This is a genomic window from Micromonospora sp. NPDC023737 (assembly GCF_040639715.1).
Classification (GTDB): Bacteria; Actinomycetota; Actinomycetes; order Mycobacteriales; family Micromonosporaceae; genus Micromonospora.
The window spans coordinates 1-42,069 of record NZ_JBFAAL010000029.1; the positions used below are offsets into that span (position 1 = coordinate 1).

Consider the following 42,069-nt stretch of genomic DNA (forward strand, 5'->3'; position numbering starts at 1 on the left):
CAGGTGTCGGCCTACCCGGACGCCTACGCCCAGTGGGAGCAGCAGGCCGCCGACCTCGTCGGCCAGTACTGGAACAGCTGACAACCACACAGCACGAGCTTGACCGCCGGCCGGCACCCCGAGAGGGTGCCGGCCGGCGGCGTATCCAGACCCGGCCAACCCCCGGCCCGAGCCGAGCAGCGGCCACGCATCCACCCACGGCCCGAGCGGAGCCAGAGAGCGGTGCAGCCAAATCTCGAGCGGACGCAGCGGCGCAGCCACAGCCCGAGCCCGTCGGCCGCGCATCCACCCACGGCGCGAGCGGAGCCAGAGAGCGGTGCAGCCAAACCCGGGCGGACGCGGCGGCCCACCACAGCCCGAGCCCGCCACGCGCGCATCCACCCGCGTGCCGAGCCGAGCCAAGCAGCGGCACAGCCACAGCCCGAACTGCCCAGCGGCGCGCCCGCACCTGGCGGGAGCCGCGCCCCGGCAGCGGGCGGATCCACCGCAAACGGGAACGGTCCGAACGCGCGGAACGGGCGCTCCGCGCGCCGGGCGTAGCGGAGGAACTGCCGCAGACAACGAATCTTGGACGGTTACCGCTCGTGGCGACCGTGAAGGCGCGAAGGTTCGCACGTACCGCCGGCCATGAAATGGTTCCGGGAGGTGGGAAGAAGCGCGGGCGCGGGTACGTTGTGTGGGGTGTCGGTGTGACCAGTGTCCCCGGGCCTCACCTAATAAATGCCTTCGCGGAATACCGTTCGGCTGGAGCCGCGTTGCGCCACTCGCCGCGAGGCGACCTGCACACCGGCACCTTAAGCGCCGCCTTCGACCGTCTGGTCGGAGGCGGCGCTGTCGTTACCGGTGATGCTCTGATGCGGTACGGCAGAATGCCGGGATGAGCGTCGAGTCCTCCTGGGCGGAGCAGCCCGGCGTCGTCGTACTGCCCAGCGGTGCGGTCGTACGCGGGCGGCGAATCGCCGATGCGGCGTCCCCAGCGGACTTCGCGCTGCTGCTGGCTCCTGGTCCGACCCCGGCGTGGCCGCACCGGCGGATCCGCTGGCCGGACTTCTGGATCCCCGTCGACCGCGCCGACGCGTTGGACGCCCTGGGTGAGGCTCTGCGCCGCGCGCATGGCGGAGAGCGTGTGGAGGTTGCCTGCCGTGGCGGCCAAGGCCGTACCGGCACTGCCCTGGCCGCGCTCGCAGTGCTCGACGGTATGCCCGCCGGGCAGGTGGTCGACTGGGTACGCGCCAACTACCGGCCCCGGGCGGTGGAGACGCCCTGGCAGCGACGGTGGCTGCGCCACCTCGGGTGACAGCGCCGCACGGTGCCGCCGGACAGCTCATGCGCCTGTCACCGCCGGACAGCGTGTTGAGTGGCTGCCCCAGGCGCAGGGTTTAGGTGAGCACCTCCGGAGTGGCGCCTTCGCGGCTTTGTACGAACCTGCAGCAGCGAGGCTCGCTCGGCGTGCAGTGAGCAGGGCTACGCGGTCCATCTTCGGTTCCGCCCAGCGGGAAGACGCTGTCCGTCCAGCCCCGGTTTGCCTGTTTTCGGGATTAGGGTGCTGACATGAGAGATCGGCTGCTGGCCACCACGGCGACCGCCGCCCTGCTCACCGTCGGCGTCGCTGTCCCTGCCCCGGCGGCACCGCCCGCCGCCGCCCGCGCCGGGCGTGCCGCCCAGGCGGGTGCGGCACCGGCCGCGCCGTGCCCGCGGGCGCCGGCGGCCTCCCGGCCCGCGCGTCCCTCTCCGCCGCCGGGTGTCGCGCGGGACCGCGCTGTCGGGGGTGCGGCGCTGGCCACCACGGGGCTCGTCGTACCGCCCGAGGCCCCTGCGCCGCCCAAGATGACCGCCACCTCGTGGCTCGTCGCCGACCTGGACACCGGTCAGGTGCTGGGCGGCTGCGGCCCGCACGAGTACGGCACCCCGGCGAGTGTGCAGAAGCTGCTTCTCGCTGCGACGATGCTGCCCCGGCTGGATCCGAAGCAGGTGGTCACGGTCACCGACGAGGACATGGACATCGAGCCCGGGTCCTCTGCCGTCGGCCTCGTCGAGGGTGGCCGGTACACCGTCGAGACGGTCTGGCTCGGGCTACTGCTCAACTCCGGCAACGAGGCGGCCAACGTGCTGGCGCGGCTCGGCGGGGGCGTCGACGGCGCGGCCGGTGGGGTACGCCAGATGAACGCGTACGCGCATCGCCTCGGCGCGCTTCAGACCCACGCGGTCACCCCCTCCGGACTGGACGGGCGAGGGCAGTTCACCAGCGCCTACGACCTGGCGCTGATCGCCCGGGCCTGCTTCGCCGACCCGACCTTCCGGCGGTACGCGCTGACCGAGGTGGCCCGGATTCCCGCCCAGCCGGCGCAGCGGACGAAGGGCTTCCAGATCCAGAACGAGAATCAGCTCATCTACAACTATCCGGGGGCGTTGGGCGGCAAGACCGGCTTCACCGATCTGGCCCGGCACACGTATGTGGGCGCGGCCGAACGCGACGGCCGTCGCCTGGTCGCCACGCTGCTCGGCGCCGAGTCCCAACCGAAGCGCGGTTGGGAGCAGGGCGCGGCACTGCTGGACTGGGGCTTCTCGCTGCCCCGGACGGCAACGGTGGGCCGGCTGGTCGAGCCGGGGGAGCTGTCGGCGACGCCCGCGCCGGATCCGACCCCGCCCGCGGCCGCCGCGGAGGCGCGGCCGGCCGCCGCGAGCGGCCCGGTCGGCGGCGGGATGTCGAAGTCGTGGTCGGTGGGTGCGCTCGTCGCCGCGGCGACCGTCATTCTGCTGACCGGCCTGTCATGGCGCCGCCGCACGGCGCGCCGGAACGCCTCCTGAGCGAGGTTGAGCGGCGGGCTCGCCCGGTGTGGTGCGCGGCTTCCGAGCGGACCGGGCGACTCACCGGGGTGGCGGCACGGATCGACAACCGACGACGGATGTCCATAGGCTCCGGTCGCTCCGGCACCACGAGTCCAGGAGGATGCCCGTGTCGCGTGAACCTCGACCGTTGCCCGTCCCCGCCCCGCGTCGGGCGTGGCGTACGCTGCCCCGTCTCGCCGGTACGGCCCTGCTCGGCGGCGCGATGGTCGCCGCCGGCGCCACCGCCGCGGTCGCCGCGCCCGCCACCGCCACCGGCGCCACCGCCGCGCCCGGAGTTCTGCGTACGACAGCGACCGGCGCCGCTGTCGTGCCGGCCGCCGTGCCCGGCGGTCCGCGTACGACGCCGGGGCCGTGCGGCTACACGGCGACGCCGGACGACCCGGCCGTGCGGCCGGTCCCGCTGCCTCCCGACCGCCGCCGTACGCCGGGTGAGGGTCAGGTGCGGGTCACGCTCGACACCAACCACGGGCCGATCGGACTGACCCTGGACCGGGCGGCGGCACCCTGCACGGTGCAGAGCTTCCTGCACCTCACCCGGCACCGCTTCTACGACCGGACGCCGTGCCACCGGCTGACCGCGTACCCGACGCTGAGCGTCCTGCAGTGCGGCGACCCGTCCGGCACCGGTTCGGGCGGGCCGGGTTACCGCTACCGCGACGAACTGCCGGCCGATCTGCCTCCCGCGCCGACCGACCCGACGGGCGAGCGGCGGGTCTACGCCCGGGGCACGCTCGCGATGGCCAACGCCGGCCCGGACACCAACGGCAGCCAGTTCTTCCTGGTGTACGCCGACTCGGCGCTGCGGCCCAGCTACACGGTCTTCGGCTCGGTGGACGCGGCCGGGCTCGCCACGCTCGATCGGATCGCGGCCGGGGGAGTGGCTTCGACCGAGGAGGACCCGGCCCCGGTCGACGGCGCGCCGGCACTGCCCGTGGAGATCCGCAAGGCCGTACGGCAGCACCACTGAGCACCCGTGCAGGTGGGGGAGCTCGGCGCGACAGGGCAGGGGTCCCCCACCGGTGCGTCGCCCGGCATGACCCGCGTCTGAGCGGGGATCACCCTTGCCGTTGGCGAGGGGGTGGGGATGGCGGCGCACGTCGAGCATCGGCGGGTCCTCGTGGACGGCGTCGAGGTGTTCTACCGGGAGGCCGGGCCGCCGCACGCTCCGGTCGTCCTGCTGCCGCACGGCTACCCCTGCTCGTCGTTCCAGTTCCGCAACCTGATGGCCGATCTCGGCGATCGGTGGCGGCTGGTCGCGCCGGACCTGCCGGGCTTCGGCTACAGCACGACGCCCGACCCGGCGGACTTCGACTACACCTTCGCCGGATACGGGCGCTTCCTGCGCTGCTTCGCGGACACCCTGAACCTGCACCGGTACGCGATCTACCTGCACGACTACGGCTCGCAGCACGGCTTCCGGCTCGCCATGTCGGCACCGGAGCGGGTTGCCGCGCTGATCGTGCAGAACGGGGACGTCTACCTCGACGAGTTCGGTCCGAAGTACGCGCCGCTGCGGCGGTACTGGGCGAACCCGACGCCGCAGGGACGAGCGGAGCTGGCCGGCAACGTCAGCGAGGAGGGGTTCCGCGACGAGTTCGTCGGGGAGCTACCCGAGCGGTTGGTCGAGCGGGTCAGCCCCGACCTGTGGACGCTCGCCTGGGCGCAGCTGCGTACGCCCCCACGTCCGGAGATCATCGTCGGACTCTTCACCGACCAGGCCGGCACGCTCACCGACTTTCCGCGTATCCAGACGTACCTGCGGGAGCATCGGCCGCCCACGCTGATCGTCTGGGGACCGCACGACGGTTACATGCCGGCGGGCGCGGCGCGGGCGTACCTGCGGGACCTGCCCGACGCCGAGCTGCACCTGCTCGACGGCGGGCACTGGGCGCTGGAGACGAATCTCGACGAGATCGTGGCCCTGGCTCGGGACTTCCTGAACCGCGTCCATCCGCCGGGCTGAGCCGGGGACCTGCGCCCCAAAACCACGCCCTAGGACGAGAACGGCCGGCCCGGCCGTGGACACGAGGGCGCTGGAGCGCAGGACGCGCGGACGACCAGCTCGGTGGGCAGCCGGACGTGCGGGTCGCGTTCGACGCCACCGATCAGGTCGATGAGCAGCCGCAGCGCCTCGGCGCCCATCCGCTGCAGGGGCTGCGCGATGGTGGTCAGCGGCGGGTTGACGAGCGCCGACTCCGGGATGTTGTCGAAGCCCATGACGGACAGGTCGTCGGGCACGTTGAGGCCGGCGCTCCGTGCCACATCCACAGTGGAGATGGCGGAGAGGTCGTTTCCCGCGAAGACGGCGGTCGGCCGGTCCGGGAGGGCGAGCAGTTCCGCGGCCGTGGCGGCGGCGCTCTCGATCCGGAAACCACCGACGCGGACGAGTTCCTCGTCCACCGGCACGCCGGCGTCGGCCATCGCCCTGCGGAAGCCCGCCTCGCGCAGACGGGCCGACTCGAGGTCGGGGCGTCCGCTGATGTGCGCGATGCGGCGGTGACCGAGCGACAGCAGGTAGTTGGTCGCGAGTACGGCGCCGGCGAAGTTGTCGGAGTCGACGGTGGGCAGGCCGGAGGGGCCGGTGTGCGGGTCGACGGCCACCACGTGGAAGCCCTGTTTGGTTTCGACGACGGTCGGTGTGACGATCACGGCCCCGTCGATGAGCGTCCCGGACAGGCGGGCCAGGGAGCGCCGTTCCCAGCCGATGGCCGTGCCGTCACCGTCGCCGCCGGAGTAGGCCAGCAGCTGGTAGCCGGTGCCGCTGACCTCCTTGGAGGCTCCCTTGAGCAGCTCGGTCGAGAACGGTTCGAACTCGGCGACCAGGATGCCCAGGACGTTCGTGCGGTGACTGCGCAGGCTCTGCGCCCCCAGGCTGGCCTCGTAGCCGAGCTGGTGGATGACCTGTCGTACGCGCTCCACGGTCGCCTGTGCCACGCCGTACCGATTGTTGACGACCTTCGACACGGTAGCCACCGAGACGCCGGCCGTACGGGCCACGTCCGACATTTTGACACGCTCCGGGAAGGTCACGCCGACGATGATAGAGGGCCGCCCAGAGTTCCTCGTCAGGGTTTCGAAACCGTTATCGACAACGGTTGACACTCGGTTACGGGGCTGTAAAACTCGCCGCACTGATTCCCGCCACTGCTAGTCGAGGAGACGTGTCGATGGCGATGAAGCACCGCGCGGCCGCCGGCCTGGCGCTGTTCCTTACCACCGCACTGCTCGTCGCCGGGTGTAACGGCGGCGACAGCGAAGCCCCTGCCGAGAGCGAGCTCTACAAGAACCCGGTGACTCTGACCTGGTGGCACAACGCCTCGCAGGACGGGCCTCTGAAGACCTACTGGGAGAAGGTCGCCAAGGACTTCTCCGCGCTCCACCCGACCGTCAAGGTCCAGATCGAGTCGATCGAGACCAACCAGCTCCAGCGCACCCGACTGCCTGCCGCGCTGCTCAGCAACGACCCGCCGGACATCTTCCAGGCGTGGGGTGGCGGTGAGATGCGGGAGCAGGTGGAGGCCGATTACCTGAAGGACATCACCGAGCAGGTCAAGACGGAGGCCGCCGACATCGGTAGCGCCACCGAGATCTGGCAGGTGGACGGCAAGCAGTACGGGCTGCCGTACCGGATGGGCGTCGAGGGTGTCTGGTACAACAAGGAGATGTTCGCGAAGGCGGGCATCGCCGCGCCGCCGGCCACCTTCGACGAGCTCAACGACGCGGTCACCAAGCTCAAGGCCATCAACGTCATCCCGATCGCGCTGGGCGCCGGTGACAAGTGGCCCGCCGCGCACTGGTGGTACAACTTCGCGTTGCGCGCCTGCTCGGTCGACACGCTCAAGAAGGCGTCCACCGAACTCGTCTTCGACGACCCCTGCTTCGTCAAGGCGGGCCAGGATCTCAAGACCTTCATCGGCACCAACCCGTTCCAGCCGAACTTCATCGCCACCCCGGGGCAGAACGACCCGACCAGCGCCAACGGCCTGCTGGCCAACGGCAAGGCCGCGATGGAACTCATGGGCGACTGGAACCGGGGGACCCTGGACACCGTCGCCGAGGACCGGGAGGCGCTCGGCAAGTTCATCGGCTGGTTCCCCGTACCGGCGATCTCCGGTTCCGCCGGCGACCCGAAGTCGGCCCTCGGCGGCGGCGACGGATTCGCCTGCGCCAAGAACGCCCCGGCCGAGTGCGTCGAGTTCCTCAAGTACCTCGTGAGCCCCGAGGTGCAGAAGGGGTACGCCGACACCGGTACCGGTCTGCCCGTCAGGAAGGCCGCCGCAGACGCGGTCAAGGACCCCGCGTTGAAGTCCATCCTGGAGGCCACCTCCGGCGCGTCCTACGTGCAGCTATGGCTGGACACGGCCTTCGGCAGCACCGTCGGCACCGCGATGAACAACGCGGTGGTCGCGATCTTCGCCGGCAACGGCACCCCTGAGCAGGTCGTCTCCGCGATGAAGGCGGCTGCGAAGAGGTGACCTCCACCAACCCGACCCTGAGCCCCGTCGGCGGTGCGGACGCGCCGCCGGCGGGACTCCGGCCCTCCAGGCGCTCGTCCGTCCGCGCCGCGCAGACCCGGCGCAAGTGGTACGAGATCGTCGGGCTCACCCTGCCCGCGGTCATCGTCTACGTGATGTTCGTGTTGGTCCCGATGGGATTCGCGGTCTACTACAGCCTGTTCCGCTGGCGTGGGATCGGACCGCCGACCGACTACGTCGGATTCGACAACTACGTGCTCGCCTTCCAGGACCCGATCTTCCTCGACGCGCTGCGCAACAACGCCATCATCGTGGTCGGTTCGCTGGTCGTCCAGGGGCCCATCGCGCTGGCCGTGGCCCTGCTGCTGAACCGACGTTTCCGGGGCCGCGCCGTGTTCCGCCTGATCGTCTTCGTGCCCTACGTGCTCGCCGAGGTCACCGCCGGCATCATGTGGAAGCTGCTGCTGACCGACAACGGGACGGTCGACGCGCTGATGCGGTCGCTGGGGCTGGGCAGCCTGGTGCGGGCGTGGCTCGCCGACCTCGACATCGTCATCTGGACGATGCTGTTCGTGCTCACCTGGAAGTACGTCGGTTTCGCCATCATCCTGCTGCTCGCCGGCCTGTCGAACGTGCCGCCGGAGCTGACGGAGGCCGCCGCGATCGACGGGGCGAGCTGGTGGCAGACCCAGCGTCACGTCATGCTCCCACTGCTGGGGCCGACGTTCCGGATCTGGATGTTCCTCTCGATGATCGGTTCCCTGCAGGCGTTCGAGGTCATCTGGGTGACCTCGGTACCCGCGGTGCGGTCGCTCGGCGCCTCGGCCACCATGGCCACGTACATGGTGGACAACGGCTTCTTCGCCCGGTTGTGGGGCTACGGCAACGCGGTCGCCGTGATCCTGTTCGTCATCTCGTTCGTCGTGGCGCTGCTGTTCCAACGGTTCCTGCTCCGCCGTGACATCGAGGGTGCCGTCACCGGAAGGGTGAACTGACAGTGGCCGTTGATTCCGCTCAGTCCCCGTCCGTGACCCGACGCCCCGTGGCGTGGAGCACCCCGCTCACGTACGCGCTGGCCCTCGCGGTCGCGGCGGTGTCGATCGCCCCGGTGGTCTACGTGATCATCGGCGGTTTCCGCACCACCCCGCAGATCATCGCCGACCCGGCCGGCCTGCCAGACCCGTGGGTCTGGGACAACTACGCCCGGGTGCTGACGCAGAGCGACTTCTGGAAGCAGGCGTTCAACAGCGCGGTGATCGCCGTGGGTACCACGGTCGGTGTCGTGGTGCTCGGCGTCTGCGCGGCGTTCGTGCTCGCCCGTTACACCTTCCGCGGGCGTGAGGGCCTCTACACCTTCTTCACCCTCGGCCTGCTCTTCCCCTCCGGCGCGGCGATCCTGCCGCTGTACCTGATGCTGCGCGACCTGACCCTCATCAACTCCTACTACGCGGTGATCCTTCCGCAGATCGCCTTCGCGCTGCCGCTCACGATCGTCATCCTGCGCCCCTTCCTGTCCGCCGTCCCCCGCGAACTGGAGGACGCCGCCGCCATCGACGGCGCCGGCCGGCTGGGCTTCCTCTGGCGCATCATGCTGCCGCTGTCGCGGCCGGCGCTCGTCACCGTCGGGGTCCTCGCGTTCGTGGCCAGCTGGAACGCGTTCCTCCTGCCACTGCTCGTCCTCGGCGATGCCGACCTGCACACCCTGCCGCTGGGTGTGCAGAACTTCTCGAGCCAGTACACCTCCGACACCGCCGGAATCCTCGCCTTCACGTCGCTGGCGATGTTGCCGGCACTTCTCTTCTTCACCTTCGCCGAGAAGCAGATCGTCGGCGGCCTGCAAGGGGCGGTCAAGGGCTGAGCGGCAGCCCTGGGAGCCGCAGCGGAGAAGACACAGCACAACCGTCTACCTGTACGCCCACCGGGCGCTGCCCGGGCCGATGGGCGTCGGAGGAAAGTGACCGACAAGTGACCGTGGACATCGAAGCAAGCACCGCCATCTGGAACGACCCGTCGTACGACCTGGCCACCCGCGTCGACGCCCTGGTCGCCGCGATGAGCCTCCCGGAGAAGATCGCTCAGCTGTACGGCGTCTGGGTCGGCGCCTCCGCCGACGGCGGCGAGGTCGCGCCGTACCAGCACGAGATGGAGGAAGCGGTCGACCTCGACGCGCTGCTGCCCACCGGTCTCGGTCAGCTGACCCGACCGTTCGGTACCGCGCCGGTGGACCCGGCGCTCGGCGCGCTCTCGCTGCTGCGGACCCAGCAGCGCATCGTCGAGGCGAACCGGTTCGGCATCCCGGCCCTGGCGCACGAGGAGTGTCTGGCCGGCTTCGCCACCTGGGGTGCCACCGCCTACCCGGTGCCGCTGTCCTGGGGAGCCACCTTCGACCCGGAGCTGATCCGGCGGATGGCCGCCGCCATCGGCGCCGACCTGCGCCGCGTCGGCGTGCACCAGGGGCTCGCGCCGGTGCTCGACGTGGTCCGCGACGCCCGGTGGGGACGGGTCGAGGAGACCGTCGGCGAAGATCCCTACCTGGTCGGGACGGTCGCCACCGCGTACGTCCAGGGGTTGGAGTCCGCGGGGGTGGTCGCCACCCTCAAGCACTTCGCGGGCTACTCCGCCTCCCGGGCCGCACGTAACCACGCGCCGGTCGCCATGGGTCCCCGGGAGCGCGCCGACGTGATGCTGCTGCCGTTCGAGATGGCGGTCCGGGAGAGCGACGTCCGCTCGGTGATGCACGCCTACACCGACACCGACGGGATACCGTCGGCCGCCGACGAGCAGCTGCTCACCGGCCTGCTCCGGGACACCTGGGGCTTCACCGGCACGGTGGTCGCCGACTACTTCGGCATCGCGTTCCTGCACGCCCTGCACGGGGTGGCCGGCAGCTGGGGCGAGGCCGCCGGTGCGGCACTCGCCGCCGGAGTGGACGTCGAGCTGCCCACGGTCAAGACGTTCGGTGAGCCGTTGCGCGCGGCGCTCGCCGCCGCCGACGTGCCGGAGGCGCTGATCGACCGGGCGGTGCGCCGGGTGCTGTTGCAGAAGGGCCAGCTCGGGCTCCTGGACGCCGGGTGGTCTCCGGTGCCGCCGGCACTCGACGGCGTCGACCTCAGCGACCCGGAGACGCTACGCGGTCGCGTCGACCTGGACTCACCGGGCAACCGGGCGCTGGCCAGGCAGGTGGCCGAGGAAGCGGTGGTGCTGCTGCGCAACGAGGGCATCCTGCCGCTGGCCGCGCCCGCGCGGATCGCGGTGATCGGGCCACAGGCGGAGAACCCCACCGCAGTGCTCGGCTGCTACTCCTTCCCGCTGCACGTCGGTCCCCGCCACCCGGAGGTGCCGGTCGGGATCGAGCTGCCGACCCTGGCGCAGGCGGTACGCGCCGAGTTCCCGTCCAGCACCGTCGTGGTCGAGACCGGGGTGAGCATCGACGGCCCCGAGACCGACGGGATCGCGGCGGCCGTCCGGGCCGCCCGTGGCGCGGACCTGGTGATCGCCGCCCTCGGCGACCGGGCCGGGCTGTTCGGCCGCGGCACCAGCGGCGAGGGCTGCGACGCCGAGTCGCTGGCCCTGCCCGGCGTACAGGGGCAACTGCTCGACGCGCTGCTCGACACCGGCACGCCGGTGGTCGTCACTATGATCGCCGGCCGGCCGTACGCGCTGGGGCGCGCGGTCGACGAGGCCGCCGCCGTCGTGCAGTCCTTCTTCCCCGGTGAGGAGGGGACGCCGGCGATCGCCGGGGTGCTCAGCGGCCGGGTCGAGCCGCGGGGGCGGCTGCCGATCAGTGTGCCCCGCCGGCCGTACGCGCAGCCCGGCCCGTACCTCACCGCCCGGCTCGGGCAGGCCAGCGACGTCTCCAACCTCGACCCGAGCCCGGCGTACGGGTTCGGGCACGGACTCAGCTACACCCGGTTCGACTGGTCGCAGCTGGTGGTCGACCGCAGGGTGGCCCAGACCGACGGCGAGTTGGCGCTGAGCTTCACGCTGCGCAACGCCGGCGACCGGTGGGGCAGCGAGGTGGTGCAGCTGTACGCGCACGACCCGGTCGCGTCGGTGGTGCAGCCGGTGCAGCGGCTGATCGGCTACCAGCGGGTGTCCCTCGAACCGGGTGCCTCGTGCCGGATCGCGGTGACCGTGCCGGCCGACCTGTTCTCGTTCACCGGACGGGACGGGCGGCGGGTGGTCGAGCCGGGCGGGCTGGAGCTGCGGCTGGCGGCGTCGAGCACCGACGCGCGGCTGGTGGCGCCGGTCGAACTGCGCGGGCCGGCCCGGTACGTCGACCACACCAGGCGGATGCATCCGGGCTTCACGGTCACGCCGGTCGAGGGCTGACCGGGTGTACACCGACCTGCCCGAGGAGCAGTTGCGCGCCTACCGCAGCGGTGTGCGGAACCCGGAGGACTTCGACCGGTTCTGGGCGGACACGTTGGCCGAGGCCCGGTCGGCGGGCTCCGACGTGCGGGTCGAGCCGGCGCCGACCGACCTGGCCGGCATCGACGTGTACGACGTGACGCTTCCCGGCTTCGCCGGCCAGCCCGTCCGGGCCTGGCTGCGGGTGCCCAGCGGCGCCGGGGCGGCCCTGCCGGCCGTCGTGCAGTACGCCGGCTACGGCGGCGGGCGCGGTCACCCGCTGGAGAACCTGCTCTGGGCCGCGGCCGGGTACGCGCACCTGCAGATGGACACCCGCGGGCAGGGCTCGGGGTGGAGCCGGGGGGACACTCCCGACCCCGCCGCGGCGGGCCCGGAGGCGCCCGGCGTGATGACCCGGGGCGTCACCGATCCGCGCACGTACTACTACCGGCGTCTGATCACCGACGCGGTCCGGGCGGTCGACGCCGCCCGGACCCTGCCGACGGTCGACCCGGAGCGGGTCGCGGTGCTCGGGCACAGCCAGGGCGGTGGCCTGGCTCTCGCGGTCGGCGCGCTCGTGCCCGACCTGCGGGCGGTCGTCGCCGCGGTGCCGTTCCTCTGCGACATCCCGCGCGCCGTCGTGGTCACCGACGCCCGCCCGTACCGGGAGGTGCGTGACTACCTGGCCGTCCACCGGGACGCCGAGGATCGGGTACTGAGCACGCTGGCGTACGTCGACGGGGTCAACTTCGCCCGGCGCTGCCGCCTCCCGGCGCGGTACTCGGTGGCGTTGATGGACGACATCGTGCCGCCGTCGACGGTGTTCGCGGCCGTCAACGCGCATGCCGGGCCGACCGAGTTGTCGCTGTGGCGCTACAACGGCCACGAGGCGGGTGGCATCGAGGACGACGAAGCGGCGTTGCGGTTCCTCGGAAAGCACCTGGCAGACGACCCCGACCTCGCACCGGGAGCCGGCGGAGGCTGATAGACAGGACGGGTGCGCAGGTCAGGTGCGGTGTGGTGCGGCCGTTCGACGAGCCGGCATCGTTCGCGCCGACGCTCGGCCCGGGTCACCACCGCACTGATCACGGTCGGCGTGCTGCTCGCCGGTTGTACCCGGTCGGAGCCGCGGCCCGCGCCGACTCCCCCGGCTCCGCAGCCCTCGCCGACCAGCCCGCACCCGAGCAACGTCTCGCCGTCCGCGTCCGCCACCGGCCGGCCGCGGCTGCCCGGCTTCGTGGTGCTCGGCGACGTCGATCCGCGCATCCGCACCGACATCCGGTACGCCACCCCGCACAACTTCGTCGGTCGGCCCATCACCGGCTACCTGGAGCCGCTGTGCCTGCTGACCCGGCGGGCGGCGGAGGCGCTGCGCCGGGTGCAGGACGCCGCCCTGGCCGGTGGGCACAGCCTCAAGGTGTACGACTGCTACCGCCCGGTGCCGGCCGTTAACGACTTCGTCGCATGGTCCAAGCGCCCCGGCGAGCAGCAGAGCAAGGCCGAGTTCTACCCGCACGTGGACAAGTCCCGGCTGTTCGCGGAGGGGTACATCGGCGCGCCCACCGCGCACAGCCGGGGCAGCACGATGGACCTGACGCTGGTTACCGAGCCGCCCGCCGACCAGCCGCCGTTCAGGCCCGGCCAGCCGCTGGTGTCCTGCACCGCACCGCCCGCCCAGCGTTTCCCGGACAACAGCATCGACATGGGGACCGGCTTCGACTGTTTCGACCCGCTGGCGCGGACGGCCGCACCGGGCATCAGCGGCACGGCTCGCGCGAACCGGATGCTGCTCGAACGGCTGATGACCGACGCCGGGTTCGTCAACTACCCCGGCGAGTGGTGGCACTACAGCTTCGCGGACGAGCCGTATCCAGACACCTTCTTCGACGCCCCGGTGGCCCGCTCGTCGGTCGGGTGAGCGGCCCGCCGGCGGGTCGGGCATGATCCTCTCCGGCGCGTACCGGCGCAGCCTGCGGCTCGTGCCGGCGCGGGCGCCACGGAGAGGGGAGCGGGCAGTGACGACGGAGCGGATCGGGCCGCCGTTGACCGGCGGGGAGCGGGAGACGCTGCGGGCGTTCCTCGACTACCACCGGGCGACGCTGGCCATGAAGTGCGACGGGCTCAGCGACGAGGAGTTGCGGCGGCAGTCGTCGCCACCCTCGACGCTCTCCCTGCTCGGGCTGGTCCGGCACATGGCCGAGGTCGAGCGGACCTGGTTCCGGAAGGTCATCAACGCCGAGGACATCCCGCTGGTCTGGTCGGACAGCGGCGACTACCAGGTGGCGTACGACGCCGGCTCGTCGACCCGGGCGGAGGCGTTCGCCGCCTGGCAGCGGGAGGTCGAGCACTCCCGGCGGATCGAGCGGGCGGCGGAGTCGCTGGACGTCACCGCCCACAACGCCCGTTGGGGCGAGGACGTGTCGCTGCGGCTGGTGATGCTGCACCTCATCCACGAGTACGCGCGCCACAACGGGCACGCCGACCTGCTGCGCGAGGCGATCGACGGCACCGTCGGGGCCTGACCGGTGGGCCTCCGCGCCGCCCCGCCGGGCAGGGACGCGACGGCGCGTGCGGGACGCGCGTCCGGGCATCTCGAGCCGTGCTGGTTCCCGGCAACGGCAGCCAGGTGAGCACGTCCTGAATCTTCGTGTCCCAGTAACCGTTTCCCCTCAGTGCGCTTAGATGAGCGTCTGTGGGATAGTCCCGCCTTGCGGTGGGACGGTCCCGGTCTGATCCGCGGGTGCGGTGCCGGGTTGACGTTTCACAGCCAGCGGCCCGCCGAGGCGGGTCTTACGGTTGGCTCCACGTCCTGCCACCGGGCCACTCCCGGCGGTATCGTGCTCGGCCGCGAGGGCGGCCAGGTTGTATGCGGCGTTGAGGTCCCGGTCGAGGCTCAGGCCGCAGGCGATGCAGTGGTAGGTCCGCTCGGACAGGGCGAGTTTGGTTTTCACCGCGCCACAGCCTGAGCAGGTCTTGCTGGACGGACACCAACGGTCGGCGATGATCAACCGTCCACGGTTCCATTCCGTCTTGTAGGCGAGCTGGCGGCGGAGTTCGGCGAACCCGGCATCAGCGATCCGCCGGGCAAGCCGCCGGTTACGCAGCATCCCGGCGACGTGCAGGTCTTCGGCCACAATCGTGCCGTGTTCCCGGGCCAGTCGGGTGGTGAGTTTGTGCAGCCCGTCGGAGCGTAGGTTCGCCACCCGTGCATGCGCCCGACCCAGCTGGGCGCGGGCGCGCTGCCACCGGTTCGACGGGCGCTGACCGGTGCGCCGGTCCGGTCCTTGCCGGCGTGACAGTCGCCGCCCCAGGATCCGTAATCGGCATTGTGCCTCGTCGAGGTGGCGCGGGTTGGGTATCAGTTCGCCGGTCGACAATACGGCCAGATGCGTGATGCCGACATCCACCCCGACCGTCGAGCCCGGCCGGGCCGGTACGCGGTCGGCGCGATCAACTTCAACGGTGAACGACACGTGCCAGCGGCCACCGTCGCGGCGCACGGTGGCGGACATGATCCGCGCGCTGCCATTCTCGAGGCGGCGGGCCAGTTTCCGCGCCGACTCGTGCAACTTCAACCGACCCAACCTGGGCAACACCACATGCTTGCGATCCGACTCAACCCGAATCACACCGGTGGTAAACCGGACGCTGGGCGTGGAGCGGCGGCGGGACTTGAACCGCGGAAACCCCACCCGCCGACCCGCCCGTTTCCCGGATCGGGAGTCAGCCCAGGCCCTCAACCCCCGCGCCAACGCGTCCAGGCCGGTGTTGAACGCTTCCTTCGAACACTCCCGCCACCACGGCGCCACACCATTTTTCGCCACATTCCATTCCCGACGCAACGCCGGCAGCGACCACCCCACAGCCGGAGTGAGCTCGCTATCCGGGACGCCGTAGGAGCGTTCCGCCGCCCGCTGATCCATCACCGCTTTCACCCAGGCAAGCGCCCAATTGTGCGCGACCCGCACCGCCCCGACATGCGCCAGCACCGCCCGCCGCTGCATCGGCGTCAGGTCGAGAGCGAATCGGTACGCCTGGATCACCCGCACGACGGCCACCATAACGATGACGACCGACACAAAAACCACTCGTGGAAACAGTCCGACGACCACGCTCGCGTCTGCATCCCACCCCGGCCGTTGCCGCAACGAGATCACCACCCAGCCGTCACCGAGCAACTCGAAAACGCCATCTCACCCGCTACTGAGCACCAGAGTCACCACCGATCGCCGGAGAGCGCCAGGACGACACCAGATGGCTACCCCAGTCGTGGTCGCCTGGAGAGAAGTCGACGGTGAGCGGCACACCCCGCTCCCGGGCGGCGGCGACGAAGTGCTGGTTGTCCTCGTACAGGAAGTCCTCCGTGCCGCAGGCGACGTAGAGCGCGGGAGGTTCCGCGTCCTCCTCGCCCACCCGGTCCAGCAGTGCGATGGTGTCGTCGTCCGTACCGGCGATGGTGCGGCCGCCGAAGACGGTGTGCCAGACCTCCGGGTTGATCGGATGGGTCGGGTGCTGCCGGCGGTGGGCGAGGTCGAGGGCCCCGGAGAGGGTCGCCGCCGCCGCGAACCGCCCCGGGTCGCGCAGCGCCCACTTCACCGCGCCGTAGCCGCCCATCGACAGACCGGCGACGAATGTGTCCTCCCGGCGTTGCGAGATCCGGAAGAAGGAGTGGCACAGCTGCGGCAGTTCCTCGCTGAGGAAGGTCCAGTACCGGTTGCCGTGCGCCTCGTCGGTGTAGAAGCTCCGGGCGACCTGGGGCATCACCACGGCCAGTCCGAGCGGTGCCACGTACCGCTCGATGGAGGTGCGGCGCAGCCAGATCGTGTCGTCGTCGGTGAGCCCGTGCAGCAGGTAGAGCACCGGGGGGTCGCCGGCGGTCGCGCCGCCGGACATGCCGATCTGCGACGAGGTGCGCTGCGGCAGGATCACGGTCATCGAGGTGCTGAGGGTGAGCACCTCGGAGTAGAAGTCGACACGCATCAGGGCCACGTTCGCGACGGTAGCCGGTAATACCGATTGCAGGCCCCGCGCGGTCCGCCTACCGTCGTTCCCGCAAGGTCAACAGATCGGCCCCAGGGAGTACGTCGTGTCGCCACGCACCAACACCCGAGCCACGCGGCTCGCGCCGCACGGCGGTGCCTGGCTGTCCACGGGGGAGAAAGCTCTGGGTCGGGGCCGGTTCGTGGGGGGCCGGTATCGGGGGAGGCGGCGCGACTGACGCGCCCGCGTGCACGCGCAGCCGCCCACCCCGCCGGGGTCCGGGCGGCTTTGTCGTCCGTGGCCCCGGCACCGGGCGGGTCAGGGGGTCGCCCGCCCGGGCACGGGCCGTTGGAGCAGCGGAAGCTCACCCGGTTCTCACCCGGGAGGTCACGGGTTCGAATCCCGTACGGCCTACGCGTCGGCGCCGCGGAGCGGCGCACGGTATCGCGGTTGTGGCGCAGCCTGGCAGCGCGTCACCTCGCCATGGTGAAGGTCGCCGGTTCGAATCCGGCCAGCCGCTCCGAGACGAGTCGAGAACGAGATCAGGAGACTTCGATGGGTTTCAACACGCTGGCCGGCACCCGCGCGCCGGTACGGGTCTGGACCGACCCGTACGGCATTGAGCCGCACGCGGCGAAGCAACTGCGCAACATCGGGACGCTGCCGTGGGTGGAGGGCGTCGCGGTGATGCCGGACGTCCACTTCGGCAAGGGCGCCACGGTCGGTTCGGTGATCGCGATGCGGCAGGCCGTCTCGCCGGCGGCAGTCGGCGTGGACATCGGCTGCGGGATGTCGGCGGTGCGTACCTCGCTGACCGCCGCAGACCTGCCCGACGACCTCGCGGGGCTGCGTTCGGCGATCGAGGCGGCGATCCCGGTCGGCTTCGCGCAGCGGGAGAAGGCCGTCGATCCGCGGCGGGTACGTGGCCTGGAGCAGGGCGGCTGGGACGACTTCTGGCGGCGCTTCGCCGACCTCGACCGCCGGGTGGCGCAGCTGGAGGTCCGCGCGCAGCGGCAGCTGGGCACGCTCGGCGGCGGGAACCACTTCATCGAGGTCTGCATCGAGCAGGGCGGCGCCGACGAGGGGCGGGTGTGGCTGATGCTGCATTCCGGGTCCCGCAACATCGGTAAGGAGCTGGCCGAGCGGCACATCGGGATCGCCCGCCGGCTGCCGCACAACGCCGACCTGCCCGACCGGGACCTCGCGGTCTTCCTCGCCGGTACGCCGGAGATGGATGCGTACCGTCGGGATCTCTGGTGGGCGCAGGAGTACGCGCGCCGCAACCGGGCGGTGATGCTGGCGGTGTTCTGCAACGTGGTGCGGGAGCGGTTCCCGCAGGTGCGCTACGACGAGCCGATCTCCTGCCACCACAACTACGTGGCGGAGGAGAGCTACGGCGGGGTGGACGTGCTGGTGACCCGCAAGGGTGCGATCCGGGCCGGCCGGGGCGATCTGGGCATCATCCCGGGCTCGATGGGCACCGGGTCGTACATCGTGCGCGGAAAGGGGAACCCGGACGCCTACTGCTCGGCCTCGCACGGGGCGGGGCGGCGGATGTCGCGGGCGCAGGCGAAGCGCACCTACGGCACCGACGACCTCGCGGCGCAGACGCAGGGTGTGGAGTGTCGCAAGGACGCCGGGGTGGTGGACGAGATCCCGGGCGCGTACAAGGACATCACCGAGGTGATGGCGCAGCAGGAGGACCTGGTCGAGGTGGTCGCACACCTCAAGCAGGTGGTGTGCGTGAAGGGTTGAGGCGCGGGTGGCGGCCGTTGGGCCGTCACCCGTTCCTGCGTCAGTCTTGGCGGATGTCGTCGCGGTGAGCCAGGCTCCAGTAGCCGACGCTCGGCCGCATCCCGAACGCACGGTTCGTGCGCAGGATCGCCTCGTTGCCGTCGTCGTTGTGCGTGCTCACCGCGGTCGCGCCGCGCCCGTGGGTCTCCAGGAGAGCGGCGGCCTTCAGGGCGGTGGCCACTCCCCGGCCGCGGTGGTCGACCGCCACGCCGGTGTAGACCGTGTACCAGTCGCCGCCGTCGGACTGGGGTGTGACGATGGTCAGTCCACACGGCGGCGATCCGGGTTCGTCACGTGGCTCGGCCAGCAGCACGACCGCGTCGTCCGTGAAGAGCCGATGGGCCTGCGAGACGTCGACGTCCTGATCCTCGGCGCCGGGTACCGGCAGGCCGGGCAGGCTGCGGGTGATGCAGTCGAGGACCATCGCCTCCTCGGCCCGGAAGTCGGCGACGCGGACCCGTACCCCTGCGGCGTCGGCGCTGCGTGCCGCGCGCTCCGTCAGCTCGTCGCCGCGCCCGGCCAGGTCGAAGCGCCAGCCGACGCTGTGGTGCGTGACGGTCAGGCCGTACCGTGCGGCGAATCCGCGGCCGCGCTCCAGGTCGTCCCTGAGGGTGCTGGTCACCACGTGCTGCGGGCCCAGGTTGCCCCGCGCCCAGGTGGCCAGCTCGTTCGCGAGCGCGGTGCCGATTCCGCGTCCGCGCTCGTGCGGGGCGACGGCCACCAGCGCGGCCACGGTGCCCGGCCAGGCCGGCTCGGCGATGAGCTTTCCGGCGCCGATGATCACGCCGGAGCGCTCGGCGACGAGGGCGTGGTGGACCTCGTCGGGCTCCGTGCTGGCCAGCCGCTCCAGCAGTCGGTGTCGCTTGTCGTCGCCCGCGCTGAGGACCAGTAGGTCGGCGGCGGCGGTGAGATCGTCCGGGCGCATCGCGCGGATAGTAGCTGCCACCTGCGCGTTCGGTGCTGTCACGTGATCGGAAGTTACCCGACCTGCCCGCGCGCCCGGCAATGATCTTCGCCACGACGCTCGGCCCGCGGGCGTCCGAGCACTGCTCCGGCTCGGGCGGCCGCGGTGAGCCTCGCGGCGCGGTCAGTGCAGCCGGGTCTGCCAGTCGGCGGGTACGCGGCCGTGCGGGCCGGGCGCCGGCTGATCGAGGGGGTGCGAGCTCGGCTCGGCCAACGCGGGCCCGCTCTTGAAGAACTGGTCGTTGGAGTAGTCCCAGAACCAGGACTCGCCGGGCTCGAAGCTCTGGATGATCGGGTGGCCGGTCGCGGCGGCGTGCGCGGTCGCGTGCTGGCTGGGCGAGGAGTCGCAGCAGCCGATGTGCCCGCAGGCCGCGCAGCGGCGCAGGTGGAACCACCATCCGCCGGTGGAGTCACACTCCAGGCAGCCCGTGCCGCTCGGCGGGGCGGCAGGATCGATTGCCGCCGTCACGTCCGCCGGCTCCGAGCCGGGCTCGAACTGGTCACTCACGGCGCCTTCCCTCCCGCTCACGGCTCGGGTGCCCGGTCGCTGCTGAACCGTACGTGTCCACCCGGCCGCCGGTCTCGGAGTCTGGCACCTGGTGGCCCCGGCCTCCGCCCCGCCCCCTCGCGGTGTGTCCCGGCCGACGGCGTCTCCCGATTCGCCGTGAACGAGACTCGGCTTCACGGGAGGTCGTGGTGTGCCCCGCGCTGGCCCGAGGCGGCGGGCGCGCAGCGATAGGACCCTTCGCGACCCAAGTGTCCGCTCTCAGAAGGTCGACTTCGGCGCCTTCGCGCCCTGCGCGACGCGCGTCGGGCCGGTCGCCGAGGGGCGGACGTCGACGTCGAAGATCTCCGTGGGGAGGTAGACCGTAGCGCAGGAGTTCGGGATGTCCACCACGCCGGAGAAGCGGCCCTCGATCGGCGCCGCACCCAGGATCAGGTACGCCTGCTCCGGGCTGTAGCCGAACTTCGTGAGGTAGTCGATGGCGTGCAGGCAGGCGCGCTGGAACGCCAGCTGCGAGTCGAGGTAGCGCTGTTGCCCGTCCAGGGTCACCGAGATCCCGGAGAAGGCGAGCCACTGGCAGTACTGCGGGTTGTTGTTGCCCGGCAGGAAGATCGCGTTCTCCGTCACCCCGTACGTCCGCATCCCGTCCTTGATCAGGTCGACGTGCAGGTCGACGAAGCCGCCCATCTCGATCGCACCGCAGAACGTGATCTCCCCGTCCCCCTGGGAGAAGTGCAGGTCGCCCACGGACAGGTTCGCGCCGGGTACGTAGACCGGATAGAAGATCCGCGAGCCTTTGGTGAGGTTCTTGATGTCCTGGTTCCCGCCGTTCTCCCGGGGCGGCGCGGTTCGCGCCGCCACCGCGGCCGCCCGTTCGTAGTCGGAACCGGTCAGCGTGCCGAGAACCGCGTCCTGCGGCAACGGCGGCAGCGACAGCGGCGGCACCCGGTCCGGATCCGTCTCCGCCAGCGTCCGCTCCCGCCGGTTCCACCTGTCCAGGAGCTCGGCGGAGGGTGCCGTACCCATCAGGCCGGGGTGGATCATGCCGGTGAAGGAGACGCCGGGAATGTGGCGCGAGGTCGCCCGCTGCCCGCTGAAGTCCCAGATCGCCTTGTACGCGTCGGGGAACTGCTCGGTGAGGAAGCCGCCGCCGTTCTGCTTGGCGAAGATGCCCGTGTATCCCCAGCCCTGGCCGGCGAGTGGACCGGAATCCTCCTGCGGGATCGGCCCGACGTCGAGGATGTCGACCATCAGCAGGTCGCCGGGCTCGGCGCCCTGTACGGCGAAGGGGCCGCTCAGCGCGTGCACGATGGACAGCGGCGCGTCGCGGACGTCGTCCGCGGAGTCGTCGTTGTGGATCTCGCCGTCGAACCACTCCCGGCAGTGCACCCGGAACGTCGCGCCCGGCTTGACCGTCGCGACGGGCGGGATGTCGGGATGCCACCGGTTGTGTCCGATCTTCTCCTGCTCGGTGAACCGCTTCGTCGAGTCCAAGGCAAAGATGACCTCGGGCATCAGCCGCTTCCCTTCGTCACACCGCCCGCCATGGTGGTGATCTTCGGTCTGGGTCGGCGGGTTCCCGTGGCTGCGGGACCGCCGGTGGAGTCACAGTCGGGGCAGCCGGGCGCGAGCCGGGTGGACCGGCGCGGGCGACACGGCCCGCCTTCCGGGGATACGCGACACGACCTCGGGTGTCTCCGCGCTCCGCGCGGCCCGGTCGAGGGCCGCACCGAGCGCGCGCGGCGTCCGGGCCAGCAGCGGCGCGGACCAGATCCGTGTGGCCTGCCGCCGGCACTCGGGGCAGTTGACCGACGCCCCGGCCTGGCCCAGGGGGAGTCGCACCTCGAAGTCACCGTCACGCGGACACCGGTACTCGTACGTCGCCACCCGGTCTCCTCGCCCGTCACCGCCGTTCCTGTGCCGGCGCTTGACCCTGCGGCCCGCGCCGGCCAGGTCAAGAATCGGACGCATCCGAGCGCGCCGCAGCCCAACGTGCGAGGTCGGCCGCGATCGGGTGACGTGACGGACCTCCGGCCCGGTGTGCCCGGCCGCCGGGTGGGAGTCGGCCTCACAGTCAGCACGCTCGTGGCACCGATGTGTCGAGTGCGCCTGCCGAAGCGATGGCCATGGTCCGGCCCGGCAACGGCAGTCCGGCCGGCCGGTTCAGCCCAGATGCGCCGGGCCGCCGGTGGGCACGTCCTGCCGGCGCACCTTGATCAGGAACAGGGTGGTCAGGCCGGAGAGCAGGATCAGCCCGGTAGCCCAGGCGAAGGCCACCGAGTAGCCGTGCAGCAGAGCCCGGACCTGGACGATCGGATCCGGCGTGCGGGTCGCCAGGTAGCCGGCGACGGCGCTGGTGTACAGCGTGTTGAGCAGTGCGGTGCCGAGGGACCCGCCGATCTGCTGGGTGGCGTTGAGCGTCGCGCTGGCCGCGCCCGCGTCGTGCTCGGGCACCCCGTACAGGGCGAGGCTGGACAGGGGGACGAACGTGAAGCCGAGACCGAGGCCGAGGACGATCTGGGCGGGGAGCAGGAGGGCGACGAAGGAGGTGTCCACGTCCACCTGGGTGAGCGCCACCATGCCCGCCGCTGCGAGCACCGCGCCGCCGAGCATCAGCGGCTTGGCTCCGATGCGGGGCAGCAGCTGGCTGGCGCCGCCCGCGGCGAGCAGCACACCGGCGGTGACCGGTAGTGAGGCGAGCCCGGCCTCCAACGGCGTGTAGCGGAGCACCGTCTGCAGGTAGATGGTCAGGAACAGGAATGCCCCGAACAGACCCGCGCCGATGAGCGCGGAGGCCAGGTACGCGCCGCCACGGTTGCGGTCCAGCAGGATCCGCATCGGCAGCAGCGGATTCCTGGAGCGCAGCTCGATCAGTACGAACACGGCGAGCAGCGCCACGCCGACCAGGATGAACGTGAGCGTCGGAGCAGCGGTCCAGCCGTCCTCGGCGGCCTGGGTGAAGCCGTACACCAGGCTCACCAGGCCGGCGGTGACCACCAGCGCGCCGGGTACGTCGTACCGGGTGTCGCCGTGCGCCCGGCTCTCCGGCACCAGCGGAAGCGCGGCGATCAGCGCCACGGCGGCGACCGGGATGTTGACCAGCAGGCACCAGCGCCAGCTGGCGTACTCGGTGAGCACGCCGCCGAGCAGGAGGCCGACGGCGGAGCCGCCACCGGCGATCGCGCCGTAGACCGCGAATGCCTTGGCGCGTTCCCGGGTCTCGGTGAACAGGACGGTGAGCAATGCAAGTGAGGCCGGCGCGAGCAGCGCGCCGAACGCACCCTGCAGGGCGCGGGCGCCGAACAGCATCGCGCCGTCGCCGGCGAGACCGCCGATGGCGGAGGCGAGCGCGAAGCCGACCGTGCCGACGATGAAGGCGCGCTTGCGGCCCGAGTAGTCGGCGATCCGGCCGCCGAGCAGCAGCAGGCCGCCGAACGTCAGCGTGTACGCGGTCACCACCCACTGCCGGTTGGCGTCGCTGATGCCGAGGTCGGCCTGGGCGTGGGGGAGCGCGATGTTCACGATGGTGGCGTCCAGCACCACCATCAGTTGCGCGATCGCGATGACCGCCAGCGCGGCCCAGCGCTTCGGGTGCCCGCCGGTCTCCGCCTCGGCGTCGGGCGCGCCGGGGTTGGTCGAGCTCGTTGCGGGCATGGCGAAGCCTTCCGTGCGGACTCGGTACCGGCTCTGCGCGTCGGGATGGTCGCGCGCCGGGGCGATCGGCGGTGCAGGCCGTCCGGCCCGCACGGGCCCGTGTCCGGCTGCCGATTCCGCCCGCCCCGCCCTCCGCGAAAACTCTTCGCGTCAGACGCTAGCTGCGGGGATCCGGTCCGCGCAGCGGCTTCGGAGATCCGTCCCCGGTCGGACCATCGGCCCGGTCACCGTGGGCGGGAGCGGCATCGGGGTTCACCGGCGCCATCACGCGGGCAGGCTCACCCTGGCCGCTACGGCAGCTTGGCGGGGGCGTAACAGGCGGGTCGACGCGGTGCCGGGGGAGGCCGGCTACCGTTCGGCGGTCTGGCGCCGGTAGTGACGGGCCACCCGGGCGCGGTTGCCGCACGAGGGTTTGCACCACGCCTGGCGTGGGTGCTCCTGCACGAAGTAGCGCACGCAGCGCGGAGCGGGGCAGGCCCTCAGGCGTTCGCGGGCCGGGCCGGTGAGGAACTCCGCGGCGGCCCGGGCGAGTCCGGCGACGAGGCGCAGCCGGACGTCGATGGCCCCGCTCTGCCACCCGAGCGTGGGGGCGGCATCCGGTGACCAGGTCAGCACCGGGGACACCGGCACCGCCGCGGCGGCCTCGTTGAGCTGGTCGACGGCCTCCTGCGGGGAGAGCAGGGACGCCGAATCGGCCCGGCTGGGTGGGCCGGGCCGGACGGCCTGCGCGAAGAGGCTGCGCACCGCCCGGCGCAGCGCCACGACGTCCCGCCGGGTGCGTTCGTCGGCGACGCCGAGGACGTCGAGGTCGCCGACGTACGGCTGCAGCGAGGTGGCGTTTTCGCGTAGCCACGTCGCCAGGCCGGTGACGTCGTCGAGGTCGTCGGCCACGCCGCCGTTGCCGTCGTGCCGGATCGTGCCGGTCAGGGCCAGTGCGGCGTGCTGTTCCATCCGTCTCCTCCGGTTCGGGATCCGGCTTGCGCGGCCGGTGAGATCAACTGTAGCGTCCCTAACGCTTCAGATGCGTCCAACCATTAGGGGGCGGCCCGTGCTCGTCATCGCTCACCTCAGCGACACCCACCTCGACAGCCATCCGCGGTCGGCCGAGCGGACCGCCCGCGTGATGGACCACCTGAATGAACTGCCGCGGCCGGTCGACGCGATCCTGGTCACCGGTGACATCGCCGACCACGGCGAGGTGGCGGAGTACGAGCTCGCCGCGCGCCTGCTCGCCTCCCCGACGCCGGTCCTCGTCTGCCCGGGCAACCACGACGTGCGCGCCGCGTACCGCAAGGGGCTGCTCGGCGACGACTCCGGCGCGACCGGCCCGATCAACACCCGGCACGACCTGGCCGGCGCCGTCTTCCTGCTCGCCGACTCCACCGTGCCGGGCAAGGACGACGGTCACCTCGACGCGGAGACGATGGAGTGGCTCGCCGTCGAGCTGGACTCCGTGCCGGTCGACACGCCGACCTTCGTCGCGTTCCACCACCCGCCGGTCGCCCTGCACCATCCGGTGATCGATCCGACGCGGCTGCTGCCCGCCGAGCCCCTGGCCGAGCTGGTCGCCGCCCACCCGCAGGTCGTCGCCGTGCTGACCGGGCACTTCCACACCCCGGCGGCGAGCACCTTCGCCGGTCGTCCCCTGCGGATCGCGCCGGGAGTCGTCTCGACCCTGCGCATGCCGTGGGAAGGAGAGGGGCGCCTGACCACCCAGGCGCAGCCGCCCGGCGTCGCGTTCCACGTCTATGACGACGCGGGGCTGTTCACGACCCACTACCGGGTGGTGGTGTGAGCGCGGGGGGTGTGGCGCTGCTCGGCTTCCTCGTCGCCGTCGCACCGATCACAATGGCCCCCGGCACGAGCCTCACCCTGGTCGTCTCACGAGTCGCCGCAGGCGGACGGCGGCAGGGCTGGTGGGTGATCCTCGGGACGGTGACCGGGCTCTACGTCCATGCGGCACTGGCCGCCGCGGGGCTCGCCGCGCTGGTGCTCGCCTCGTCGCGGGCGTTCTGGACGGTCAAGCTGATCGGCGCCGCGTACCTGGTGGGGCTCGGGCTGTGGCTGCTCCGGTCCGCGGCCCGTCGCGCCTCGTCGGCGTGTTCCGGGCGCCGTCCGCCGGCCGCAGCTCAGGACGGCGTGACCGCGTCCCGCTCGGCACGGAGCCGCCTGCCCCGGCTGCCGTGGCACGTGAATCACCCCTACCTGCAGGGATTGCTCGGCAACGTGCTGAATCCGAAGGCGGCCGCCGTCTACCTCACCCTCGCGCCACAGTTCCTCGACTCGGACCGGCCGGTGCTCGCGCCGATGCTGCTCCTCGCCACCGGGCACGCCGCCCTGCACACCTGCTGGCTGGCCGGCTGGACCGTCCTCTCCGGCGTCGCCGTCAAGTTGCTGCGCACGACCACCGCCCGCCGCCTGCTCGACCGGCTGGCCGGCGTGATCCTGGTCGGTCTCGGTGTGCGAAGCGCGGTGGCCTGAACGCCCGACTTCGCCCCGGCCGCTCGTACCGCACAGGACTGCGATCCGGTCCTGGAACGACACCCGGGTCGGCGGCCTGCCGTCCTGACCGGACGGACGCGGCGGGCGCGGGAGCGCCGTGCCGGCGTTACCGCCCAGGCGGGCCGGAGGGAGGGGAAAGAGTCCCCGGACGGGTGGAATCCCGGGCCGCCGCAACGTGCGGTACCGTGCCTCCCATATCGACCCCTACCGAGGTGAACCCATGCGTGTGGTGGCCGCGCTCGCCCTGACTCTCGCGATGGCGCCCGCGCCGGAGCCGTCGCCGTCCCCGTCGGTGCCCGGCGGTCTGCTCGGCGGCCTGGTCGGCGGCCTCGGAAGTCTCGTCGACGGCCTGCTGGGTGCCGGCGACGACGGCGAGCCGTCCGCCCCGCCGTCCGGTCCGCCATCGGATCCGCCGTCCGCGACGCCCACGACGCCCGGCCCGTCCGCCACGTCGATTCCCACGCCTGGTTCGCTCGCCCCCTCGGCGCCCGTGCCCAGTGGGGCGCCGACGAACGCCCCCGGCGCCGTCCCGGGTCCGGTCGTCGTACGCCCTGGTGGCGCCCAGCAACCCAGCGTCGTGGTGACGGTGGTGCCGCAACCCGCCGGGACGCCTGACGCGCCACCGTCCACCTCGGATCGTCTCGCGGTGCCGACCGTCGTCCGGACCGACCCGGTGCTGCGGTGGGCTGCCCTGCTGTTCGCCGTCGGCGTTCTGGCGTTGCCGGTGGTCCTGCTGGTGCGGCGGCGTCAGGCGCCCGCCGTCCCGACCCCGGACCCGGTGGCGGCCCCCGGCGGGCCGGTGCCACCCGGGCCCGAGGACACCGCCGAGAACGTGACCCGGCTTCCCACGAATTTGAACGCCATTTACGAACTGGGTCGCCTCGACGAGCGGCTCGCCCAGGAGCGCGAGCGGCGTTCCTGAGCGGCGCTTCCGAGGGCTTGCGCCGATCCTGCGCGGGGGCGCGCGGATGGTCAACTCGGGTTCCTTGATCTCGGGGTGTCCTCCCGGCCGCGATGCCCCGAGATCAAGGAACCCGAGTCGATCAACGCCCCAGGGTGCCCGGTTGCGTGACTGAGGCCGCCGGGCGGGCGGGCCTCGGCGAGCTGCTCGGCCCGGCCGTGCGCGTTCGCTCGAAATGTCGGTCCTCTGCCGCATTGGCGGTCCCCGGCCGGATCAGTACCGGCTGGTCAGGCTGGTTGGAAACGTTTCCGTAACGAGGCCTTGACCTCGCGGCGAAACCAGGCGCAGACTCGCCGGAAACGTTTACAGCGATCGGGCGGAGGTGCGGAACGTGGGTCGTAAACGTTTACAGGAGTCGGCGGACGGCCGGCCGACGGTTCACACCGTGGCCGCCCGCGCCGGTGTCTCCATCGCATCCGCCTCCCGCGTCCTCAACGGCGTCGGCGGCAGCCCGGAGACCATCCGCAAGGTGCGCGCCGCGGCCGCCGAGGTGGGGTACGTCCCCAACGCGATCGCCCGTTCGCTGCAGTCCCAGCGCACCGGACTGGTCGCGCTCGCCGTCGAGGACATCGGCAACCCGGTGTACGTGGCGATGATGCGGGCCATCGAGGCGGTAGTCGCCTCGTCCGGCCGGCAACTGGTGGTGCACGCCACAGGCGGACGGATCGACAACGAGACGACGCTGCTGCGGCGGCTCGCCAACCGCTACGTCGACGGGATGATCATCTCGCCGATCCGGGTGACCGACGACCACCTCGGTGCGCTGGTCGGCAGCCCGGTGCCGGTGGTGGTGATCGGTCAACTCGGCGCGGACGCGCCCGTCGACAACGTTCGCACCGACTCCCGGCGCGGCGTCGCCCTGGCCGTGGACCACCTGCTCGCCACCGGCCGGCGCCGGATCGGCTTCGTCAACGGTCCGCTCGACACCGTCCCGGGCGCGGCCCGTGACGCAGGTTTCCGTGCCGCGCTGGCCCGGCACGGGATCCACCTCGACGAGGAGCTCGTCGAGGTGGGTGACTTCCAGTACGCGGCCGGCCGGGCCGCAGCCGTCCGGCTGCTCGCCCGCGCCTCACCGGACGCGCTGGTCTGCGCCAACGACCTCATCGCGGTCGGCGCGCTGCACGCCCTGCTGGCCGCACGCCGGCGAGTGCCCGAGGACGTCGCGCTGGTCGGCATGGACGACACCGAGCTGGCCCAGATGATGTTCCCCCAGCTCTCCAGCGTCTCGCTCGGTTCGGCCGAGCGTGGGCGTCGCGCCGCCGAACTGCTCCTGCAACGTATCGCCGATCCGACCCTGCCGCCGCGACGCGAGCAGGTGCCGCCCAGCCTCGCCGTACGCGCCTCAAGCGGCGCGACGCTACCGGCCGCCCGCCCGTCCGCCGATCCGCTCGACGGGCCGACAGCGCCCACGCCCACCCACCCGTCCAGCGAAGGGGTGACCGCATGACCACGCTCGCCGAGCGTTCGGACGTGAAACGCCCCGGACGATCCAGCCGTCCGGGCCGGTCCCGATCCGACCGGACCGCCATCTACCTGCTGTTGCTGCCGTCGCTGCTGCCGATCCTGCTGCTGTCGGTCTTCCCGTTGGTGCGCGGCATCTACCTGGGCTTCACCGACGCCCGTGCCGGACGCAACGTCGAGGTCAACTTCACCGGCCTGGAGAACTACCGGCAACTCCTCGGCGACGAGCTCTTCTGGAACTCGTTCAAGATCGGTCTGTTCTGGGCCTTCGGGGTGACCGCGCTCCAGTTCGTGCTCGCCCTCGGGCTGGCCCTGCTGCTCAACCAGCAGCTGCGGTTCCGGGGCGTGGCGCGGGTGCTCGCCGTCGTGCCGTGGGCGATGCCCCCGGTCGTGGTCGGCATCCTCTGGAAGCTCGTGTACCACCCGGATGCCGGCCTGCTGAACGAGTTCCTCTACCGCATCGGCGCCGACGGGCTACGAGCGAACTGGCTCGGTGACTTCAGCACGGCATTACCGGCGGTGATCATCGTCGGGGTCTGGGCCGGTATGCCGCAGACCACCGTCGTCCTGCTCGCCGGCTTGCAGGGGGTCGCCCGCGAGCTGCACGAGGCGGCGGCGGTCGACGGCGCGAGCCCGTGGCACCGGTTCCGGCACGTCACGCTGCCCGCGCTGGCCCCGGTCATCGTCGCGATCACCTCGCTGGACTTCATCTGGAACTTCAACTCGTTCGGCCTGGTCTACGTGCTCACCGCGGGCGGGCCGGGCGGCAAGACGATGCTGCCGATGCTCTTCGCCTACGAGGAGGCGTTCCGCTACGGCAACTACGGCTACGCCGCCGCGCTCGGCAACGCCATGGTCGTGATCATCGTGGCGCTGCTCGCCATCTATCTCCGCCGTCGACTGAGGGAGGCGAACTAGTCGTGATCGCAGCGATGAGTGAGCTCTCGAGCCCCGCAGTCCTGATCGGAGGCCAGTAATGTTCGGTAGACCGAGCCGCACCGGGCGGACGCTCCAGTACGTGGCCCTCGCCGGCTACCTGATCTTCCTCGGGTTCCCGCTGATCTGGCTCCTCTCGACGGCGTTCAAGCCGCCGCGGGAACTGGTGCAGCTGCACCCCACACTGATCCCCACCAACCCGACCCTGCAGAACTTCGTCCAGGCCTTCACCGAGCAGGAGCTGGGCCGGGCGGCCCTCAACAGCCTCCAGGTCTCGCTGGCCTCGGCGGTGCTGACCGTGCTCGTCGCCATGCCGGCGTCGTACGCCCTGGCCCGGTTCCGTTCGAAGCTCGGCACCGTGGCGCTGGGCTGGGTGCTGCTCTCCCAGCTCTTCCCGTTCGTACTGCTGATCATCCCGATCTTCCTCGTGCTGCGGCAGGTCGGACTGGCCAACACGCACGCCGGTCTGGTGCTGATCTACGTGGTCTGGGCGCTGCCGTTCGCGCTCTGGATGCTGCAGGGCTTCGTCCGGAACATCCCGCGTGAGCTGGAGGAGGCCGCGTCCGTCGACGGCGCCACCCGGGCACAGGTCCTGCGTCGGGTCGTCTTCCCGCTGCTCGCGCCCGGCCTGGTGGCGACGGCCCTGTTCTCCTTCATCTCGGCGTGGAACGAGTTCTTCTTCGCCCTGGTGCTGATCAAGACGCCCGAGCTGGCGACCCTCCCGGTCGCGCTGGCCCGGTTCGTGGGCATCGAGGGCACCGCACGCCTCGGGCCGCTCGCCGCCGGTTCGCTGCTGGCCACGCTGCCCAGCCTGATCTTCTTCGCGTTCATGCAACGCCGGCTCTCGTCCGGCTCGCTCGCCGGTGCGGTCAAGGGCTGAACCCGTCCCCCCCCCAACCACCACCAAGGAGGTACACCCCCATGCTCCGTACCCGATTCCGCCGACTGGCCGCGGCCACCGCGGTCGCGGTCGTCGGCCTCGGCATGATCGCCGCCTGCGGTGACGGCGGCGACGACGAGGCCACATCCGGTCCGGTCAAGCTGCGTTTCCTCAGCCTCGCCTGGCAGAAGGAGTCGCTGCAGGCCAACAAGGACCTCGTCGCCAAGTGGAACGCCGAGCACCCGGACATCCAGGTCGAGTACGTCCAGGGTGACTGGAACTCGGTGCACGACCAGCTGCTGACCTCCTTCGAGGGCGGCGACGCGCCGGACATCGTGCACTACGAGGCGGCCTCGATCGGCGAGTTCAGCAAGCAGGGCTACCTGGCTGACGTGTCCGAGCTGCTCTCCGACGACTTCAAGGGCCAGATCGACAAGGGGATCTGGGACACGGCGACGTTCGACGGCAAGGTCACCGGCGTCCCGTTCCTGCTGGAGTCGCAGGTCGTCATCGCCAACAAGAAGCTGCTCGACGCTGCCGGCGTCACAGTGCCGCCGGCCGACAGCGGCTGGACCTGGGACGAGTTCCAGGCCAACGCGCAGAAGCTCACCAAGCCCGGCCAGTACGGCGCGGCCTGGGCGCTGAAGTCGCCGACCAACCGCGTGCTGAACCTCGCTTTGAACTTCGACGGCAAGTTCTTCTACACCGACGGCGGGCGCACCGAGGTCAAGGTCGGTGACGCGGAGAAGGAGGTCCCGAAGCGGATCCACGACATGCTCTACACCGCCAAGTCGGCCTCGCCGGAGGCCCTCGGCATGAGCGGCGCGGACACCCTGCCCGGCTTCTTCGGCGGCAAGTACGCGATGCTGCCCGGCTCGGTGTCGCTGCGCCAGCAGATGGTCGAGCAGGCGCCGGCCGGCTTCGAGTGGGTCACCCTCCCGCCGATCAAGGGGCTGTCCAGCCTGCAGGCGGCCAACCCGCAGACGCTGTCGATCAGCGAGGACTCGAAGCACAAGAAGCAGGCGGCCCAGTTCCTCGAGTACTTCCTGAACCCCACCAACATGGCCGCCCTGGCCAAGGGGGACTGGCTGGTGCCGACCGGCAAGCAGGCCAACGAGGAGCTGGTCAAGCTCACCGGCGGCAAGCAGGGCTGGGACGTCGCCGCGGACAGCGCCGCTGACCTGACCGTCGCCCCGTTCCAGATGGCCGACGGCTACCCGGAGTGGAAGACCAAGTACGCCACTCCGGCCTTCCAGCAGTACTTCGCCAACAAGATCACCCTGGACCAGCTCGCCACGCAGCTGGTCGACGGTGGCAAGCAGGTTCTGAGGTAAGCACATGTCACTCTTGCTCGACACATCGGTCGGATCCCTGGTCGGCGCGGCCGTCGGCGACGCCCTCGGCGGCGCCACGGAGACAGCCCTGCCGGAACAGATCCGCGCCCGGTTCGGCGGCTGGGTCGAGGGCATCGTGCCCCCGTACCACGCCGACTGGGCCACCGCACGGCCACTCGCGCCGTACCACAAGGGCGACGGGCACATCACCGACGACACGTTGATGACCCATGCCCTGGTCCGCGCCTACGCGGCGAAGCGCGACCACCTCGACGCGTACGACGTGGTGGACCTACTGGTGCCCGACCTGATCGAGCGGGTGGTCTACATCCCCGACCTGGAGCGCAACGGGGTGACCTTCCACCGCCTCGCGGCCGCCGAGCGGTGGTTGGTCACCCGCCTGCACCACGCGCACGTGGATCCGCGTGAGGCCGGGGTCGGCAACATCGTCAACTGCGGCGCGGCCATGTACATGGCCCCGGTCGGCATCGTCAACGCCGGTGATCCGGCCGGGGCGTACGCCGAGGCGGTGGAGATCGCCGGAGCCCACCAGCACAGCTACGGACGGGAGGCGGCCGCGGTCTTCGCCGCCGCCGTCGCCGCGGCCGCCACCCCCGGCGCGACCGTCGAGGACGTGGTCGCCGCGGCGCTGGACCTGGCCCGCGACGGAACCCGGGCGGCCATCGACGCCGTGGTGAAGGAGGCCCGGGCCCACCACAACTGGAAGGCCGCGATCCCCGCGCTGCGGGCGGCGGTGGCCCCCTACGACACGGTGGGGGAGGAGTACCGCAGCCCCGGACTGGGGGCGCGCCGCCCCAGCCGGCTGCACTCCATCGAGGAGCTGCCGGTGGCGATCGGCATGCTCGTGGTGGCCGGCGGCGAGTACCGCCCCGCGGTGCTCGGCTCGGTGAACTACGGCCGGGACGCCGACTCGACCGCCACCATGGCCGGCGCGATCGCCGGTGCGCTCGGCGGGGCCGCCGCGGTCCCGGCGGAGTGGGCCGAGGCCGTCGCCACCGCGTCCCGAACCGACCTCGTCGAGCCGGGCCGGGTGCTCGCGGCCGTGGCGGGTGAAGTCTTCGAGCGCGACCAGACCCGCTTCACGCGGCGCGCGGAGCGGTTCACCGGGTTGACGAGCGGCACGCCCACCGGTCTCCGGCAGGCGGAGGCGGTGCCTCCGCAGGGGAACCGCGCCGCCGACGGGAAGCCGGTCCGATGAGGATCACCTGGGTGCAGCCGGAGGACCTGCTGCCGCACGAACTGGCGGCCAGCCGCGACGAGGGCCGTGACGTCACGGCGCTCGCGCAGCGGTGGACCGCAGCCGGCGGCGACCTCGCCCCGCCGGTCAGCGGTGCCTCGCCGACCCCGGCCACCCCGCGGTTGCGGGCCCTCGCCGTGGAGCTGCTCGACGCCGCCGACGCGCTGCCGGCGGTCGACGCCGGCGACGAGCCGGACGACGTGGCCGGCCTGCGGGTGTCCTGGCCGGCCACCTGGTCCCTGCCGACCGAGGTGTCGTACGACCGGCTGCACGGCGGGTGGCTCGGCCGGGCGGCCGGTTGCCTGCTCGGCAAGCCGGTGGAGAAGATTCCCCGCCAGGGGATCCGGGAGATCCTGACCGCGACCGGCCGCTGGCCGCTGCGCGACTGGTTCACCGCCCAGGGGCTGCCCGCCGAGGTGGCGGCCCGCTGGCCGTGGAACCGACGCAGCGCGCCGACGAGCCTCGCCGAGAACATCGACGGGATGCCCGAGGACGACGACCTGAACTACCCGCTGCTGGCGCTGCGCGTGCTGGAGACGCACGGGCGGGACTTCACCAGCGCTGACGTGGCGCAGGCCTGGCTGGACTGGCTGCCGGGCGGGCGGGTGTTCACCGCCGAGCGGGTGGCCTACCGCAATCTGCTGCTCGGGTTCGCCCCACCGGAGAGCGCACGGCGGCACAACCCGTTCCGCGAGTGGATCGGCGCCCAGATCCGCACCGACGTGTACGGCTGGGTGAACCCGGGCCGGCCGGACCTGGCCGCCGAGCTGGCCGTCCGGGACGCCGCGGTCAGCCACGTCCGGGGCGGGGTGCACGGGGCGATCTGGGCGGCCGCGCTCGCCGCTGCCGCGCCGGTCGCCACGGATGTGGACCAGGTGCTCGACGCGGCCGAGGCGGTCCTGCCGCCCCGCAGCCGCTTCGCGGCCACCGTCCGCGAGGCCCGTGCCCTCGGCGCGGGCGCCGACGACTGGGAGCAGGTGGTCGACGAGCTGTACGCGCGGCACGGCCACCTGCATTGGGTGCACGTACGCAACAACGCCGCTCTGGTGGCCGCCGCCCTCGCGTACGGGCGAGGCGACCTGGAGAGGTCGATCTGCGCGGTGGTCAGCGGCGGCTGGGACACCGACTCGAACGGCGCTACGGTCGGCGCGGTCAGTGGCGCGCTCACCGGCGCGGCGGAACTGCCGGCCCGCTGGATCGCGCCGCTGCGCAACCGGCTGGCGAGCAGCATCGCCGGTTTCGACGGGATCGGCTTCGACGAGCTGGCGGAGCGTACCCGGGCCCTGGCCGGAGCCGGGTCGTGAGCGGTACGCCGGTCGACACGGTGGCGCGGACGCAAGGGAGGACGGCATGAGCGCACGTGTGGTGGTGGTGGGCAGCGCCAACCTGGATCTGGTGGTCACCGCCCCGCAGCTGCCCCGCCCCGGCGAGACGGTGCTCGGCGAGCACTTCCACACCGTTCCCGGTGGCAAGGGCGCCAACCAGGCGGTCGCCGCGGCCCGGGCCGGCGCGGCCTGCGACTTCGTGGGCGCGGTCGGCGACGACGACTTCGGCACGCAGCTACGGGCGAGCCTGGTCGACTCCGGTGTGGACGTGCACGGCCTGCGTACCGTCCCCGGAGCGTCCGGTGTCGCGTTGATCGCGGTGGACCGTTCGGCGGAGAACTTCATCGTGGTCGCCCCGGGCGCCAACGGTGCGCTCACCGACCTGACCGACGAGGACCGGGCGACCATCGCCGCGGCGGACGTGCTCCTGCTCCAACTGGAGGTGCCACTGCCGACCGTGGTCCGGGCGGCCGGCTGGGCCCGGGCCGACGGCACCACGGTGGTGCTCAACGCCGCCCCGGCGGCCGCGCTCCCGGCGGAGCTGCTCGACCTGGTCGACGTGCTGGTCGTCAACGAGCACGAGGCCGCCATCGTCGCCGGGGTGGTCTCCGACGAGCCGGCGGCGCTGCTCGACGCACTGCTGGAGCGGGTACCGCGGGTGGTGCTGACCCTCGGCGCGCGTGGTGCCGCGTACGCCGACCGGCACGGGCAGCGGCTGGAGATCCCGGCGCCGCAGATCGACGCGGTGGACACCACCGCCGCGGGCGACGCGTTCACCGGCGCGCTCGCCGTCTCCTGGGCCGAGCGCGGCGGCGACGTCGACCCGGACGGCGTCGCGGCGAGCCTGCGCTGGGCTTGCGCCGCCGGTGCGGCCTGCGCCCAGCGCCCCGGCGCGTCCACCGCGCTGCCCGAACGGGCCGCCATCGACGCCTTGTACGACGTGACCTACCGAGGTGCACCGTGAGTTTCAACCCGTACGTCCCACGTCCGATCGACCGGCCCACAGCGGTGCCGCTCGCCGACGACACCGACCTGACCACGCTGGACGAGGCGAAGATCTTCTCCGCCCCGGACGATCCGGCGCGGTGGCCCGCCTGGCGTGCGCAGCTGACCCGATGGCGGGCGGACGCCCGTGAGCGCCTCGGCTACACCGGCGCGCACTACGACGAGATCACCGGCGACTGCTTCTCGGTGTGCCTGGCCTGGCTCTGGGACGAGACGCTCTACGACCACGAGCGAGGTGTCTTCACCGTCGAGGCGTTCCTCGACGCCGCCGAGCGGGACTTCGGCGGGTTCGACGGTGTGGTGCTCTGGCACGCGTACCCGGTGATCGGCCTGGACGACCGCAACCAGTTCGACTGGTACCGGGACGTGCCGGAACTACCCGACGTGGTGCGGGCCTTCCAGGCTCGCGGGGTGCGCGTCTTCGTCGACTACAACCCGTGGGACACGGGCACCCGGCGTGAGCCGGGCAGCGACGCCGACGAGGTCGCGGCGCTGGCCGGGAAGCTCGGCGTCGACGGGGTCTTCCTGGACACCCTGAAGGAGGGCGCCGGCGAGCTGCGCGCCGCGCTGGACAAGGTTCGTCCCGGCCTGGTGCTGGAGGGGGAGAGCCGCGTCCCGCTGGCCCGCATCGCGGACCACGCGATGTCCTGGGCGCAGTGGTTCGCCGACTCGCCGGTGCCCGGGGTGCTGCGTGCCAAGTGGTTCGAGCGTCGCCACGTCCTGCACCACACGCGCCGCTGGCACCGCGACCACCTGGCGGAGTTGCACTCGGCCTGGCTCAACGGCGTCGGCGTGCTGGTCTGGGAGAGCGTCTTCGGCGTCTGGGTCGGCTGGAACGAGCGGGATCGCGCGGTGCTGCGGGCGATGCGTCGCGTGCAGGCCAGCCACGCCGCCTGGTTGCGCTCCGAGGACTGGGTCCCGCTCGCCGACCACCCTGGCTCCGGTCAGGTGTACGCGTCGCGCTGGACCCACGACGACGAGCCGCTGTGGACGGTGGCGAACACCGGCGACGACCACGAGGGGCCGTGGCTGGTCACCGAGGCCCGGCCCGACGGCCGCTTCGTCGACCTGGTCACCGGAGCCGAGCTCACCGTCACCGAGGCCGGTGACGGCCGGGTGGCGGTTGGCGGACCCCTGCCGGCCGGCGCGATCGCCGCCGTCGTGCTCACCGACGCCGTGGTCACCCGGCACGAGCCGCCCACCGGGGACGCATCGTTCCCGGCGCGCGCCGCGGTACGTACCCGCGTTCCGTCGGCGTCCGTCACCGAGGTGCCGGCGGGCATGGTGGCCGTCGAGGCGGGCCGGCGGGACCTGGTGGTCCGGCATCGGGTGCGGGAGACCGGGCTGTACGGCGAGACGCCGTACGTCGACGAGTGGAAGCCGCTCCCGCCGCGGCTGCACCACACCGGCACGCTGCACCGCACGGTCACCCTGGGCCGGTTCGCCATCGGCGTGCACGAGGTGACCCACCGCCAGTACGCCGAGTTTCTGCGGGCCACCGGCTACCGGCCGGTGCGCCCCGAGCGGTTCACCGCCGGGCAGGGGCCGGCGGATGCCCCGGTCACCGGGGTCGAGTTGTCCGACGCGCGGGCGTACGCGGCCTGGGCCGGGTTGCGGCTGCCGACGGAGGACGAGTGGCAGGTGGCCGCCGAGGCCGGGCTGCTCGCCCGCCGGGAGCCGCTGGTGTGGAACCTGACCGAGAGCGAGCACAACGACGGGCGGACCCGTTTCGTGATCCTCAAGGGTGGCGCCGGGTACCGGGCCGAGGGTTCCGACTGGTACTTCGACGGCGGCCCGCAGCCGCCGGAGGTGTCGGTGAAGTTGCTGCTCACCGGTGCCGGCCTGACCCGCTCCGACCAGGTCGGCTTCCGGGTGGCGGCAGACCTGGCAGCGGCGGTGCCGGCAACCGGGGAGGTGACCCGGTGACCGGGCCGCTGGACGGCGTGAAGGTCGTCGACCTGGCAACGCTCTTCGCCGGGCCGCTCGCGGCGGCGTTCCTCGGCGACTTCGGCGCCGACGTGATCAAGGTGGAGCATCCCGCCAAGCCGGACCCGTCGCGTGGACACGGCCCGGCCAAGGACGGCGTCGGGCTCTGGTGGAAGGTGCTCGGCCGCAACAAGCGGACCGTGACGTGCAACCTCTCCGACCCCGAGGGCGCGGCGTTGCTGCGGCGGTTGCTGGCCGATGCCGACGTGCTGGTGGAGAACTTCCGTCCGGGCACGCTGGAGCGGTGGGGCCTCGGCCCGGCCGAACTGCACGAGGTCAACCCACGGCTGGTGATCGCCCGGATCAGCGGTTTCGGTCAGGTCGGCCCGTACGCCCGCCGGCCGGGCTTCGGCACCCTCGCGGAAGCGATGAGCGGCTTCGCCGCGGCGACCGGGGAGCCCGACGGGCCGCCGACCCTGCCCCCGTTCGGGCTGGCCGACTCGGTGACCGCGCTGGCCGCCGCGTACGCGGTGATGCTGGCCCTGCGGAGCCGGGACCTCACCGGCGTGGGGCAGGTCGTCGACCTCGCCATCATCGAGCCGATCATGGCGATGCTCGGTCCGCAGATCACCTGGTACGACCAGCTCGGCTACATCCAGCCCCGACTGGGCAACCGGTCCAACAACAACGCTCCGCGCAACACGTACCGGTGCGCGGACGGGCGGTGGGTGGCGATCTCCACGAGCGCGCAGAGCATCGCCGAACGGGTCGTACGGCTCGTCGGCCGTCCGGAGCTGGTCGACGAACCGTGGTTCGCCACCGGCAGCGGCCGGGCCGCGCACGCCGACGAGCTGGATGCCGCGGTGAGCGCGTGGGTGGCCGAACGGGACCGGGACGAGGTGGTCGCCGCGTTCGAGGCGGCGCAGGCCGCGGTCGCCCCGGTCTACGACGTGCGGGACATCCTCGCCGACCCGCAGTACGCGGCGCTCGGCACCGTCCGCACCGTGCCGGACGAGGAACTGGGCGAGGTGCGGATGCAGAACGTGCCGTTCCGGCTCTCCGACACGCCGGGGGAGATCCGGTATGCCGGGCGCCGGCACGGGCAGGACACCGACGTCGTGTTCGGTGCGCTCGGGCTCGACGCCGACGAGCTGGCGGCGCTCCGCGAGCGTGGGGTCATCTGATGCTGCTCACCTGGCTCTACGTGCCCGGCGACCGGCCGGACCGGTTCGCCAAGGCGGTGGCCTCGGGGGCCGACGCGGTCATCCTCGACCTGGAGGACGCGGTGGTCGCCGGGCGCAAGGCGTACGCCCGCGACGCGGTCGGCGAGTTCCTCGCCGACGTACAACCGGTGCCGGTGCAGGTGCGGGTCAACGAGCTGACCGGCCCCGACGTGGACGCCGACCTCGTGGCGGTGGCCGGTCGCCCCGGGCTGGCCGGGCTGCGGTTGCCCAAGGTGGAGTCGCCCGCCACGGTGGTGTCCATCGCCGGCCGGGTGGACGTGCCGCTGCATCCGCTCGTCGAGTCCGCGTTGGGCCTGGAGGCCGCCTACGCCATCGCCTCCGCCGACCCGGCGGTCGCCTCGATCGGCCTCGGTGAGGCCGACCTCCGTTCGGATCTCGGGGTGAGCGACGACGCCGGACTGGCCTGGGCGCGTGGCCGGGTGGTCGTCGCCGCCCGCGCGGCTGGTCTCCCCTCGCCGGCCATGTCGGTGTACGCCGACGTCGTCGACGCCGCCGGGCTGGCCGCCTCGTGCGCGGTGGGCCGGCGGCTCGGGTTCCTCGGCCGGGCCGCGATCCACCCGCGGCAGCTGCCGGTGATCGTCGAGGCGTTCCGGCCCGCCGAGCGGGAGGTGGCCCGGGCGCAAGAGTTGCTGGCCGCCGTCGCCGACGCGCACCGGCGGGACTCGGGAACCGTGGTGCTGCCGGACGGCCGCTTCGCCGACCGGGCGATGGTCGCCGCCGCCCGACGCACCGTCGACCTGGCTGCCCGCTACACCGTCTGAGGGTCTGCCCGGCACCGTCGTCCGAGGGGCTGCCGCTCGGGCGACGGTGCCGCGGCGATCTGCCGTCCCAGCACCGCATCGGTCCCGGCCAGGCGGCCGGGACCGATGCGACGTGGCGGCTTGCGGTCAGCCGGCGGCCGGGACCGGGGCTGCGGCTCGCCGCCGGATCAGGGCCGTCGCGGCGCCGAGTACGGCCACCACGCTGCCGATCAGCAGGACCGCGTCGGCGCCGTGGGCCGAGAAGCCGCTGGACTGACCGGCCGGCAGCAGGCTCGAGGCCAGCGTGACGGCGCCGGCGACGCCGAGGGCGGAACCGACGTAGCGGGCCGTGTTGTTGGCTCCGGAGCCCATCGCGACCCGGTCCGTCGGCACACTGGTCACGGCGAGTCGGGCGAGCGCCGCGTTGAGCAGTCCGCTGCCCGCGCCGGAGATGAGCAGTCCCGGGATGGTGCGGGCCCAGGAGTGGGCGTCGGCGTAACCGAGCATGGCCAGGTAGCCGACGGCGGTCAGCAGGAAGCCGAGGGCGAGTTGCCGGGCGGGCGCGGTGCGGGTGCCGAGGTGGCGCATCTGGTTGCTGACCACGAACGACGCTCCCGCCCAGACGAAGGCGAGCCCGGCGGTGCCGAGCGCGCTGATGCCGACCAGCTGCTGTACCAGGGTGGGCAGGACGGTGCTCGGGCCGAGCGCGGCGAGCCCGGTGAAGAACGCCCCGAGGGTGGCGATCCGGAAGTCCGGCCGGCGGAACAGGGCGAGGTCGAGCATCGGGGCGCGGCCGCGGGCCTGTACCGCCACGAAGGCGGCGAGCAGCAGCACTCCGAGTACGAGCGGGATCAGCACGGTGGGCCGCAGCCAGCCGGTACGCCCGGCGGTGACGGCGACGAGTAGCAGTGCCAGGCCCGCGCCGAGGGTCAGCACGCCCGGTACGTCGATGTGGGCGACTCGCGCGGCACGGGATTCGGTGAGCAGTCGCCCGCCGAACCCCGCCAGGAGTACGGCCAGGGCCGCGAGGATCACGTAGAACCAGCGCCAGCCGGCGGCTGAGGTGAGGGCGGCCGAGGCCAGGGGGCCGAGCGCGATGCCGGCGCCGAGCATCGAGGCCCAGCGGGCCGTGGCGTGCGCCCGCCCCTGAGCGGTATGGAAGGCGTGCCCGAGCAGGCCCAGGCCGGCGGCGAGGATCGCGGCGCTGGCCGCGCCCTGCACGATGCGGGCGGCGACGAACGTGGCGGCGTTGGGCGCCACGGCGCTGCCGACGGTACCGACGGCGAGCAGCGCGAGACCGGCCCGGAAGATGCGGCGGCGCCCGAAGTCGTCGCCGAGGCTGCCGGCGACCAGCAGGGTGGCCGCGAGCCCCAGGGTGATCGCGTTGATCAGCCAGGTCTGGGTGGTGAGTCCGGCCCCGAGGCTCCGCGCCGTCTGGGGCAGCACGGCCACCGGCGCGGTGTAGTTCATGAGTACGAGCAGGGTCGCGGCGCAGACCGCGAAGAGGGCTCGGGCGTCGGACCGGGATGCGCCTGGTGGCGAGGTGGCGGCGGCCGGTGCGGTGACGCCTGCGGATGTCGACATGCGGAAGCCTCTCGGTTCGGTGAGCGAACCGACAGTAGCAGTGATGGTTCGTTGAACGAACCGACTGGGGGTAGGATCACAGCATGGCACTGGGGAAGAACTACGAAGGGCAGAACTGCTCGCTGGCTCGGGCGCTGGAGCTGGTCGGCGAGCGGTGGACGCTGCTCATCGTCCGCGACGCCTTCTACGGCGTACGCCGGTACGGCGACTTCCTCGTGCACCTGGACATCCCCCGGGCCGTGCTCGCGGACCGGCTCGCCAACCTGGTCGAGGTGGGGATCCTCCATCGCCGCCGCTACCAGGACTCCCCACCCCGGGACGAGTACCTGCTCACCGACCGGGGCGTCGAGCTCTGGTCCGTGATCTACCCGCTGTGGAACTGGAGTGAACGGCACTACGGCGCCGGAGAGCCGCTGCGGACCTTCCGGCACGCAACCTGCGGCACCGAACTCGACCCGGCGAGCCGCTGCCCCGCCTGCGGCGTCGACGTGTCACCCGGCGACGTCGAGGCCCACACCGGACCGGGCGTACCGGCCCAGCCACGCCAGGATCCGGTCAGTGTCGCGCTGCGCGAGCGCCCGCACCGACTCCTCCAACCACTCTTCTGAGCCGTACCGGGTCGGGGACAGTTGAACCGTCCTGACCCGGGCGGTTCCAATCATCTGGCCGGGCTAGGCCCGTCGCCGCTGCACGACCCCATGATGGCGACCCGTCCACCGAGCTGCTCGGGCTCCGGGACGATGTGGAGCGGGCTTCGGTTCGACCCGGGCCGGGGAGCGGGCAGCGTGGCCCAGGGCTGCGTGGCGTGACCCGCCCTTCGTGGCGTGGTGACGCCGCGGGCCGGTCCTCTGGTGGGGGTCGGCCTTTGGTGGCGGGGTGACGCCGCGGGGTCGGTCCTCTGGTGGGGGTCGATTTTTCTGGTGGTGTGGTGACGCCGCGGGGTCGGTCTTTTGTTTTCTGGTGGGGGTTGGGCTTTGTCGCGGGGGTACGGCGAAGGGCCGGTCTCTGGGTGGGGGTCGGCCTTTGGTGGCGTGGTGATGCCGCCGTGGTGGGGGCTGGCCGTTGGTGGCTGAGGGGGTCGGCCCGTGGTGGGGGTCGTTCGTGGTGTGGTGATGGCGAAGGGCCGGCCCCCTTTGTGGGGGCCGGCCCTTTCGGTTGGTGCTGGTTGTGGGTGTTGTGGGGGTCAGCGTCAGTTGGTGGAGTAGCCGCGGGTGGCGATCCAGTCGGCGAGGTGCTCGACGCTGATCTGGTAGGAGGCGGTGTTGGGGTCGGCGCTGTCGGCGATGGTGACGGTTTTGCCGCCGTCGTGGTAGCCGGTGACGCTGATGTAGTGGCCGCCTTC

Annotated in this window: 36 protein-coding genes, 2 tRNA genes and 1 pseudogene; 28 read left to right on the plus strand and 11 right to left on the minus strand. The window is 72.2% G+C overall.

The window, feature by feature from the left end; all coding sequences use genetic code 11:
* Positions 1-877 precede the first annotated feature (877 nt).
* From AB0F98_RS30895 to AB0F98_RS30910, 4 genes are all read left to right on the plus strand, one after another.
* On the plus strand, positions 878-1,297 hold the full coding sequence (locus AB0F98_RS30895) for a protein-tyrosine phosphatase family protein (RefSeq protein WP_357742824.1): 420 nt from the start codon (positions 878-880) through the stop codon (positions 1,295-1,297).
* 254 nt (positions 1,298-1,551) lie between these two features.
* Positions 1,552-2,808 (plus strand): serine hydrolase, encoded by a 1,257-nt coding sequence (locus tag AB0F98_RS30900; RefSeq protein ID WP_357742827.1) that lies wholly within the window; start codon positions 1,552-1,554, stop codon positions 2,806-2,808.
* A 244-nt stretch (positions 2,809-3,052) separates the two neighbouring features.
* Positions 3,053-3,817 (plus strand): peptidylprolyl isomerase, encoded by a 765-nt coding sequence (locus AB0F98_RS30905; RefSeq protein ID WP_357742925.1) that lies wholly within the window; start codon positions 3,053-3,055, stop codon positions 3,815-3,817.
* 117 nt (positions 3,818-3,934) lie between these two features.
* On the plus strand, positions 3,935-4,813 hold the full coding sequence (locus tag AB0F98_RS30910; protein WP_357742830.1) for an alpha/beta hydrolase: 879 nt from the start codon (positions 3,935-3,937) through the stop codon (positions 4,811-4,813).
* A 29-nt stretch (positions 4,814-4,842) separates the two neighbouring features.
* Here the strand turns inward: AB0F98_RS30910 and AB0F98_RS30915 are convergent, their stop codons facing one another.
* Complete coding sequence (locus tag AB0F98_RS30915) at positions 4,843-5,880, minus strand: LacI family DNA-binding transcriptional regulator (protein WP_357742834.1); 1,038 nt, start codon at positions 5,878-5,880, stop codon at positions 4,843-4,845.
* Positions 5,881-6,017: 137 nt separating this feature from the next.
* On the opposite strand from AB0F98_RS30915, the gene AB0F98_RS30920 reads away from it, so the two are divergent.
* The 7 genes from AB0F98_RS30920 to AB0F98_RS30950 all read left to right on the plus strand — a co-directional run bounded on the left by AB0F98_RS30920 (position 6,018) and on the right by AB0F98_RS30950 (position 14,197).
* Entirely contained in the window at positions 6,018-7,325 is a 1,308-nt protein-coding gene (locus AB0F98_RS30920) for an extracellular solute-binding protein (protein ID WP_357742837.1), read from the plus strand.
* Positions 7,322-8,320, plus strand: coding sequence for a sugar ABC transporter permease (locus AB0F98_RS30925; protein ID WP_357742840.1), 999 nt, complete (start codon positions 7,322-7,324; stop codon positions 8,318-8,320). The genes AB0F98_RS30920 and AB0F98_RS30925 overlap by 4 nt, the downstream gene beginning before the upstream one ends.
* A gap of 32 nt (positions 8,321-8,352) precedes the next feature.
* Entirely contained in the window at positions 8,353-9,183 is an 831-nt protein-coding gene (locus AB0F98_RS30930) for a carbohydrate ABC transporter permease (protein ID WP_357742843.1), read from the plus strand.
* Between the two features lie 113 nt (positions 9,184-9,296).
* Positions 9,297-11,657: a glycoside hydrolase family 3 N-terminal domain-containing protein gene (locus AB0F98_RS30935; RefSeq protein ID WP_357742846.1), complete on the plus strand. Its 2,361-nt coding sequence runs from the start codon at positions 9,297-9,299 to the stop codon at positions 11,655-11,657.
* A 4-nt stretch (positions 11,658-11,661) separates the two neighbouring features.
* Positions 11,662-12,660, plus strand: a complete 999-nt coding sequence (locus AB0F98_RS30940; RefSeq protein ID WP_357742849.1) for an acetylxylan esterase — start codon at positions 11,662-11,664, stop codon at positions 12,658-12,660.
* A gap of 96 nt (positions 12,661-12,756) precedes the next feature.
* A complete protein-coding gene (locus tag AB0F98_RS30945) occupies positions 12,757-13,593 on the plus strand; it encodes a M15 family metallopeptidase (protein WP_357742928.1) in 837 nt (278 codons plus the stop codon).
* A gap of 97 nt (positions 13,594-13,690) precedes the next feature.
* A complete protein-coding gene (locus tag AB0F98_RS30950; RefSeq protein WP_350793880.1) occupies positions 13,691-14,197 on the plus strand; it encodes a DinB family protein in 507 nt (168 codons plus the stop codon).
* Positions 14,198-14,353: 156 nt separating this feature from the next.
* Here AB0F98_RS30950 and tnpB read toward each other — a convergent pair whose 3' ends face one another.
* Positions 14,354-15,835 carry an IS607 family element RNA-guided endonuclease TnpB gene (gene tnpB / locus AB0F98_RS30955; RefSeq protein WP_357742852.1) on the minus strand — a complete coding sequence of 494 codons (1,482 nt, stop codon included), beginning with the start codon at positions 15,833-15,835 and terminating at the stop codon, positions 14,354-14,356.
* 40 nt (positions 15,836-15,875) lie between these two features.
* Entirely contained in the window at positions 15,876-16,664 is a 789-nt protein-coding gene (locus AB0F98_RS30960; RefSeq protein WP_357742855.1) for an alpha/beta hydrolase family protein, read from the minus strand.
* Between the two features lie 333 nt (positions 16,665-16,997).
* Here AB0F98_RS30960 and AB0F98_RS30965 point away from each other — a divergent pair.
* From AB0F98_RS30965 to AB0F98_RS30975, 3 genes are all read left to right on the plus strand, one after another.
* A tRNA-Glu gene (locus tag AB0F98_RS30965) sits at positions 16,998-17,069 on the plus strand.
* 32 nt (positions 17,070-17,101) lie between these two features.
* Positions 17,102-17,175 (plus strand) — tRNA-Gly (locus AB0F98_RS30970).
* 35 nt (positions 17,176-17,210) lie between these two features.
* Positions 17,211-18,410: an RtcB family protein gene (locus tag AB0F98_RS30975; RefSeq protein ID WP_357742858.1), complete on the plus strand. Its 1,200-nt coding sequence runs from the start codon at positions 17,211-17,213 to the stop codon at positions 18,408-18,410.
* Between the two features lie 40 nt (positions 18,411-18,450).
* Here AB0F98_RS30975 and AB0F98_RS30980 read toward each other — a convergent pair whose 3' ends face one another.
* The 6 genes from AB0F98_RS30980 to AB0F98_RS31005 all read right to left on the minus strand — a co-directional run bounded on the left by AB0F98_RS30980 (position 18,451) and on the right by AB0F98_RS31005 (position 24,522).
* The gene (locus AB0F98_RS30980) at positions 18,451-19,374 is read right to left on the minus strand and encodes a GNAT family N-acetyltransferase (RefSeq protein ID WP_357742860.1); all 924 of its coding nucleotides are present in this window, start codon (positions 19,372-19,374) and stop codon (positions 18,451-18,453) included.
* A 162-nt stretch (positions 19,375-19,536) separates the two neighbouring features.
* Positions 19,537-19,920, minus strand: coding sequence for a UBP-type zinc finger domain-containing protein (locus AB0F98_RS30985; RefSeq protein WP_357742863.1), 384 nt, complete (start codon positions 19,918-19,920; stop codon positions 19,537-19,539).
* 258 nt (positions 19,921-20,178) lie between these two features.
* Positions 20,179-21,432: a formamidase gene (fmdA, locus tag AB0F98_RS30990; protein ID WP_357742866.1), complete on the minus strand. Its 1,254-nt coding sequence runs from the start codon at positions 21,430-21,432 to the stop codon at positions 20,179-20,181.
* A 90-nt stretch (positions 21,433-21,522) separates the two neighbouring features.
* Positions 21,523-21,804 carry a zinc ribbon domain-containing protein gene (locus AB0F98_RS30995; protein ID WP_357742869.1) on the minus strand — a complete coding sequence of 94 codons (282 nt, stop codon included), beginning with the start codon at positions 21,802-21,804 and terminating at the stop codon, positions 21,523-21,525.
* 276 nt (positions 21,805-22,080) lie between these two features.
* Complete coding sequence (locus tag AB0F98_RS31000) at positions 22,081-23,571, minus strand: MFS transporter (RefSeq protein WP_357742872.1); 1,491 nt, start codon at positions 23,569-23,571, stop codon at positions 22,081-22,083.
* A 348-nt stretch (positions 23,572-23,919) separates the two neighbouring features.
* Positions 23,920-24,522 carry an ABATE domain-containing protein gene (locus AB0F98_RS31005; RefSeq protein ID WP_357742875.1) on the minus strand — a complete coding sequence of 201 codons (603 nt, stop codon included), beginning with the start codon at positions 24,520-24,522 and terminating at the stop codon, positions 23,920-23,922.
* Positions 24,523-24,619: 97 nt separating this feature from the next.
* Between AB0F98_RS31005 and AB0F98_RS31010 the strand changes: the two genes are divergently transcribed.
* The 13 genes from AB0F98_RS31010 (at position 24,620) to AB0F98_RS31070 (ending at position 39,164) form a co-directional block, all read left to right on the plus strand.
* Entirely contained in the window at positions 24,620-25,366 is a 747-nt protein-coding gene (locus tag AB0F98_RS31010) for a phosphodiesterase (RefSeq protein WP_357742878.1), read from the plus strand.
* Positions 25,363-26,052 carry a LysE family translocator gene (locus AB0F98_RS31015; RefSeq protein ID WP_357742881.1) on the plus strand — a complete coding sequence of 230 codons (690 nt, stop codon included), beginning with the start codon at positions 25,363-25,365 and terminating at the stop codon, positions 26,050-26,052. Before AB0F98_RS31010 ends, AB0F98_RS31015 begins: the two co-directional genes overlap by 4 nt.
* A 241-nt stretch (positions 26,053-26,293) precedes the next feature.
* Positions 26,294-26,995, plus strand: a complete 702-nt coding sequence (locus AB0F98_RS31020) for a hypothetical protein (protein ID WP_357742884.1) — start codon at positions 26,294-26,296, stop codon at positions 26,993-26,995.
* A 370-nt stretch (positions 26,996-27,365) separates the two neighbouring features.
* Complete coding sequence (locus AB0F98_RS31025; protein WP_357742888.1) at positions 27,366-28,481, plus strand: LacI family DNA-binding transcriptional regulator; 1,116 nt, start codon at positions 27,366-27,368, stop codon at positions 28,479-28,481.
* Entirely contained in the window at positions 28,478-29,413 is a 936-nt protein-coding gene (locus tag AB0F98_RS31030) for a sugar ABC transporter permease (protein ID WP_357742891.1), read from the plus strand. Before AB0F98_RS31025 ends, AB0F98_RS31030 begins: the two co-directional genes overlap by 4 nt.
* Positions 29,414-29,471: 58 nt before the next feature.
* Positions 29,472-30,311 (plus strand): carbohydrate ABC transporter permease, encoded by an 840-nt coding sequence (locus AB0F98_RS31035; RefSeq protein ID WP_357742894.1) that lies wholly within the window; start codon positions 29,472-29,474, stop codon positions 30,309-30,311.
* A gap of 41 nt (positions 30,312-30,352) precedes the next feature.
* Positions 30,353-31,645 carry a sugar ABC transporter substrate-binding protein gene (locus tag AB0F98_RS31040; RefSeq protein WP_357742897.1) on the plus strand — a complete coding sequence of 431 codons (1,293 nt, stop codon included), beginning with the start codon at positions 30,353-30,355 and terminating at the stop codon, positions 31,643-31,645.
* Between the two features lie 4 nt (positions 31,646-31,649).
* Positions 31,650-32,864, plus strand: a complete 1,215-nt coding sequence (locus tag AB0F98_RS31045) for an ADP-ribosylglycohydrolase family protein (RefSeq protein ID WP_357742900.1) — start codon at positions 31,650-31,652, stop codon at positions 32,862-32,864.
* Positions 32,861-34,207 carry an ADP-ribosylglycohydrolase family protein gene (locus AB0F98_RS31050; RefSeq protein WP_357742903.1) on the plus strand — a complete coding sequence of 449 codons (1,347 nt, stop codon included), beginning with the start codon at positions 32,861-32,863 and terminating at the stop codon, positions 34,205-34,207. The genes AB0F98_RS31045 and AB0F98_RS31050 overlap by 4 nt, the downstream gene beginning before the upstream one ends.
* A gap of 46 nt (positions 34,208-34,253) precedes the next feature.
* A complete protein-coding gene (locus tag AB0F98_RS31055) occupies positions 34,254-35,192 on the plus strand; it encodes a ribokinase (RefSeq protein WP_357742906.1) in 939 nt (312 codons plus the stop codon).
* Positions 35,189-37,159, plus strand: a complete 1,971-nt coding sequence (locus AB0F98_RS31060; RefSeq protein WP_357742910.1) for an SUMF1/EgtB/PvdO family nonheme iron enzyme — start codon at positions 35,189-35,191, stop codon at positions 37,157-37,159. Before AB0F98_RS31055 ends, AB0F98_RS31060 begins: the two co-directional genes overlap by 4 nt.
* Positions 37,156-38,343 carry a CoA transferase gene (locus AB0F98_RS31065; protein WP_357742913.1) on the plus strand — a complete coding sequence of 396 codons (1,188 nt, stop codon included), beginning with the start codon at positions 37,156-37,158 and terminating at the stop codon, positions 38,341-38,343. The genes AB0F98_RS31060 and AB0F98_RS31065 overlap by 4 nt, the downstream gene beginning before the upstream one ends.
* Entirely contained in the window at positions 38,343-39,164 is an 822-nt protein-coding gene (locus tag AB0F98_RS31070; protein WP_357742916.1) for a CoA ester lyase, read from the plus strand. The genes AB0F98_RS31065 and AB0F98_RS31070 overlap by 1 nt, the downstream gene beginning before the upstream one ends.
* Before the next feature lie 126 nt (positions 39,165-39,290).
* Here the strand turns inward: AB0F98_RS31070 and AB0F98_RS31075 are convergent, their stop codons facing one another.
* Positions 39,291-40,727, minus strand: a complete 1,437-nt coding sequence (locus AB0F98_RS31075; protein ID WP_357742919.1) for an MFS transporter — start codon at positions 40,725-40,727, stop codon at positions 39,291-39,293.
* An 83-nt stretch (positions 40,728-40,810) separates the two neighbouring features.
* On the opposite strand from AB0F98_RS31075, the gene AB0F98_RS31080 reads away from it, so the two are divergent.
* Positions 40,811-41,335 (plus strand): helix-turn-helix domain-containing protein, encoded by a 525-nt coding sequence (locus tag AB0F98_RS31080; protein WP_357742922.1) that lies wholly within the window; start codon positions 40,811-40,813, stop codon positions 41,333-41,335.
* Between the two features lie 581 nt (positions 41,336-41,916).
* Here AB0F98_RS31080 and AB0F98_RS31085 read toward each other — a convergent pair.
* Positions 41,917-42,069 (minus strand): annotated as a pseudogene (locus AB0F98_RS31085) (phytochelatin synthase); the annotation flags it as partial.

Bases quoted from the DNA above. Each gene is read 5' to 3' on its own strand.
- AB0F98_RS31030 (WP_357742891.1), top strand. From the start codon at position 28,478: ATGACCACGCTCGCCGAGCGTTCGGACGTGAAACGCCCCGGACGATCC.
- AB0F98_RS30980 (WP_357742860.1), bottom strand. From the start codon at position 19,374: ATGCGCCCGGACGATCTCACCGCCGCCGCCGACCTACTGGTCCTCAGC.
- AB0F98_RS31080 (WP_357742922.1), top strand. From the start codon at position 40,811: ATGGCACTGGGGAAGAACTACGAAGGGCAGAACTGCTCGCTGGCTCGG.
- AB0F98_RS31055 (WP_357742906.1), top strand. From the start codon at position 34,254: ATGAGCGCACGTGTGGTGGTGGTGGGCAGCGCCAACCTGGATCTGGTG.
- AB0F98_RS31050 (WP_357742903.1), top strand. From the start codon at position 32,861: ATGAGGATCACCTGGGTGCAGCCGGAGGACCTGCTGCCGCACGAACTG.
- AB0F98_RS31005 (WP_357742875.1), bottom strand. From the start codon at position 24,522: ATGGAACAGCACGCCGCACTGGCCCTGACCGGCACGATCCGGCACGAC.
- AB0F98_RS31035 (WP_357742894.1), top strand. From the start codon at position 29,472: ATGTTCGGTAGACCGAGCCGCACCGGGCGGACGCTCCAGTACGTGGCC.
- AB0F98_RS31070 (WP_357742916.1), top strand. From the start codon at position 38,343: ATGCTGCTCACCTGGCTCTACGTGCCCGGCGACCGGCCGGACCGGTTC.
- AB0F98_RS31000 (WP_357742872.1), bottom strand. From the start codon at position 23,571: ATGCCCGCAACGAGCTCGACCAACCCCGGCGCGCCCGACGCCGAGGCG.
- AB0F98_RS30920 (WP_357742837.1), top strand. From the start codon at position 6,018: ATGGCGATGAAGCACCGCGCGGCCGCCGGCCTGGCGCTGTTCCTTACC.
- AB0F98_RS31040 (WP_357742897.1), top strand. From the start codon at position 30,353: ATGCTCCGTACCCGATTCCGCCGACTGGCCGCGGCCACCGCGGTCGCG.
- AB0F98_RS30895 (WP_357742824.1), top strand. From the start codon at position 878: ATGAGCGTCGAGTCCTCCTGGGCGGAGCAGCCCGGCGTCGTCGTACTG.
- AB0F98_RS31020 (WP_357742884.1), top strand. From the start codon at position 26,294: ATGCGTGTGGTGGCCGCGCTCGCCCTGACTCTCGCGATGGCGCCCGCG.
- AB0F98_RS30910 (WP_357742830.1), top strand. From the start codon at position 3,935: ATGGCGGCGCACGTCGAGCATCGGCGGGTCCTCGTGGACGGCGTCGAG.
- AB0F98_RS30975 (WP_357742858.1), top strand. From the start codon at position 17,211: ATGGGTTTCAACACGCTGGCCGGCACCCGCGCGCCGGTACGGGTCTGG.
- AB0F98_RS31045 (WP_357742900.1), top strand. From the start codon at position 31,650: ATGTCACTCTTGCTCGACACATCGGTCGGATCCCTGGTCGGCGCGGCC.
- AB0F98_RS31075 (WP_357742919.1), bottom strand. From the start codon at position 40,727: ATGTCGACATCCGCAGGCGTCACCGCACCGGCCGCCGCCACCTCGCCA.
- AB0F98_RS30905 (WP_357742925.1), top strand. From the start codon at position 3,053: ATGGTCGCCGCCGGCGCCACCGCCGCGGTCGCCGCGCCCGCCACCGCC.
- fmdA (WP_357742866.1), bottom strand. From the start codon at position 21,432: ATGCCCGAGGTCATCTTTGCCTTGGACTCGACGAAGCGGTTCACCGAG.
- AB0F98_RS30900 (WP_357742827.1), top strand. From the start codon at position 1,552: ATGAGAGATCGGCTGCTGGCCACCACGGCGACCGCCGCCCTGCTCACC.